The sequence below is a fragment of the Nostoc sp. DedVER02 genome, assembly GCF_034530675.2.
Taxonomy (GTDB): domain Bacteria; phylum Cyanobacteriota; class Cyanobacteriia; order Cyanobacteriales; family Nostocaceae; genus Nostoc.
The window spans coordinates 1-56,991 of the sequence record NZ_JAVRCP020000041.1 but is presented as its reverse complement, the minus strand read 5'-3'; the positions used below and the strand labels follow the sequence as shown (position 1 = coordinate 56,991).

The following is a 56,991-nucleotide window of genomic DNA, read 5'->3' as shown; positions in this document are numbered from 1 at the left end:
TTCTAATGCAACATTTTAGCTGTGTCAGTCCACTACAATACCTAATTTCGTTCAAAAATCAAATAGTAATCCTATAGTACAAGACGAGGCAAATAAACCACCCTTATGGAATATCTAAAATCCTTATGTACTGCTAATTACGAATTACGAATTACGAATTACGAATTACGAATTATATTACTAGGTAACTTAGTTCCGCACCTTTTACAAAACCCAGCATCTACATCATGGAAAGCTAAACCACAGCCCGAACAAACTGTTTCTACCTGATTAGCAGTTTTCACTACTCGCTTAATTAAATCTCCCACTTGCCAAGGAATCAGCGCAATTCCGGTAAAAATCATCAATACTGTTAGCAAACGCCCTGATTCAGAAATTGGAACAACATCGCCAAATCCCACAGTTGTCATAGTAACAACAGAGAAATAAAATGCATCCAAAAATGTACCGTAATTCTCAGGATTAACCGAATGTTCTACTTGATAAATTAAACCAGAATAAATAAAAACAATTGCAAATAATGTAAATAGTATTCGCGCAAAAATCATTCCATCTTCGGTACTGATAGTGGCGAATAAAAATTTTCTATCGATAAATCTAATTAGTCGTAAAATCCGAAACCATCGCAGTAGACGGATAAAGCTAATATCTACCATTCCTAGAAAGAATGGCAAAATCGCTATTAAGTCAATAATCGAATAAAAACTAAAAATATACTTAATTTTGTTTTCCGCACTCCACAAACGGAGTGAATATTCCACCGCAAAAATGATTGCGATCGCAGTATCGACTAAATGCAATTGGAACCGCATATAATCAGGAAGATTATAAGTTTCTGCTACAAAAATTCCTGATGACAGTAATACCAAAGCGGCAAGAGTTAAATTGATCGCTTTACCTATTGGTGTTTCCAGGTCTTTTAAGTAAAATTCTGTTTCTTGCCTGTTCAGTAACATATTCGATCATTAATTAATCTTAATTCCCAAGTTATAACATTAGAAATACGATATTATTAATTATTATCTTTATGTTAACATCAGCTTATATGAACCCAGAATATTTTATGCATTTAGCTTTGGCAGAAGCAAAAAAAGGAGATGCACCTTATGGTGCTGTGATTGTTAAAGATAACGAAGTCGTTGCCGTAGCACATAATACTGTGACAAGGGACAACGATCCATCAGCCCATGCAGAAATCAACGTCATTCGTAGTTTAACAGCTAAACTTAAAAACCTTTCCTTAGAAGGTTATAGCATATATACAACTGGCGAACCTTGCCCCATGTGTGCAACCGCTTGTGTTTGGAGTGGTTTATCAGAAATTGTATATGGTGCTTCAATTCAAGATTTAATCTCGATAAATCAATCACAAATTAATATATCTTGCGAAGAAGTAATTGCGAAGTCATTTAGGAATATTAAAGTTACTAAAGGCATTTTAAAAAATGAATGTTTAGACTTATTTAAATAAGTTACGAATTACGAATTACGAATTATTTAACTTGGCTCATTCAAATAGGATAAATATGTGTTTGCCCAAATCGCTGCTTGAGTGCGATCGCGCAAATTTAACCTGTTCAAAATATTTGTAACATGATTTTTTACCGTCCCCTCAGAAATGTAGAGTTGTTGAGCAATTTCTCGGTTACTAGCGCCTGTAGCAATTAATCGCAAAACCTCTTTTTCTCTAGGAGTAAGTTCAGTTAAATTAGATGGTACAGGTGGTGACTGGGTTGGCGTAGGATTAGAAAATTGAGTTAATAGTTTTCTAACTATACCTGGGCCTAATTGAGTATATCCTTTATAAACAGCACGAATTGCAACAGCTAATTCTTCTGATGGTGTATCTTTTAATAAATAACCCATTGCCCCATTTTGCAACGCTGCTGATACATATTCATCATCATCAAAAGTTGTCAGGACTAAAATTTTAGTTTTTGGAAAACGTTTTTGAATTTCTCGCGTTGCTGCGACTCCATCCATAATAGGCATTCTGATATCTAGCAATACGACATCCGGGTGAAATTCAGTGACTAAATTAATCGCCTGTTCACCGTTTTCAGCTTCTCCCACTATCTCTAAATCTGATTCTAATTCTAATAACGCTCTTAATCCTTGACGAATTAAACCTTGGTCATCTACCAACAACACTTTAATCATTATCTCAACCTCAGTAACGGAATATTAACTATAATTTTGCATCCAGAACTGGGAGCGCTATTAATATTAAACTCGCCTCCTAGTGCTAAAGTGCGATCGCGCATACTATGAAGTCCAAAACCAGTAGTATTTTGACTTAAATCAAAACCTCTACCATTATCCTGAATTATCAATCGTAAATTTCCTCTTGTCATAGTGAGTTCTAATTTAACCTCCGTTGCACCTGCATATTTAGTTATATTTGTCAAAGATTCTTGAGTAATCCGGTAAATTGCAGTGTTAATGTCAGGTGGTAGAGAATATTCCAGGTTAGTTTGATAAATCGGTAAAATGCCATTAGAGCGATGAAAGTTTTCTAAAAGACTAGCGATCGCACCATCTAAAGATTGCTCTTGTAAGGGATTAGAACGCATAGTAGAAACCGATTGACGGACATCTTTTAGCGCTTTTGAACCTAATTCCTTTGCAGTTGCTAGAAAGGTTTCAGCTTTACCTGGGTTAGATTGCCATAGTTTTAAAGCCGTTTCTAATTGCAGATTTAAAGCAGTGAGAGAATGTCCTAATGAATCATGAATTTCACGAGCAATGCGGTTACGTTCTTCTAAGGTAGCTTGATTTTCAATTCGCATAGCATATTCGCGGAGTTTTTCATTAGCGATCGCTAGTTTTTCTCGACTGTGCCGTTCAGATAATACTGCATTCATCATCAACAACACAAAAACCAAACTTAAGCCAAACACCAGCGACCAATTTAAGCTAAGAAATCGAAAGCGATCTTGTGCCTGTGGGGAAGCTTGAAAACTGAATAATTGGTATTTTAATTGTGTAGTCAATAGAAATAAGGCAAAGGATAGACTTGTAACAAATAAACGTCCAGGTAAGTTAAATATTAGGCAACTACGAGTAACTAAAATTATGTAAAGGAAAGGGAAAAGTCGAGCAAATCTTTCACCAAAAAGTCCAGTTGTTAAAATTAACAAGATTTCAATAGCTGTGTATATTATTTTAGCTTTTTTGCTCTTAATAGGTAAGACTAACCCCATCAATGCAAAAACAATCAGACTATAAATTGACAGTTCTGGCAATAGATTGCAAATTGATAAGTCTGGAAATGTACCACAAATTGATAGTTCTGGAGGTTTGGGACGAAATCGCCGTAATGGAGGTGGTATAACTGCTATCAATGCAGTGATAGCTAGTAGTATCCACTCCAGATAAAGTAGAGAGGGAAAAGGATGTTTGTTAATTTTTAATTGACTATTGATCATTCATTTTTCTCCAGTTGTGAATGAGTTAGGAGTTAAGAACTTTTGGGTGGATACTTACCTGGTATACAATTTTTGATAACTGAGAAATTAATAGTAAATACAGGTGTTAAAAACATTATGCAATAAGCTAAACAAGGATTTATAAATCAATCATTATAAAAATCTCCATTCTCCATCATTTGTAACTTCCAACTCGTAACTCTTAACTCCTAGCTCCTAACTATTTATTGTTAATCAAAATTGTCAAAATTCAATCATGACTTTAGTCATGGGTAGAAGCATGACTTTCTCCTCATGTAACTGCTAAAGATAAGCTCTTATGATGGTGACAACCAACCAGGAAAAACTCCCAAGTAAGTAATGAAACTCAAAGCATTATCCCTAGTCGCTGGAGCGATCGCTCTAACTTTAAGTGCAACTTCCTTTGCTGTTACTGCCCAAACAGCCTCTCCTTCACCTTTGTTGCTGGCACAAACTCCACAAAAAGAAAGGGGCCCTTGGAAGGAATTAAATCTAACAGATGCCCAAAAAAGCCAAATTCAGACAATTCGCCGCGATAGCCGCACCAAATTTGAAGCAGTTTTGACTCCAGAACAAAAGGCAAAATTAGAAGCAGCAAAACAAGCGCGTCGGGCTGAGTGGCAAGCGCGTAAGGCTCAGGGGCAAACAGGTCAAGGTCAACGGCAAGCCGGCCAACGTCAACGCAAAGGTAATTTTGCTGAGTTAAATCTGACTGAAGCACAAAAAACCCAAATGCGGCAAATCCGGGAATCTGAGAAACAACAGATTCAAGCAGTTTTAACCCCGGAACAACGCCAAAAATTAGAGCAATTCCGTCAAAATGCTCCTTCACGCCGTCAGCAAGGCAATCCTCAATAATAATTTTTCAAAAATAATAATTGTGGGGTGGGCAACACTGCCCATCTCATTGTTGAATATATGATGCAACCATTTACCGCTTCTCCAAATCCCACTCCTTGCGTACAACAGGTTTTAGATTTAATTGATCGCATCGCTGTAGCACAAGGGCGAGATGTTCCCCAAATTGTGGAAATAGAGAAATTGCGTTTACTCCCTACTGACACTTTTGGCGGAACTTGGGCAAATTTCCTCAATGAACACAATTTACAACCTTTTACTACCGGTAGCCGCCGTAAACAACTTCATGATGGGATTCACGTCCTTACAGGTTATGGTACTGACTTTATTGGCGAAGCAGAAGTACAAGCATTTTTATTAGGAACCAAATTTAGCATAACTAACTTCATGCTGGGGTTAGGGCTATTGCGAGTTATTCATAAAAATCTAAATTCTCAACAACAATTTAGCTGGGATAAACTCTGGCAAGCATATCAACGCGGTTGTCATTCTCAACTCGATCCAGATACTTGGCAACCAGAATTACTATGGCACTTACCCTTGACTGATGTTCAGTCCCTATTTTCCATAGTCAAAAATTAACAGACTTCTTGCAGAAGATGCGGAAAGGGGAAAACTTCATCCCCTTTCCCTTTCCCTATTTTAATACTTACGCATTGACCGAAGAGGCAGGGAGCAGGCAGGGCTGCTTTGCTCCACAAGATGGAGGAGTTTGTCAATATCATGAGAGATAAATCTTTGGTTATTTCTTTGTATTCTTAGCAATCCATTAAAGAGAGTATTGATAACAACTCATTTAGGATTGCTATATGAGAATTTTTGAAATTCAGCAGATTGAAAGACTATTTGCGGTGCTTTGCTGTAGTTTTTGTGACTACTGAATAATGGATTAATTCTATTAAATATCCGTTTGTGTAGGGATGTGTAAGCGTGCGGTGCATTGATTTGATGTATATCAATTTGTATGCGGTAGATAAACTGCGATCGCCCTCTATTTTCTAAAAATATGTCCTGCTATAGATTGTATTTTTTGTAGTATACATTAATACTTTTAGGTTGAATCATCGCTACTTACACTCACACTTGGTTTTGCAGGTTAAGCAACATGGATGTAGATGAGTTTAACCAACAGGTAGAGAAATTGCGTTCAAGGGTACAGGAAATATGGCAACGCACTGCAACTGAGCCGAACTCACAACAAGAGCTAATAGTGGCAGCTTTCGATGAACTCCAAATGGCATTGGAAGAATTATTGGCTGCTTCAGAGGAGCTAGAGTTAACAAGAGCGGCAGCAGAGAGAGAGTGTCAACGTTACCAAGAATTGCTAAATTTTGCGCCGGATGCTTATTTGGTAACTGATACCGCAGGGAAGATCCTGGAGGCTAACCATGCAGCAGCAACCATGTTCTCTGTACCCCAAAAATATCTAGTAGGTAAACCATTAATTCTGTTTATTGCTCAACAAGATCGTCGGCTCTTTAGTTCCCGAATAAATAATTTGCAGCAGCTAACTAAGTGGGTAATTGACCTCAAACCACGGTTTAGTAAACCCTTTCCTGCTAGTATCAGGGCATCTCCAGTGTATGACTCACAACAAAAGTTGAGGGGCTGGCGTTGGTTGCTGTGTAATATCAGTGAAGTTAAACAAGCTGAAAAACAAATCCTAAAACGTACAGAAGAACTAGCGAAAGCAAATCAAAAATTGCTCAGTGAAATTACAGAGCGTAAGCGAGCCAAGTCACAACTGCTGCACCTCGCATTTCACGATGTACTAACGGGACTCCCAAACCGCGCTTTATTTATGAACCGCTTAAAATATGCGGTCGATTATGCCAAACGGCATCCAGATTATTTATTTGCTGTCTTGTTTATAGACCTAGATCGCTTCAAGTTGATCAACGATAGTCTCGGACACACATTTGGAGATCAATTACTAGTAACTGTTGCTCAAAGGCTTCAAGAATGCTTGCGCTCTATAGATATAGCTGCACGGCTGGGAGGAGACGAGTTTACCATCTTGCTGGTGGGAATTAAAGATGTAGTAGAGGTGTTAGCCGTCGTTGAGCGAATACAAAATAAATTGGCAATTCCGGTGGTTATAGGGGAGCAAGAAATTTTTACTACAGCAAGTATTGGCATTGTTTTAAGCACAACAGGTTCTAAAGAACCAGAAGACTTTTTGCGTGATGCCGATATTGCCATGTACCGAGCTAAGACAAAAGGTAGGGCGTGCTATGAAATTTTTAGCACAGATATGCATCTTCAATCAATAGCACGCTTGGAGTTAGTTAACGATCTGCGCCGCGCCATTGAGCTTCAAGAATTTAGAATTTATTATCAACCCATAGTGTCACTTAGTCGTGGTAAAATTACTGGTTTTGAAGCGCTTGTTCGTTGGCTACATCCGAAACACGGCATTGTTTTGCCAGAGTATTTCATGTCAACTGCCCAAGAAACTGGGCTAATTATCCTTATTGAGCAGTGGGCTTTGCATAAGGCATGTAGTCAGATACAGCAGTGGCAAAACTTTGGGTGTATGGATCTGGATGAGTCTCCTTTGACCATCAGTGTCAATCTTTGTAGTACTAGGTTCAGTGAAGAAAAGTTGCTGCCGCACATCAATAAAGTTCTACAAGACACTGGACTCCCCGCATCAAGTTTGACACTGGAGATTACAGAAAGCGTAATTATGGAAAATAACGATAAAGCTATCATCAGGCTAAAGGAACTGAGAAATTTAGGAGTTCAGTTAGCAATTGACGACTTCGGTACGGGCTATTCCTCATTGGGCCGTCTCCACAGCTTTCCAATTAATCAATTAAAGATAGACCGCTCTTTTGTTAGTGGAGACATTATTGATAATAGAAGTTTGGATATTGTTGAGACAATTATTACATTGGCACACAAATTAGGGGTACATGTGACCGCTGAAGGGATAGAGACAGAGGAGCAACTAGCAGTGTTGAGAAAGTTGAACTGTGAATATGGACAGGGATATTTTTTCTCTCATCCATTAGATAGCTTTGAGGCGGCGGAATTAATTATTGCAAATCCTCAGTGGTGATGAGTCAAGAACACGTTAAGAAATTTTTTCACCAGATTTACTGTTATTTTTACTGCAATGGTTATGCGATGGGCAGGGGAGTAGGGAGCAGGGAGCAGGGGAGAAAAACCACGCCACTTGCGGTTGTTGCTCTCAACCAACCCAGAATTGGAGCAAGGGGGCTTTTGCCCACAATTCAGCTTGGTTTGTACCTTTTCCCCAGCAAGAACTGCCTCTTATAAAAAACCCTACATCCGCGTGTGACAGCGATTGTAGGGCTAGTGTGTAATGAGATGTCGCATTCTGAAATCTTTTAAATTCTATAGAAGGATTTGAAACGGATTAAACAACTGCGGGGGGATATCCGGCTAATACTGGGGTTATAGTTTATTGAATTTGCTGATTGTTAGCTATTTGATTAAAAAAATCGCTAATCGAATGCTGATAGCATTCGATTAGTTTTTTTGGGGAGATGTCATTATAGAAATATATGACGACATCTCTTAGAAACCAACTAACAAAAAGCATTTTGCCCGTTAATTAACTTTAGTTTTTCCTTACCTTAGAACCTTTCCCGCTCAAAAATTTTTGATTTCTCGGTAAGAAAATTTTATTAACGCCGTCTGCTGCCAAAACCACTTGAGCGACGGGGGGCTGTACTACGTCCACTGCCAAAACCACTGCCAGAATTCCGTCTGGTAGTGCTGGAATTACCAGAGGGTCGCAAGCTACTACCACCAAAACCAGAACCAGAAGGACGGTTATTACCTGTAGTGCTACGGGGTGTATTGCGTATATTTGAATTTCCAGGATATGACCTTCTAATTGTCCCTGTATTGCGGAATGCAGTTCGATTTGTCACGGCTGCGGGTGGGGCATTATACCGACTTTGGTAGTTTTGAACTGCTTGGCCATAGCTTCCGCCGTATCCACCGAAGCCGCTTAATCCTTGTCCTGATTGATAGACAGGGGGTACATAATACTGAGGTCTAAACAACATACTACCAATTGCCTGTCCTGCCAAGCTACCAGCTACAGACCCAGCAAAGGGTGCCCAAAAGTTATTTTCTCGACGGACTACAACCGTCTCTTGTTGTCCGGTTTGGGGATTGGTTTTATTCTCGGTAACGTTGTGGACGTACTCAATTTTAAAATCTTCCGTCAGATATAAAATTGGTTGTCCTTTATCTACCTTCAGATAGCTCTTTTTGCCTTGCTTGATTTCATCATCAGTTAAGCGTGCCATTTGCAAATTTTCGGTTGCAAAGGTTGGGGGATTATTGTTAAGTAAAAACAAGCTATACTCGCCAGTTGCATCGTCATAAGTAGCTTGTTGGATTTTATACTCTCCGTCACTCAGCTTGGTGTTAGTAGAGCTTTGGCTAACGTTTTTAGCAGGAGGAGTAGTTTCATTTCCCCCACCACAAGCGACAGTGGTAACACACAAACTCAGAGCTAAAAAAACGGCTGTAAATTTACGTACTATGGTCATGATCATTGGATTATTGTCCTATCTCTGAGCTTAACAATTTCTCGATGTGAGTAGTAAGTACGGACTACCCAACACATTATAAAGGAATCAATTCTGGGTAATATTGCAATAGTTGATCGCTAGTTAGTTCATCGCCCAACTGTGCTGGTGAAAAATGCACTTGAATTGCCTTTAATCTATGTTTATAATGCAAATTTATCAATGCTTTCAATCCTTCTTTGAGTGCCTGAACGTTAGAAAGATCGGTTTCTAACTCTGGAACTTCTCCTTCATAAGCTACTGTAATCATCACAATGACGTTGCGGGTAACAGGTATAGATAAAGGTTCATTCAATCCAGGTTCAGAACTATAATTTGGTTCACTGAGATATCTTTCGGCTGAGTCGGTAAATAATTCGTTCACATAATCTCCCGCCTCACCTTCAGTCCAAAATACGTCACCTTCGTTGGCCGCAGAAAGCCAATATTCATCGTATTGCAGCAGGGTTTGGCTAATTTCTACCAATCCTTCTCCCAAAACTTCTAAGTCGCCATCAGCATCGATCGCATCTCGCCCAGCACTATTTAATACTCCCAAAATTGGCGCTACTTCACCTCCCCCTAAGTGCAGAAATAGGCGAAAAACTACATAACGAGTTCGACCGGTCACTTTATTAAATATATCGCGCATTTTTGTCCTCCATAATTTCGATTTTTGTCATTTGTCATTTGTCATTTGTCATTGGTCATTTGTCATTGGTCATTTATCATTGGTCTAATAACTAATACCCAATTCCCAATTCCCATTTCTAATGACTAATATAATGAAATCCTTTAACAAAATCTATAACCATATTTAACGAAGGCAATATATCATAATTTATTGACTCATTAGATATATCATCATAAATTGAAGCATTGAGAGCAGAGCGATTAATAAATCTTTTCCCAAAGTTGGGATGCTCATGGATAATCAACGTGTGGGCGCTAGAGTTTGTTAAAACTATTTGAGTTGGGGCTTTACAAAAATTTAACTTCGCAGCTACTTCAATATTTTTTTTCATCTGTTTAATTGTTGTAGCCTGACTCATGGCTTGCTCTAAAAGAATATTTAATTGCTTCACCATTAGAGGTGATTTTAGGGATTTTAAATTTTGGTTTGCAATAATTTCAGTGTTAATCATTTCCACTACGCTAGAAATATTCTTTTGACTAGATATTGCATCTAGAAAGGGAAGAATCACTATGTAAGCTGTGGAAAATAAGGCTTCGTCGCTATCTACATAAAATGTGAAAATAGTTCGACGACGACCACTTTCTATGCTTGGGGGTTGTTTTAGTTTCCGGTATTCCTGAGCAATTTGATAATAAGCACCTGCGATCGCAAAATTGGCTTCGTGTTCTAAGGCTGCATCAACAATAATGCGGATTGTTGGCGGTGTTTCGTTAAAAAAGTCTCGTGCGTCTTCAGAATGGAAGTTTTGAATAATGGAGCGATCGCCGGCTGGACTAAGATCGACCCATTCACAAATCATGCCTTCGGTTTTTAAACCAAACCTGGAAGTAGCATAAAGCTTGGCTCCAGTTAATGTTGCTCCTGTTAAATCAGCACCAATCCATTCCGCCCTCATTAATTTTGCCTGAGTTAAATCGGCGTGGATGAAAATTGTGTTCGTTAAATTAGCATTGGTTAAATCTGCGCCAATTAAAGTAGCCCCGCTCAATTTTGCGCCGCTCAAATCTGCCCACCGGAGGTTCGCGCCGCTCAAATCTACCCACCGGAGATTTGCGCCGCTCAAATCTGCTCCGCTCAAGTTAGCATGGCTGAGATTTGCTTGTCTGAGTTCGGTATCTCGCAAATTTGCACCACTCAAATCGCAACGACTGAGGTCACTAGCGTTTAAGTTAGCCATCTCTAAATTTGCTCCTGTTAAAGAAGCGCCTTTTAAGACAGTCTCGCTCAAGTTGGCGTGGCGGAGATTCGCTTGGCGGAGTGTTGCTTCTCGCAAATCAGCACTGGTGAGATCGGCTTCCGACAAGTCGGCGCGACTGAGATCGGCTCGAATTAACTCGGCGCGAATCAACAAGGCTTTTCTAAGTTGAGCGCGACCTAGATCGGCTCGAATCAAATTAGCCACGTTGAGACTAGCGTTATTCAAGATGGCGTTGGATAGATTTGCACCACTGAGTCTTGCTACATTCAGCTTGGCATTGCTCAAGTTAGCTTCGCTCAGATTTGCACCACTGAGGTTAACTATACTCAAATTAGCATCTCTAAGATTTACGCCACTGAGTTTGACCCCACTCAGATTAGCTTCTGAGAGGTCAACACCACTAAAGTTTAAGACTCCTGCTGCGTATTGTTCCAGTAATTCCTCTACAGTCATTAATGCTACCCCTTGGATGCCAACTTTAATAGTTGGTAAAGTCATAAAAACGGAATGTCAAAATCAAAAATGAATATTGGGATTTTAGGACTGGGACTGATCGGCGGATCTTTAGGTTTTGATTTGCGATCGCAAGGACATCATATCTTAGGAGTCAGTCGCCGTGAATCTACCTGTGAAAAGGCAGTTGCGATCGGCAGTGTTGATGAAGCATCAGTGGATCTGAGCCTATTAGCCGCCGCAGAGGTTGTATTTATTTGTACACCTCTAGCGCTTATTGTGCCCCAATTGAAGGAGACGATCGCTCATTTGTCTACCGCTACCGTTGTGACCGACGTGGGTTCAGCGAAAGCACAGATAGTCAAGGCAATTTCTCCCCTTTGGGATAATTTTATCGGCGGTCATCCAATGGCGGGAAGAACAGATAGTGGCATAGAAGCTGCACAACGGAATTTATTTGTTGATAAACCTTATGTATTAACACCGATAGATACAACACCAACTAGTGCAATTGCGGTTGTAGAAGAAATAGTGCGATCGCTTGGGGCTAATATCTATTATTGTCAACCAGAGCAACATGACCGCGCTGTTAGTTGGATTTCCCATTTACCTGTAATGGTGAGTTCTTCGTTGATTGCGGCTTGTTTGAGTGAAACTGACCCCGATGTTTTGGAATTAGCCCAAAACTTAGCTAGTTCAGGTTTTCGGGATACCAGCCGTGTAGGTGGTGGGAATCCAGAGTTGGGCGTGATGATGGCGCGGTATAATCGTCAAGCATTGCTGCGATCGCTCCAACAGTATCGTCACAATCTCGATGAGTTGACGAACTTAATTGAACAAGAAAACTGGGAAGTTTTAGAGCAAAAACTGAAATCAACAGGTAAGGCACGACCTGATTTTGTTGATTAGAATTCAGAAATCAGGAGTCAGAATTCAGAATTAATTTTGATCAAAAAAAGTAGATAAATAAACTGGTTGAAAGTCCCCACTAAATATGTATATTTAGTAGTCACGGAAAACTTGGAAAGTTTTTTCTTAATTCTGACTTCTGTTAGTGGTAGCAGAGCGGTTAGCCCATTCTGACTCCTGAATTCTGACTCCTGAATTCTGACTATAAATCTTTAAAAAAATGCTACTTGACAGTTTGATAGTCACCAAACCGATGTACTATACAGATAAATTTACAAAAATCAACAATGGTAGAACGTCCAATTAAAAAATCGGAACGTCAGTCCCAAGCAAATACTGACAACAATTCCGAAAATAAGGATTCTATAACTCCTATTGAATCCAACCCCAAAAGCTCAAAGCCGACCCGTAATCGCTCATCTGGCACTGACAAAAAAGCATCTTATGGGAACGAAACCAGGCAGCAGGGGAATCCTGCCCTAGCGCGTGGCCCAAAACCAGTTAAACCTCCAGTTAAAGTCCAAACAGAAGAACTTGAAACCGAATCGGAAACTACTTCTGAGGAGTCTCAAGACTAACAATTACTCCTGCGTGTGATGTGGGAGGCTTTAACTCGTCTTATAAGTATTATGAAGACAGGATTTTTGCCTCCGCAGGCATTAATTATGCTCCCCATCACCATTAGGTTATTCTTATTTGGATGCTTTTACTAACTAATCAATCTCTGTAACTAGCCATTGCCACTCAGTGACTACAGTGTTGGATATGTTGAGAACCAATTGCTGTCCACTAGAGAGAGGCACATAGAGTTTTAGCGCATCAGTTGTTGGCAATTTTGGTAAGATATCAGTTAGGTTATATTCCCCCACATTAGGGACGGGTGCAGTTAAAGCATAAGCATCCGACGCACTCAGCAATTTTCCCGTTACTGTCTCAATCAACAATGGTTGGTGATGAGCAATTTCAACGACACCTGGAAAAGCAACTAAGCGCAACCGTAAGTCTTTTACCGGACTGGTATAATTCTGTTTGAACAGCAGCACTTGCCAAGCATATCCTTTTTCATCTTTGACAGATACTTGTGAGTGATAGCGTAAAATACCGGGAGAATCATGATGTTGACGCAACAGCGCTTGTGCTGGCTCTATACCCCAGCCACATCCAGTTAATGTTAGAAACATTACTAGGGCACAAGTCCAAAAATATTGTTGAAATTTTCGCTTCATTTAAAATATTTTACAACAGAATTCAGAAGCAAAACCGTGAAAACTCCGCCAAAATCTCAGAATAAACGGCTTTATTGGTCAACTCTGCCTTAGCATTTTTCCTGGTTACGGTTATACTGCCATCATTGCTGCTTTTCTTGGTGGCTTAAACCCATTAATGTATTATTTTATTCAGTCTTGTCATGGCACTTTTGTACGTAGGTTGCGAATTAGTGCAAATTAAATTCCGACTTCCTTTAGCTATATGGCATGTTTCAAAGTATTCTATTCTTTTTTCTTTTAGCAGCAGATATAGGAATCCGGTTTGATTTGGAGAAAATATCTGTAGGATGTGTTAGCGACAGCGTAACGCATCAAACCTTTGATAATAGTGCGTTACGAACTCCGTTCTAACACACTCTACAATACCTAATTTCGTTCAAAAATCAAATATGATTCCTATATATTAATTTAGTTGATTAAAGGGACTAGGGACTGGGGACTAGGGAATAAGATTAAAAATACTATTTTCCAATTCCCAATTCCCAATTCCCAATAACTAATATTTCAGGAGATTAATGTGTCTAACCGTAAATTATCGTCGTTATTAAAGGTACTAACTATTACATTAGTTGTTGGTGTAAGTAGTGTAGGTATCAGTCTGCTTGCAGGTACAAATAAACTTGACCATCTGTTTGGAAGTCAAAAGCTAAAAGGTGAGAATGCTAAAACAAGTTCAGGTAGGGTAATGAGTGCAGATGCTCAGTCTATCACCCCAGCTACAGACTCGATTAATGAAGTGCCAAAGCCTTTTCAGGGAACAATCGTTTATCAAGCAAAATTAAAAGCAAATGAGAAAGTCATCGCTTTAACTTTTGATGATGGCCCAGGCCCTAAAAATACGGTACAGATTTTAGAAATTTTGAAGAAAAATAATATCAAGGCCACATTCTTTATGGTTGGGCAAATGGTAAAGTACTTCCCCAAAATTGCCCAGCAAGTGGCTGCTGATGGTCATGTAATTGGTAATCATACATGGCATCATTGGTATTTTCAAATGGATGGGGCAACTGCGGCTAGTGAAATTGACCGCACAGCAGATATTATTTACAAGACGACAGGAAAGAAAACAACTCTGTTTCGTCCCCCTGGAGGCTTTCTGAATAATGGGCTAGCCCAATATGCCAGAAACGAGAAGTACGCTGTGATGATGTGGTCAGAACAGTCCGGAGATGCTGAACGTCGTTCGCCTCAAGTGCCAATGCTAGTTAAAAATGTGCTGAAATATGCAAAACCAGGTGCAATTGTACTGATGCATGATGGGGGCGGTAATCGTTCTAGATCGGTTAAGGCTTTACCAGAAATGATCGCAGGTTTGAAGGCTCAAGGCTATCAATTTGTGACAATTCCTCAATTGCTGGAAATGCAAGCCCAAGAAGAAAAGGCGGTAACGGCAGCATCAGCAGTGGTAACAAATCATCAGTGATATGCTACGGAGAGCTACACCTGTAATTTTGGCGGCGCTAGGTGAATACTGTTCGGTTAAGGCAAGAGACGCGATCAATCGCCGTCTTTACAAAAATCATGTTCTTTGATTTCTGAAAAATCTAAGTATTTGTAGGGTGTGTTAGGCGTAAGCCGTAACGCGCCATTCTTAAGGCTTTGGTGCAGTACTCTCCGCGCTAACGCAACGCCAGTAATGCTCCTGCGTCGCTAACGCTCAATTAGGGAAACCCGCCCACGCGACTGGCTCCCCTACGTATCTTTTCAAAAATCAAATAGTAATCCTATGGCGGTTTGTTAAAAAATTGACTTTGATAAAAAAGTTTTAGCCTTAACTAAACTGTATTGGGCTGACAATGCCATTGTATCGGCTAACAATGCCATTGTATCGACTGACAATGCTATTGTTTCGGCTAACAATGCCATTGCAGCAGTCTAAAATCGAGTTTCATACTCAACTTGGAATTGATTTTCATCGCCTAAATTAGTTGAGCCTCGCATTAAAATTTCGTCGTTGAGTCGATAAAGCACGTTGTAACGCAAAGACTCATCCGTAGATAAAGCCCGTGATAAAGAGGCAGAGAAATTGTTATTAATATTAAACACACCTTCTGCTGATAAATTCAGAACTGAAGCTCTTGATGTTTCATTATTAGTAGTAGGGGTAGGATATATCCGAAATTCACTGAAGCCAACAGCCTGACCAATCGCAGTGATAGTTCCTTGTAAACTACCTAAAATGGTAGAACTAGCGAAATTAGTCAGCCCTTGTCCTGCATCTGCTTGACCGAAAGAACCAAGAATTGAACCACCTAATAGACCAACTATCTCTCCCCGACTACGGCTAGGTTCACTCGTCAGTTCCAGATTCTCGCCTAGTCTACTAGCTGGCCCGTCCACTCTTGCTTGCACGCGAACGGTACGTAAAGTCCCAAAGTTATTTACAGAAATATCGCTGACTTCAGCAGACAATGGTGATTCTAAAACTTGAGTGTTTGTTGCTGATGCTTCAGGTACGATCGCAGTAAGTCGGACATTTAAAGTAGGGTCAAGTCCTTGACTTGGAGTAAATCGCGCCGTTTGTTCGTAGCCTCGCGCTAATGCAAACTCAGTGGAAAATAAACTCAGTCGTCCTCCTGTCAAACGAATCAATCCTTCAGGTAGTGGCTTGGCTAATGTACCATTGATAGTCAAGTCACCTTTTGCCTCAAAGTTTACTATCGGCTGACTTAATGCGGCTCCTCCTGGTACAAAGCTCAGTAAAGACTCAGTGGTAACATGAACATCGTCGTCTAGAATCAACCTTAAATCTGCAAACTCTACAGGTAAATTGACTGGAGTTCCTGTACTAGCATTACTACCTGCTGTAGTTAATGGGCTAGCGTTATTATTTGCTGTAGTCGCTGGGTTAGCGTTATTTTCTGGTGTAGTCGCTGGGTTAGTGCTACTCTCTGGTGTAGGTGTAGCATTAGCGTTAATCTCTTCTCTATTGATATTGATGACGTTAGTGTTAGCTTCTGTTGTTGCTGCTGATTTTGTCTTAGCAGTATTTCCTATAGTTACTCGACCATCACTTAGGCGAATCTCTCCACCAATTACCGGTTTTAAGGCTGTTCCGCGAATTACAGCATCGCCGCCGACACCACCTTCATACAATCCTGCAAGCTTAAAGTTGAGTTTGTCTGCTATTGATATTGTCAGGGGATTCGCTACGCCTTGCTGAGGATTGCGAATTGGCAAGATGCCTGATGCAGTTATTTGCCCTTCGTTGTAAAGAGCTTGAATGTTGTTAACACTCACCGTACTACCATTAAATTGCGCTGTCCCTGTGATATTGGTTAGGGGATCGGATAAAGCTTGAGCGCGAATAGTTGCATTGTTAATTGTGGCGTTTCCATTAATAATTGGTTCGTTTAAAGTACCCTGAACGTTTAAATCTACTTTTCCTTGACCGTCTACCCAAGTAACTTGATTGTTGGTAAATAGATTTAATAGTGACAATCCTTCGTTGTTCACGTTGGCGTTGATGCTGATTTGATTGCTATCTGGTTGCACTGTGGCAAAAGGTAACGCAGCCGGAATGTTACCTGTAACTGTAACTGGCTGGGTTCCTGTTACTAGTAAGGTACTGTCGAAATTCAAACGAGCATTGTTGTAGTCAAAGTTCACTTGTCCTGTTTGCACAGGTTGTTTGTTGAGAGTTGCATTCGCCAGTGTCACATTCCCTTGCGCTCTGGGATCTTGTAAACTACCTCCCAAGGTGGCATCAGCATTGACATTACCAGTTATATCTACGGGATATTTTTCGATAAAAGGTTGTAAAAGTGATAAAGGTAGACTTGCGACATTCAATTTTCCAGATAGTTGTTCAGTTCCTAACTGTCCTGAAAAAGACACTAGTCCTTGATTTATTCCAACACTCAAGGGCGAAAGTGTGACGATTCCATCGGCAAAAGTACCCTGAGCAATAACTTGATTAATAGAGTATTCGCCCCATTGCCAGTTCGCACCTTGGAAATTAAAGCCGACATTCACCCCAGATTTTAACGAGCCGTTAGCTGTAATTCCTCCGCTCAAAACACCCGTTAATTCTGCAAGGGTAGGTAAAGATGCGTCTTTTTTTGTTTCTTGTTGCTGTTGTTGTGCTATGGATGCTGCAATATTAGAGAAATATGCTAATTGTGTTTTCAAATCTGCATTGGGCAAACTGATCGGATTGGTATCAAGTACTTCTGCTCCAGCTAATGTTGGAGGTTTCAACCCGGTACTAAGGTCTCGAAAGTCGAAGATATTAAATGCTTGTAAAAGTCTCTCAACTCTGGCTTGGTCTAAGTTAGCTTGGAGTTGAAATTGCGGGTCATTCCCTGTTTTCACGTTTCCACTGAGGGCGATGTTGCTATCTCCAATCCGCAATAGACCATTAGCCAAGCTAGCAGTACCATCAGCATAATTGATGCTGCCACGAAATTCGTCTGCTGCAACTCTGGCAACGCGAGGCCCTGCGATCGCAACGTCTCCCGCAACTGCATAATTATTAAGATTGACAGCTAAGTTTCCTGATAGTTCTCCCCCCAGAGGTTTCAACTGATTGTTAGGTAAAAAGCCGCCAATTAAAGCTATAGGAAAGTTTTGGGCGTTGATGAGTAAGTTATCTCCCTCGGTTCTACCTGTGGTGACAGCGCCATCCCGACTAACTAAAAATGAAGTTGGGCGATAATCTGCATTCAAGTTAAGCGCAATTATGTCTTGCTTCCCGGCTAATTGCAGACTTGCTCCCTGTCCCCCTTGAAAATTCGCCTTTCCAGTTAAAAGTGGGTCAAATGCCAAATTACTAACCTGGAAATTCCGCAGGCGGATGTTACCGTTGGCTTGGGGAACATCTGGAGTACCTGTAACTCTTCCGTTAAAATCAAGTAGCCCTGCTACTGCTACGTCTCCAGGAATTTGAAAGCCTGTATTTTTTAAGTTAAAATTCTGTGCCAGTACGTTTAAATCAAATCCGGCAATTTGGGGTGAGCCTGTTGGTGGAGTTTGAATTGCGATCGCACCATTAGCACTCAATCCTGGCGTACCTGCATTTTCAACTATAATCTGCTGTCCATTCCATTGAAATTGAGCCGTCAGAGGTTTTGCCAGCAATGATACCCCTTGGGAAAGGCGGATTTGTCCGGCGGCGCGAATATCTGCAAGCTGGAAAGATGTTGTTGTGCCTGCTAACTGAAGATTGCTATTGAGCCGTCCTCGCAGTTGTGGTGAAAATCGGTTGAGTTGGATTTGAGAAGTGTTGACAGCTGCTTGCCAACGTTGTTGTGCAAGTTGACCTTTCGCCCTAATTGTCCCACCTGCCACGTTCAACAAGGCATCTGGCAAAACAATATTCTCTCCTTGTTTGGTAACAACAACCCTGCCGTTAGTGGGATAGGTGGCTTTCGGCGCTTGCACCCGCGCTACTGCTTGCAGGTTGCTCAGAGTACCGGAAATATCGGCATTTGCCGATACATTCCCAATGGTAATGCCGGGTGAGGATTCGTATGCTTTGGCGATCGCATCACCTGGTAAATTTTGGGCTTGGACATTCAACGCTACCCTACCTTGGGGTGCAAGCTGAAGTTGCCCACTAGCTGTAACTTGCCCTCCTACCTCTGGATTTGCCTGAACGCGAGCCACATTAACATTTAAGGGTGTACCCAGAGAACCAGTAACTCTAGCGTTTGCAGATATACCACCAAGATTCAGGGGAGTTGAAATATTGTAACCTTGAGCGATCGCATTTCCTGGCAAACCTTGAGCTTGAATATTGACCCCTACTTGACCTTGGGGAGCTAGTTGAATTTGACCACTGGCTATAATTTGCCCCCCTATTGGTGGTGTAATTTGAGCGCTGGAAATATCAAGGTTTAATGGCTGTTGACCGAGTGAGCCAGCAATTTGTGCCTTTGCTGAAACATTCCCAACTGCGATCGGTAGAGCAACGCCGTAGTTACGCGCTAGTATATCACCGGATACACCATCAACTTGAGCATTAAATATTACGTCTTTTTTGGCTCCGATATTTGCTTGACCGCCTCCTGTAATTTGACCACCGGCTGCGGGGACTATTTTCAAATTGGAGACAGCAAGTTGAGATGCAGTTTGAGAAGCATTCAAGCGGAAATCAGTATTGAAAGTGTTGAAGAGAATGCGGTCAACTTGAATAGGTTTTGTATTGCTGACTGTACCGCTAACGACTGGTTTTTGAAGTGCGCCTAAGACTTTAATATTTGCTTGAATTTCGCCACTAGCTGGGACTGACGAATTTACATTCAATGTATCTAAGATATTTTTAGCAGTAACTGGTTTTATCTGAGCAGAGACATTAAAACCAGTTTGAGTATTAATTGTTCCATTGGCCAGAATAGGAACTTTGCCAAAGTTCGTACTCAGATTTTCTAAAGCAACTGTCTGACCTTGAAATGTAAATCTCCCATTCAAATTAGAAACCTGCTGAGGGATATTTTGAATTTTAGCAGCGATTTGATTAGCACTAGCTGTTCCCGTAATCGCTATATCTGACAGTTTGGGTGGAATCTTAACTGCTAAATCAGCATTTAAATACCCTGCTTGTAAGGCAATTGGTAACTGAATTAATCGACTAATATCAGATGCTTGTAAATTTTGTGTTGAAAGGTTGAGGTTAGTTTGTTGAGCTTTTAATTGGGTTTCTCCAGCGATTTTTACCCCGCCTCCCCTGTTGAGTTGACCATTTAGGTCATAACCAATCCTTTGATTTTGATCGAAAAATCGGGCAATACCACCAACTTGATTTAATATTACTGAGCCTTTCGGTTTAGTTGGTGCAGCAAACGGCATCAACTCTATATTTCCATCTTGAATTTGAAGTGTTTGCAATTCAGTTTGAATAGCACCTTTTCCTTCCGCAGCCTTAACTTGTGCTGTAACCCAACGACCATCTCGATCCTGTTGGATATAGACATTGGGCTGAACTAATGTGACATTTAATACTAGTTTTCGGCTTAAGATAACTTGCAAGGGCGAGAACTGCACCTCTAAGGCTTTTGCTACAACTTGGTCTGCATCATTAGGAGTTGCAGGTATGGATAGAGAGCTAAATCTCAGACTAGAGAGCGAAAAACGTTCAACGTTACCTACTTTTACTGACCGCCCAAGCAATTGTTCGAGATTTTGCTGTACTAATGGTGCTAAATCTTTATATATATAGCTTCTAGCCCACCAAGCACCGACTGCTATTCCAATCAGTAAAACAACACCGAGAGCCAAACTGATACGTCCTAAGAGGAGGAGCCATAAACGAGGATTAGATGGTTCCTGATTATTTTCTGAATTTGGAGAGCGCGTCATTATTGTTAACAGTATTTTGATTTGAAATCAGCCGAGAGACGGGCTAGTAGCAGTTGTATTAGCTAGTCAAAAGTTGTGGCTTTAAAATATTTAGATATATTTTTGCTTCATCCTTTAAGATTCTATAGTTATGCAAATACTTTTTTCACAAACTTTGCTTAGTTATTAGCAAACTAAATGATTAGTATGTCTTGTGTGGCACTACATATCTTATTTTCAGCAACTATCTTTTGTACCAAAAAATGATATCTTTAGATAGATTGTATTTGTTTGTCTCTTGTGCATTAAAATTTAAATGACAAAGAATCTTAATATTAAACTACTCCATGAGAACTGTTGTATATACAACGCTGGTTAGAAAATTCAACATTGTAAAGTCTTACCTAGTAGTGATGACTTAGTTATATAGGAATCCTATCTGAGTTGTGAAAAATATGCGTGATGACGAACCGCCAAGCACGCCAAGCACGCCAAGCACGCCCGTTTCACTTTAAGGTTGATACATTTAGGCAAGCAGGGGAGCAGAGGGGAAAGAATTTGTATCAGGATTTTAGTGAAATGGTATAAGCCTTCGCAAAGCGTCTCGTTGGCGCAGGGGACTTCCAAATAAAAAAATACTCAAAAAACTGACGAAAAAACCCTCTCCTCCTCATTCCTCTGTGTTCTCTGTGTCTCTGTGGTTCGTTTCATTTGGGTAATTTATTTCTTGGAAGTCCGCAGCCTCTCGTAGAGAAGAGAAGAAAAATAGAATTCCCAAGTTTCACGAATGATTCAGGATTAATCTAAAATTCAAAACGGTATTAATTTAAATAACTGATACATCTGCATGTGAGGTATCTGACATAGAGGATATCAACATTTGTTCAAAGACTTTAGAAAGAGCAGTTTGAAAACGCTGACGATGCTTGAGTTTGAAAAAAGGTCGAACTATTTCTGCGTAGGTGTAACCCGCCGTAGGCATCGCACCTTTACTATCTCTATTATCTATCACTCGAATTGCCCGCAGAGTCCCCAGTTGTATTTCATTTTTTACCATCAACTCAGAAATTCCGATCGCACCAACACCATCTTCGATCGCTGCTTTTGTCATTTCTCCACTGTTGAAGACTAAAATTACATCTAGTTCACTGAGATTGATTTCCCAATTTAGTAAGGCTTCTTCAAACCTTTGCTGGGTTCCAGAACCTGGTTCGCGCATCACCCAAGGGGTTTTAGTTAATTGGCTTAAGTCAATTTCTCCCCACTCAAACCAAGGGTGTTTTTGACCTACGACAATTTGTAAGCGATCGCTCCCCACTATTTCATACTCTAGAGTATTCTGGAGCGCTGGCTTGATATCTCCTTCTACCAAACCTAAATCAAACTGTCCTGTGGCTGTTCCGAGACAAATCTCTTCTGTATTAGCAAGGCTACAGTTAATCTGAATACCAGGATATAGGCTCTTAAATTCACTAATCTTACTTGGTAGCCAGTAGTTACCAATTGTCAGACTCGATCCTAACTTCAATTCACCCCGTTGCAGATTATTCAATTCTCGCAATCCCCTTTCAGTCAAGGAAACCTGATCGAGAATTTTCCGCGCTTCCACTTGCAATAATTTACCCGCCTCAGCAATCTCGATATGGCGGCCAATCCGATGGAATAGTTTCACACCATATTCTTGCTCTAAGTTGTGGATTGCTGCACTGACCGCGGGTTGTGTAATATAAAGCTCCTCTGCTGCGCGAGTAAAGTGTAAGTGCTGCGCCACAGCCAGAAAAATTTTAAGCTGCTCAAGCGTCATTCCTGCCATTTTGTAGTGTCCCTAGAACTTAGTGTCAAAGTTTTAATCACTTTCATTTATCATTTTGACAAACAAAAGCATTTGATTCTATCGGTTAGTTTGACTAAAGTATAAATCAAAGCTTCGGCACGGTCTTAAGAAAGCAGGGGAGCAGGGGAGCAGAGGGACAAGGGGAATCAATTCCCAATGCCCAATTCCCAATTCCCAATTCCCAATGCCCCATGCCCAATCACCAAGCATTGAAAATAAGGACTTCCAAAAATGAGCGGTTTAGTAACTGCAATTACCACAGGGATTACGGCATTCAGTGCCACCAACATCGATGATATTGTGATTCTGACGTTGCTTTTTTCACAAATAAATAAAACATTTCGCAGTCGTCACATCCTTGCTGGTCAATATCTCGGTTTTGCTGCATTGATCGTTGCTAGCCTTCCCGGTTTCTTCGGTGGACTGATTATACCGCAGGACTGGATTAGACTACTTGGTTTAATGCCAATAATTATTGGTGTGAGTGGTTTACTAAAACGCGAAGAAGATTCACCAGAAGAAGCCGAAGCAGAAACCGAGCCATCTTGTCCCTCTATAGTTAAGAGTTTTCTCTCTCCGCAAACTTGCAATGTAGCTGCGATCGCCTTTGCTAATGGTAGTGATAATATCAGTGTCTACGTACCCTTGTTTGCCAATTCGGAATTAGATAGTCTGCTAATTATACTAAGTGTATTCTTCGCTTTAGTGGGTGTATGGTGTTATACCGCTTACAAATTAACCTACTTGCCTGCGATCGCAAACTTCTTAACTGAGAATGGCAACACTTTTGTCCCTTGTATCTTGATTGGTTTGGGCATATTTATTGTCACAGAAAATGTTACCTGGACTCTTTTCTCTGTAGTTTCTAGTTATATATTCTCATTAATTTTAGGTTTGAATACTCAGCCGTCGAGTGAAGAACAAGAAAAGTTAAGTATCTAGAAAGATGTGCATCATGAATTTTCTTAGCAAAATGAATCTAAAACTACAAAATATCTTATCCATCAACAGGAATCAAAACATGAAAGTCTGGAAATCTCTGCTAATTCTCTTAATGATTGTTGCCAATCTCGCCTTTGCTCAACCTTCTTTTGCTGATAGACCAAAATTTAGCAAAAACCCTGATTACATCGAAGTTACTAAAGCACTTAACGAATTGTCTCAAACAAAAGAAGCCCAAACTGGAGTTGAGGCTCTGACACCAGAAGAAATTCAAAAGAGAACTGAGGAATTAACACTGCAAAAATATGCTTTAGAGACGGGAATTAACTGGGGTAAATGCGAAAACCAAACAGGTAATACCATCGCAGTATATGGTAAAAGACCCAATGATGAAGACAATGAAGATGCCGTCTACGACAATGGTCTGTATTTTCTAGCTAATGGTCAGTCTACAAAAAATAACTGGGATTGTGATGGTATCTATCTACCGAATGATCTTAAAGTAGCAAATTTCACTTCTAGTCCTAATGGGCAAGGTGAAGAATTGACGGGGCCTGTCGCTCTCAAAATCCTGGATGGAACTCAGTTGGTGATTAAGACAAATGCAGATACTGGTGCGATTGAATTGAATGTTCCGACTGTGAAAGTTCTTAACAGCAATAAGGCTAACTGGTTTATCCCAGATATATCGCAGGCTATCATAGAGACACGAGTTCCTAATGCGCCTAGTAAGCAGTCTTGAAATCGAACTGCATAGTCTATTTTTGAATGATTGTTCTCAATTTAAACAGGGTGACAGCCAAAATTAGAGAAAAAACCTGACTTGCACGGGTAAAAATCTCTCTGATTCTTGGCTGTTTTTTTTGACCACTTTTTACTTACAGTTGTCCTTTACCATCAATTACGAATTCTGAATTATTCTGTCAGGCTTGTTTTATTTCGATATCTGCATTAAAATAAATTTTGAATTAAATGTACAATCATAATAAAAATATTTTGATAGCGCAACTATTGCGCTGGGTGCGAGTCATCTGGAAAGAGATTTCCTATTACCTCCGCATTTTTTTGATAAGAGCCGCTTTGGGGATAAGGGTGTTATTAATGCAGTTAAAATTGAAATCCACAGAAGAAAATAAAGATCAAAAAAAGCCAGGACGACTCAATCCTTCTCGAATCCGAGATCACTTGGCAAATGAGCGTACTTACCTAGCTTGGATGCGGACAGGGATCGCTCTATTAGGTTTTGGTGTCGTTATTGTGCGTTTGCGTGCCTTTCATGTACCTTTAGTACCCCATCCCGGCAACGGCTGGAAGTTAGGTTTAGTCTTTTCGCTGGTGGGTTTGATTACAGTATGGCTCTCAACTAGTCACTATTTCGCTGTCCGTCGTGATATCGAAGAAGATACTTATGAACCGACAGACAGATGGGTATTGCTGTTCAGTCTCGCTGTAATGATTCTCGGAACTGGGGTAATCTATTTTGTTTTTACGACTTCTTTAGATCCAATGAGTCCAGTTATCCCTGAGTGATGAGTGATGAGTGCTGAGTAAAAAGAAGAGTACTTAGTACTTTCGCACTCAGTTTTTTCAAAACCGCACCTTATACAATTGAAATAATTCCCCTGGTTTCTGCGAAATTACTTTAGCACCAGCCGCCTTAATGGTTTTTTCCCACTCAGCTAGAGGCTCTAAAAACACCTCAGCCCCCAAATAGGTTTCTAGAACTGCCCAATCTTCTGCTAGAGGCTGTTGTGGGTTGAGGATGTCGAATACAAAATGTCCACCTGGTTTTAAGACTCGCTTAACTTCTGCGAGTACTGCATTCCAGTATTCTAGTGGAAAATAACAGCTAAATCCTGTTGCGATCGCAAGGTCAAACTGCTCTGGTGAATAGTTAAACTGATGGGCTGCTCCTAATTCAACACCTTTGAACAGCTTAGAATTCAACTGTGGCCCGCGAGAATTAAGGGTATCGCGTGCCACATTACTGATTTCTTGCCCATGAAAAAATGCTTGCCAATCCCGCCAAGGATAGATTAAAAAGCTGATACCACAGCCGATATCTATACAGTGTTGATTTTTTTGAGGTTTAGCAATTTCCCAAAAAGGGGAAGCAATTCTCCCTGCAAAACTGCCTCCAATCCACTCCTGGAATATCGGCATCGCCTGGACTTCGGCTGGGAGTTCAAAGGTTTCACGTTGATATTCTCGGTTAAAGCGATAGGCTATTTGGGCTAATCTTTCGTCCCAGTTGCTTGATTTTGGTGAACTAAAGAGATTTTGGAATTGCGAATCTGACTTTTTGGACATTAGGTTTTTGCTACTCTTTCTAAGAATTGTAGTCAAATTCGCTTTGCAATGTCTGTTGACAAACCACTTCTGTGCAAGACGCTACGCATCTACGCATAGTTTGCTTCTCCGTAGGAGTCAATACGGTTCGGTTAAGGTTAGTTGATGAAAATAATACGATCCTAAAGACGCGATAAATCGCCGTCTCTACAAAGGACTGATTATTGTCAAGACGGCGATTTATCGCGTCTCTTACCTTAACCGAACAGTATTGAATGACTAATGACCAATAACTAATGACCGCTATTCAACTTTTTCATACCAGATACCTACTTTCTCAAAAGCACCATAAGCAAGCTTCAGAAAATTCATTACTCTCTGTCTCCCAATTATCCCAAATTCTCTATACTCTCTAGCCTCTGCAAACGTCAGGCGATTTTGGTCAATTATGTTTCTTTCTCTATATGCTAACTTCGGAAAATCTATAACTTTTATCTGATATTTACCTACTAGGTTTTGAAAGTGGGGGTCTGACTCTACATGCTCCCAATCATCACACAGCCCTAAATTCTTCACCAGAACATGAGGGATTCTCTCACCGTAAGTATTTACTGACTGATTAAACAGGTTGATACTGTCGTATCCGCCTGTTGATACAAACCATTTGCAAAACATCACACCCTGCGAACTGCCTAGTTCAAGTAATTGATTAGATTCAATCCACCCTTGGACTGCTCTATGGGATTGTGCCGCTAAATTTACGATTACTGGCTTCTCTATTGCCCACTCAAATATTCTATCTGCCTTATTTGCCTGTCGTTCATTCTCGCTAAACACGGCATATTTACATATTTCCTTATATACCCCTGCGACATCTGGATTCGATCTATCTGTCTCCACTGGTACAAACGGGATTTTCTTATCCAGACAATACTGAATCATTGTCCTGGCAAAGAGAGATTTTCCTACCCCGCCTTTTTCACCATCCACAAAATGAATCGTCGGCATTACAGCCACCTCTAATAGTTATTAAAGTCTGATATATCTTTCCCAAACTAAGAACTGGCGATCGCCACCTAGTTGTTTTGGTAGTTTTCTGAGACAGTATAACCTTCTTCCGAGGCGATTGAAGCTGAATCTCGCAGAAACAAAATCCCTACCTTCGTAAAAGAAGGCAGGGATCTAGAGCTTACAATGCTCATTTTAAAGGCTTAAGATTAACCTAAATCGAAAAGCAAGATTTCGCCGCCGATGTTGGTGCTAATTTCTAGCTGTTCTTCGCCGTTGATTTGCACACCATCGCCTGCTCTAAGTTCTTCACCATTTAAGTTGACTATACCTTGAGCTACTTGTAACCAGGCATAGCGATCGCTTTTGACTTGATAATTAACAACATCACCATCTTCTAAAACAGATGTGTATAAATCAACGTCTTGGTGAATCGTCACAGCACCATCACGCCCATCTTTAGAGGCAATTAAGCGGAGTTTACCGCGCTTTTCTTCGAGAGGAAAAGCTTTTTGTTCGTATCTTGGCGTTATTCCTTCTCGATCGGGAAGAATCCAGATTTGTAGTAAATGTAGTGGTTCAGTTGGTGAAGGATTAAATTCACTGTGGCTAATTCCAGTTCCAGCGCTCATAATTTGGGCATCACCGGGGCGAATTACCGAACCAGTACCCAAGCTGTCTTTATGCTCTACAGCACCTTCTAAGACATAAGTGAGGATTTCCATGTCACGATGACTGTGGGTAGGGAATCCTGCACCAGGGGCGATGCGATCGTCGTTAATTACGCGCAGAGATCGAAATCCCATCCGGTTGGGATCGTAAAAGCTACCGAAGGAAAATGTGTGATAGCTATCGAGCCAGCCCATTTTAGCGTGACCACGAGAATTGCGATCGTGAATTAAGTGGGTAATTGTATTTTGAGACATAAATTTACCTCTTTGTTAATGAGTATTTAGTTAGGAATCGCTCAATTTTTGATTTTAGATTTTAGATAGCGGAGTGTCTTTTGGATTGCAGGAAAAATCTAAAATTGGTAGAGTTTGAAATCAAAATGGAATTAGCATACTTTTTCACTAACCTAATAATTTCTTCAAGTTGAAGTATTGATTTTGATGGATAACTTGTAGAAGATATTTGGTATTTCTTGACTTCGTTTTGAACTATTTCAATAGTAAGGTATATACATATAAATGAAAAGTACGCACTTAAAAGTGACGTACTTACCAAAAAGATACTATTAGATTTAAGAAAGACTACTTTTCAAGAGAAGTGCTTATTTTACGCTAGCAGGGATCTTTTGAGTTTTAGTAGTACCTGCTTTACCATTGCCATTCTCTTCCTTAATTTCTGCGATTTGCAGATGAGCTTCTAAGAACCAGAGGCGTTTGTCAATGGTGCGAGAAATTTCGGTGTAAAGATCGGCGGTATCCAGATCGTCTAATTCATCAGTTTTAGCGATCGCATCTCTAAGATGTTTAGCATAGATGGCATAACGATCTGCTAAGGCTGTTACATGGTCTTTACCATCCAAAATATCTAAAGCATATTCTGGCAGAATTGAATTACTAGCTGCGGCGCGGGCTGTTCCGAAAGCGTATCCGCCTAAAGCTGTAATGCGTTCAGCTACCAAATCGATGTGGTCTTCCAATTCCCCAGCCAGTTCATCAAATAATAGGTGTAGCTGGTAGAAGTCAGTTCCTTTAACATTCCAATGGGCTTGCTTTGCTTGAGTTTTTAGATCCGAAGTAGCTGCCAAAGTTTGGTTGAGAAGTACCACGATTTGCACTCGCGCTTCGGCGGGAATGTCAATGCGGGTAGGGTACAGACGTGATGTAATGCTGTTGTCGCTCATGGGTCTACGTTGTTAATGCCTTTTAAATCTAACTTTACAGATACTAGTTGGCTGCGCGAAACTCTCTGACGATGGATTATATTAACGGCTGAATGTGTTACTGTTTATAGCTTATACAATTTGAATTTTTAGATTTGGGATTGAGACTTTTTGCTCAGAAAGCGTCAAATGACAAATAATATTAAATACGATGGTTTTCTATGGTATTAAATGTACCACCAAAAAGGCGATCGCGAATCATATCGCTCTGTAAAAAGTCATGGGGAAAACCCAGTTCAATTTTACTAACTTCATCTAAGCGTTGCAGATGTTCTGGCGAGAGACTCACATCTAAAGAAGCTAAGTTATCTTGAAACTGCGTTAACTTACGTGCGCCAATGATGGGAATAATCACACCACTTTGAGCTAGTAACCAAGCTAATGCTACCTGTGAAGGTGTGTGTCCAATTTCTGCTGCAACTTCACTGACAACTTGAGCGATCGCTAAATTCTTCTGTGAAATCTCTCCCCCAAAAGTTTCGAGTCGTCCTTTTTCACCGCCTGTTTGAGGAGGCTGATTATATTTACCTGTCAGCACACCACCACCCAAGGGCGACCACGGTGTTACTGCTAAATCAAAAGCTTTAGCCATCGGCAGCAAATCTCGTTCTGGTGTCCGTTGAATTAAACTATACTCAATTTGTAGGGCGACAAACTGCGTCCATCCTTGGAACTGGGCGATGGTATTTGCTTGAGAAACAATCCATGCGGGTGCGTCAGAAATGCCGATGTAAAGTACTTTACCTTGACGAACTACATCATCGAGCGATCGCAATACTTCTTCAATGGGTGTTGTGAAATCCCAAGCGTGTAACCAAAATAAATCAATGTAATCGGTATTCAGGCGTTTTAAGCTACCTTCCAAAGACTGGATTAAATTCTTGCGATGGTTTCCACTGGCGTTAGGATCGCCTTTTTTGTTATTCATCTCTAAGGGAAAGGAATATTTTGTTGCAACTACAAAGCGTTCCCGTTCTTTAGCGATTAACTCGCCAACAATCTTTTCACTACTACCATCGGTATAACCGTTGGCGGTATCAATGAAATTTCCCCCTGCTTCTGTATATGTGTCAAAGATTTTACGACTTTCGTCAACAGATGCACCCCAACCCCAATCTTCACCAAAGGTCATGGTTCCCAAGGAGAGTTCAGAGACTCTTAACCCGCTTTTGCCCAAGAGTTTGTATCTCATGAATATTTTCTCTTTAATGAAAAAACTAAGCCTTTACCATTCCAAAAGCATGATACAGCTGAATTCAGAATTCAGGAGTGTAGAGTTAAGGGGAGTTAAAATTTACAAAGTTGAGCTTCTGAGGGCCAACGTTCAAGTTTTAATTCTCCCTACCCCATGCCCCATGCCCAATGACCCAAAATAAGACATAATGACCTACACTTCACCCAAACTACTGACTTTTGAGGAATTTATAGCCCAATATGGTGATAATACACGCTACGAATTAATCGATGGACAATTAAGAGACATGGAACCTACAGGGCCACACGAAGCTGTTGCAGGTAGTATTGCTGGTAGAATCTATGTCGAAATTTTTAATTCTAATTTTAACTGGCTAATCCCAAAAACTTGTCTGATTAAACCACCTGCGGCTGTTGCCACAGCGCTGCGTCCTGATGTAATTGTTTTAGATAAAGCTGAACTGAGTAAAGAACCGTTATGGTCAAAAGAACCTATTATTTGTAACGGCAGCACAATCAAACTTGTTGCTGAAGTTGTTAGCACTAATTGGCAAGATGATTATGCAAGAAAAGTTGAAGAATACGCTTTTCTTAACATCCCAGAATATTGGATTGTGGACTTTCGGGGGTTGGGTGGTTTGCAATTTATTGGCAATCCCAAACAACCCACATTTACCCTTTGTCACTTAGTTAACGGTGTGTACCAACAGCGACAATATCGCTTAGGAGATACTATTTATTCGGAACTATTGCCAAATTTACAACTTCAACTAGATGATATTACGCATATTTAATAAAATTTTGTTTTAACTGAGGTGAATCGCATTGTTTAGATCGGACAAGAGCGATCGCTACAGTTTTTTAAGCTAGAGTTAAAAGTATTGGCACAATGAAATCAAATCAAACCGCAGCAATGAGTCAGGACTTTTGCTAGCAGATTAACCAAACTCTAGGTGTACCGAAAAATCGCATTTACATTGAATTTGCAGACTCAAAGTGTGTAATGTAGGGCTGGAACGGCTCAACTTTTGGTTAATTCGAGAGCAAAATCGCTTCATTTACCAGTAAACAAACTTAAATTAGAGGAGTGAAAGAGAGCAACGGGGCAGAAAAGAAAGAACTGTTGACTGTTGACTGTTGACTCTTTTCTATTGAATTTTAACTCTTTACTCCTTCTTCATTGTAAATTACAGCGATCTTCTGGTGGATGGAATACACTAGGCTAAACCCTAGCCCCTTTTGTCAAGAGGGTTATAAACTGTGGCGCATCTAAATTCTACTTTTTGGATTCTGTAAGGTTTTCAGCTTGAAAAATTAAATGCGTCTTAGCTTATTGCACACAAGGGAGAACTGATATCGAACAGAGGAAGAATATTAATTTAATAACTTGACAGAATCTTATGAGCATAAAATACACGATATCTATAGGACATACTTATGTACGGCTTAATAAATAAAGCAATTCAGGATATGGTATGCGATCGCTTTGGTGAAGAAACTTGGCAGACGATTAAACAGAAAGCTGAAGTACAGATAGATGATTTCTTGAGAATGGAATCCTATCCTGATGATTTAACTCACAAACTAGTGAAAGCGACAAGTGAGGTTGTTGGCCTGTCTAGCGTAGAAATTATGCAAGCCTTTGGTGAATACTGGATACAGTACACTGGCAAAGCAGGCTATGGACTAATGTTAGACATGGGGGGTGATAACCTACCCGAATTCTTGGATAAATTGGACGATCTTCATACTCGTCTGAGCGTAAATTTTCCCCAATATCGTCCTCCTTCCTTTGAGTGTGCTGAAGAGGAAGAAAATACCCTGGAATTGCACTATCATTCTAGCCGTCAAGGACTAGCTCCAATGGTTGTTGGCTTAGTAAAGGGTTTAGGGACGAGGTTTAACACAGAAGTTAACATTACCCAAACTCAAAATCGAGAAGAGGGAGCCGAGCATGATGTTTTCTTTATTGAGTATAAACCTAATTGAAGAAGTAATGAACTCTCCTCAATTTAGTCTACCGCCATATTTGTTTGCTAAAGCCTTTCCATTTCATATTGTATTCAATCGTGAACTAAAAATTATACAGGTTGGAGAGGTTTTACAACGTATTCACCCAGAACCTTTAGTAAACAGTTTAATTGAGCAGCAATTCCATATTCTGCGTCCCAATATTCAGATTAATTTTACTACGATCGCCAAGCGAATTAACTCTTTGTTTTTATTTGAATCCCTGCACAATGGCATGATTCTCAAAGGGCAAATGATGTATGCTCAAGAGCAGGATATTATGTTTTTTATTTGCTCTGTTTGGGTAAATCACACAGATACTTTAGCTAACTGTGGCTTGAAGCTGACAGACTTTGCAACTCACGACCAAACTGTTGACTTGATTTTTTTACTCAAAGCTAAAAACACTGCTTTGGAGGATATTCAGAACTTAACAGATCAACTGATGAAGCGACAGGTGCAGCTAAAGAATGCGTTGCAAGTTCAAGAATATCTGGCTCACACTGCCGAAACACAAGCGCAACAATTAGAAAACACTCTTCAGGAATTACAACAGACTCAATCTCAACTGATTCAAACTGAAAAAATGTCTAGTCTTGGTCAATTAGTTGCTGGTATTGCCCACGAAATTAATAACCCAGTAAATTTTATCTATGGCAACCTTAAATATCTTAAAGAATACACTCAAGATTTACTTAGTTTAATTCATCTTTACCAAGAAGTTTATCCTCAACCTCACGCGAAAATTGAAGCGCTCTCTAAGAAGAATGACATCAACTATATTATAGAAGATATAACAAAAATTCTCTCTTCGGTAGAAGTCGGAGCCAATCGAATCTACGAAATTGTACTAAATTTACGCAATTTCTCACGACTTGATGAAGTTGGGATGAAATCGGTTGATATTCATCAAGGTATCGATAGCACATTATTAATTTTACAACATAGTCTTAAGGGAAAATTAGATTATAAGTCAATTGAAATTATTAAAGAATATGGTGATTTACCTCTTGTTGAATGTCATGCAGGTCAAATAAATCAGGTATTTATGAATATTTTAAGTAATGCGATTGATGCTATGCGCCAGCACGAAAAGGAGCAAGCAAAACAAGGAATTATAAAACAATCTAATTGCATTACCATCCGTACACAAGTGAAAAATCAACAGCGCGTGACGATCAGCATTAAAGATAATGGTTTAGGAATGACGGAGGAAGTAAAGGCTAAATTATTTGATCCTTTTTTTACAACTAAACCTGTAGGGCAAGGCACAGGCTTAGGATTATCTATCAGTTATCAAATAGTAGTAAAAAAGCATGGTGGACAAATCCAGTGTATATCTGCACCTGGACAGGGGGCAGAGTTTATTATTGAGATTCCCCTTACACAGATGCAATCGGTAGAAACGTAAATAAAAAATTCAGTAAGCCCTACTTAGATTTACACAGTCAAGACCAAATTGATTTAGCAGGTGTAGGATAGAGATCCAGCATCAATTTATGATTCGTTATGTCTGCTACACCTCTTGCATCTCAGGTTGATTCACTCAACGTCAAAAAATCAGAATTAACTCCCCCTTTACTAGGTGCTTCAGTTGCCGAGTTAACTACTTGGGTGCAGCAGCAGGGACAACCTGCTTACAGAGGAAAGCAACTGCATGAATGGATCTACGATAAGGGAGTGCGATCGCTAGCTGATATTTCTGTCTTCTCTAAGCAATGGCGCAAAGAAGTAGCAGAAATCCCCATTGGGCGCTCAACTTTACATTACCGCTCTGAGGCTCCCGATGGCACAGTTAAATATCTTTTACGATTAGCAGACGGGCAAATTATTGAAACTGTAGGCATCCCCACCTTTGCAGAAAGGGGAGAAGGCCCAAAAGCCCGTCTGACAGTTTGCGTCTCTACTCAAGTGGGTTGTCCAATGGCGTGTGATTTCTGCGCTACTGGTAAGGGAGGCTATAAGCGCAACTTAGCACGCCACGAAATTATCGATCAGGTGTTAACTGTGCAAGAAGATTTTCAGCAACGGGTTAGCAATGTCGTGTTTATGGGACTGGGTGAACCATTGTTGAATACTGAGAATGTTTTAGCAGCCCTGAAATCTCTAAATCAAGATATCGGTATAGGACAGCGATCGCTTACAGTTTCTACAGTTGGGATTCGCGGCCGTATCCGTGAGTTCGCGCAAAATAATTTGCAAATTACTCTGGCTGTGAGTCTGCACGCACCCAACCAAGCGCTGCGAGAAAAACTCATCCCCAGCGCCCGCGCCTATCCTCTAGAAGATTTGTTGGCTGAATGTCGAGAATATGTAGAAATCACTGGACGGCGCGTTACTTTTGAATATGTTCTCCTGGCTGGTGTCAACGATTTACCAGAACACGCATTAGAACTTTCAAAATGTATGCGAGGATTTCAAAGTCATGTGAATTTGATTCCTTATAACCCCATTCAAGAAGTAGACTACAAACGCCCCAACCGCGATCGCATTGAAGCATTTGTCAACGTCCTTAAGCAGCAAAATACTGCTGTGAGTGTGCGTTATTCCCGTGGTTTAGAAGCCGATGCTGCTTGCGGGCAATTGAGAGCAAGTAAAAATTGAACTTGTTTTCGTCAATTTTATCGAAACAGAATTCAGGAGTCAGGAGTCAGAAAACAGGTATGAATTCTGTACGAGTGACGGATAGCGACACGAGAAAGCGAGTCTTCTCCTGTGGGAGACGCTACGCGAACGAGCGTCTGAATAAACGGGTTTCAAACCCCCACCAAATTGAAAATTTGGCGATCTTCAATTCCTGCGCCGATCTGAATCCCCGACTGATAGCGAACCGTAAAACCTTCTCTTCAAGAGGCTTCGCCAACGAATCCGCGTTCGCGCTAGCGTCTCGTAGAGAGCGTCTTGATTCTGACTCCTGAATTCTGAATTCTGAATTCTTCTTCAAGAATGAATATGAAACCGGAGATAAACACAGATATGTCTTCAGATACATCTCTGTTTATCTATGGCGTAAAACCGCTTGAGATCCCTTTGTTAGCTTACTCACCGCAGGTAGATTTACGGTAATCCGGCAAACTATGTCAAAAATTTAAATGTATAATTTAATTAAGATGAATATCTAAGAAGCGACAGTTTTATGAAAAATCAAGAGAATGCACTGGATATAACCTTGATTTAGAAACCTATTCTCAACGCACTAATATTTAGAACACGTCACTGACTGAAGAATGTTGGCGTAGTCAGCAGTAAACCTATAACGGTAAATAAAACATTAGCTTTAGTTAACTATTCTAAGCCCCTGTATTTACATATAGGGTAATTCTGTTGAAATTTTAAGGCTTTAGCGATCGCTAAAGCCAACCTATAACAATTGAGGAAATAATTGTATGTTGAATCGCTTATCGTTGGTTAAAGTATGGCTACCATTGATTGTGCTTGCCAAAGCTTTATCGATTAATTTTCCTGCATCTGCACAAATAATTCAGACGAATCCCCAGATACAAGATTCGCCTCAAGAAAGAATCAGACAACAGCAAGAACAGCAAAATCAGCAAACACAAGAACGAATGAACGAAACATGGCTACGGCAAAATTATCAACAACCACAACAATTACAACAACAACAGACAATACAACAGCAAGAATTTACACGACAACGGCAAGAAATGCTCCGTCAGCAACAATTTAGACTACAACAGGAAGAAACAAGACTACAACAGCAAGACTTTTCACAACAGCAACAACTGAGAATACAACAGCAACAACTTAGACAAGATCAACAAATTAGACAACAGCAACAATTTAGGTTACAAGAACAGATCCGACAGCAACAACTCAGATAACAGAATAATCTGTAAAGTCTTTAAAATTTCTGACAAGTAACTTTATTATTAGAAATTAGAGAAAACATTCTCTAATTTTTAATTTTTTTTATCTAGCGCTGTGCATAAATTCCTGGTGCATAAGCCTCAATTACTTTGCCAGTGCGAGTGCAACTAATCATCAAGTAGTCACAACTAGAGCATTGAGTTCGAGTTAATTGACTATCAGTAATATAATAACGTTCTGCTTGGCTGCCACAATTTGGGCAGTAAATCTTTTGTACTGTCTGCATTTTAAAACCCCTGGTTGTAATTTATTTTTTATTTGAGAAAACTGCCAGTTAAAGTAGAAAAAATCTTGGTTTGACCCAACTTAACAAACGACTTTAATATTGGCTAAGTATTTTAAACAAAATTTCAGATTTGAAAAAATTTCAATTTCTCTCTATACTATCCTATAATTTAAGTGATTTTATCCTCTTACTTTAGGTACATAAATTATTTTTTAATGAAATGACGCTTAGAGATTTACTGATCCCTATGACGAATGCCTTGAGAGAGGCTTATTTATAGTCATCTTAGACAGATACAAAAAAAAGCCATTCTTGTATTCAAAAATTAAACTACAGAAAATACTGTATATTTAGTAACAAAATATTTATCTTAAGGATTAGTTAATACTTGCTAGCAAGATTATGACGTTAAATTCTAGTATGAAAATTTAATCAAAATTAGCATAGTTACGAGATACGGTAAGTTTACGGTATTTACACATCTTAAATTTTCGCAGACAACCTTAACTGAATTCTCTGTGAGAGTGGAACTAATACTGTTCGGTTAAGGAAAGACGCGATAAATCGCCGTCTCTACAAAGGACTAATTATTGTAGAGATGGCGATTTATCGCGTCTTTGGATCTTATTTTCTAAGCACTCAAGCCTTTACTACAATATTTTTTACCTCTCCTCAAGCAGGATGAAAATAATCGTAAATTTCTTGAGCCAAACGCGGCCCGATTCCTGGAACCTCAGCAAGTTGTGGGGTTGTTGCTTGGCGAATATAATCAACTGAGCGAAAATGCCCTAGTAGCTGCTTTTGTCGATGATGTCCTAAGCCAGGAATTTCATCTAAACGCGATCGCTTTAATTTATCACTGCGTTGCTGACGATGGAAAGTCACTGCAAACCGATGCGCTTCATCCCGTAGCCGACGCAACAACTGTACCCCTGGTTGTTCTGCATCAGTTGTCAAGGGTTTAGATTCACCTGGTAAAAAAATCTCTTCTCGCTGCTTCGCTAAACTCACAACTCGCAAGTCTTCTAATAAATTCATCTCTTGCAAAACGGCGATAACCGATGATAGCTGACCTTTACCACCATCAATCATGATTAAATCAGGCCAATCTGGATTACCCAAACGTGTTAGTTGCGGATCTTCCCCATATTTGCGGAAGCGTCGCCCAATGACTTCAGCAAGACTAGCAAAATCATCCGAATGTCCCGCCGTCACCGTGGGATTTTTAATTTTGTAGTGGCGATAATGCTGTTTGGCGGGTAAACCGTCGATAAACACAACTTGCGAAGCTACAGCATTTGACCCTTGAATATGGGAAATGTCATAACCTTCAATGCGGTGAGGTACATCTGGTAAATCGAGGATGGTGGCTAAATCTTGCATTGCTTGGTGATTGCGATCGCCAAATTTTTGCATTCTTTGCAATTCATACTGGGCATTTCGCTCTACCATCTCAATTAATTCTGCCTTAGTTTGCCGCAAAGGAGTCAAAATCGTGACTTTTTTACCTTTACGTTGAGTTAAGACATCGGCCAATATGTCCGCATCTGGTAAATCATGCTGTACCAGGATTTCTAAGGGTATTTCCACTGAGTCCGCAGTTTGGTAATGTTCCTCCAAAGCTCGTTGTAAAATAGCTCCTGGTTCTGCATGAGCATCCGCTACAAAAGCTAAACGCCCTACCAATTGCCCAGCGCGAATCTGGAATAGTTGAATACAAGCGTGTTCTTCGTTGGCTGCCAGTGCGATCGCATCCCGCGAGACTGTATCATCTGGTAAGGATACTTTTTGGTCGGCTGTCAGCGACTTTAGCCCAGAAATTTGATCGCGAATCCGTGCTGCTGACTCAAAATTCAAGTTCTCAGCGGCGGCGTTCATCTGTTGGGTCAGAATATCAATTAGTTCCTGAGTTCGCCCTTGGAACACCATCGCTATCTTTTGGACAATTTTGCGATATTCTTCTGGTGAAATCATCTGTTGACACACACCAGGACAACGCCCTAAATCAAAATTCAAGCAAGGGCGGTCTTTAAAAAGTGGTTGAGGTCGTTGTCGCTGGGGAAAGATACGCTTGCAGATACGGACAATTTCTCGCAATAAACCAGAATCAGTATAAGGCCCGTAAAATTTATCCTTTTCTTTGCCGAATTGACGTTTACGGGTAATAAAAATTCGCGGATAATCTTCTGACCAAGTAATGCAGAGATAGGGATATTTTTTATCATCTTTGAGCAGCACGTTGAAGTATGGCTGGTGCTGCTTGATCAAATTGGCTTCTAGCGCTAAAGCTTCGGCTTCAGTATCAGTAACGATGAATTCAATTTCTGTCACCAACTTGACCATCGTAGCGATGCGTTCAGTCTTGTTGTAGCCATCGCGGAAATAAGAACGGACACGCGATCGCAACTTCCGTGACTTACCTATATATATAATGCGATCGCTCTTATCCCGCATAAAATAAACCCCCGGTTCCGGTGGAATTTCGGCTAAACGATTTTCCAGTCGTTCCGGCTCTTTAACCAGTGGTAGTATTTGAGTAGATATTGTCACAATCAAAATTAGGTAATCTTTCTCTATTTTAAGAAAAATTCTTTTTTCGTGCCGATTTCACAGAGTAATTATCAAGTAAATATAAAGTAAGTAGGCTTTTAGTCTATAAATGCTTCAGTGGCGATACGAGTTCTCCAACAGAGTACCCGCAGGTGGCTTGATTTATGACTCAGTACAACATGGTTTAAATCCAGCCACTATTTCAATTAAAAAGACTTGAGATAAAATCCACTTTTTAAAGGTAAGTAGCTTCCACCACAGTTTACTAGATGCCTTGCTGCACACATCACAACTTTGGAGCAGATAAGAGTTTATCTAGCCACGATCTTAGTTTTCATCTACTATTGTTAGAATCAAAATTTGGCTTTTTGGATCTATAATTAATCTTTTAATAAGATAGACTATATTTTATTATTTAAAACTTTATTTGACTGAATTAATTAACTTCATATATATTTAGTTAAAATCAATAACAGTTCAAGTCTTTGCTTATATAAATGTCAGATAAGCAAATCATTAACATACAATAAGTTTGATTGAAATTTAGACTTATAATATTAAGCGATTTAACGGATTTAGGAAGCTAAATCTACGAATATGATTAAAAATATAGTTATGATAATAATTTAAAGTAAAAGTTAAACTATGAACATACAAGATTTTGAAGCGCAGTACCGTGAAGCTATGGCTGAAACCCTCAATGAGCTACAAACCACAGTTTTGTTGTTAGCACAGGTACAAAATAATATTTCAAAAATTGGTAGTTCCATACAAAATATTAGTCAGCAGGTTGAAGAGTTTATTGCAGACCAAAAAGCCGAATAAAGATACGCCAAGTAAAAACTTTATCTATGGTGACAAGTCAACTCTTCTTCGATTGTAAGTATAAGATCCTTTAGTTTGAGAGGTTTGACAAAATATCGTCGTGCCCCTAAACTCAAAGCTAGTTCTTGATCTGCTTTAAAAGCAAAAGCTGAAACCACAATGATAGGTATTTTTGACAAATCAGGTTTTTGTTGGACTTGTTTTAAGAGCGAATAACCGTCAATATCTGGCAGCTTCAAGTCCAATAACATCAAATCTGGTTTAAATTTATCTATAGTCGAGAAAAAAGCAGAGCCTTCAGATAAGCTTTGAACATCGTACCCACAGTAACTTAAATAGTCACTGAGTAACAACCTATTGAGATAATGGTCTTCAACTAGCAAAATTCGTCTAACTTTGTGTGACCGCAATGGCTGATCTATATTGAAGAATTGTACTGTCATTGCTACCTGTTATCCGATTAAGTTAAATAAAAACCAACAATTATTACCATAAACTAAAACGGTAGTACATTAAAACTGTAAAATTAATAGAGAATTGACTTATATCATCTAGTCAAACAGATTAATAAATTCAATTTAGCTGCACTCCAATATATAATAATAGTATGCTTAAAGATAATATTAATCAAATATTAAGCTTTTCTTTACTAGTTTTTTACAATTTATAGTTTTAAATAAAAGACTGATTATAAAAGCCAGCTTACCAATTTTCGTAAGTGAAATTACTTAAGTAATCCTACAAGTAATAATAGGCTAGCTATTATTTCTAGAAATGGTTGAATCTGTATTTGAGGATAAATAATGCCATTGTACGAAATTGCTGTTATTGCTACGTTGGTCAGGATGTAAATATATAGGCCCTGATAAAAGATTCATTTTCTGCAAAAATTATTAGAAATCCCATAACCCAATACGGTTCAAAGGACTACTGGTATTTTGGGTTTTTGAGACGCGAGAAATCGGCATCTCTACAAGTGTTTTGGTCTTATCTGAACTGTATTGTCCCATAACCTACAAAATTAAATTATTCGATTGCTGGAAAAAAGTATTCATAAAAAAAGGAGCTAACCGCTCCTTACTTATTTGTAGTTTTGAACTCGCAATCTTCTTAAATAGATGCTTTTTTAAATTTGCGTTGGGTAGCAAACACACCAGCAACGCCCAACAGACCAAGCATTACTGATGGTTCTGGTACTGCTGCGGGAGGTACACCCTTGATGGTGACTTCATAGTTGCCACTATGGGATATACCATCAGTTTTTTCAACTAAATGAGAATCGCTAGCTTTAAAGCTATACAGGTAGTCAGTCTTACCGTCATAAGTGTATTTGACTAATTCACTTGCTTGTAATGGAGATGTAAATAATTTAGACAGCTGAGATGGCAGCCCTGGAAATAGAAGGGGTTTCGCATCTAAGTGACCTGCTAAACCAATACTGATTAAGCCACTAGCGTCATCTTGATTGACATAGGAGATATTTGGGTCACTAAAGCGTTGAAATCCACCACTTGCAAGAAAGCCGGTAAACAAAGTCTGTTGAGTATAGCCTAACTTAGTAAGTAAAGTACTAGTGATGCCATTCTCACTTAAAACCTTACTAAACCAAGTGTTAGCTAAATTACTTACCCCATACGTTGTAGTTGTTTTACCGATTCCAAACCAATCATCTGAAGTAAGGCTGCTTAGAGTCAGCGTTTTCCCACCGATTGTACCTGTCAAGCTGGTGTTTTTGGTAAAATCAAAACCCTTTAATTCACTGCTAGCTCGTAGCTCCACATTTCCAGTGGGGCTGGCGGCGTTACCACTTAGAACTTTTTGTACATCATTGGCGCTAGGCTTTTCTACTTTGAAGGTATTTTTAGCATCGGAATCATAGACGTAATAATCACTGGCTGCTGTGCCACCAATAGTAGCGCCTGTAAGCGTGCCAGCTTGTGCTGGTACAGTAGCGATCGCGCTCACACCAATAGCCATTGAAGCACCAATTACAAGTTTCTGAAAAGTCATTTTCATTTTTTCAAGTCTCTGTCAGTTTGGAAGTTAAGTTTTAAACTATTGCCGTTTATAGGCTTGGGCTGTCTTGACTAAAGGCTTTTTGGTAATGTGACGGCATGAAAACGCCAACGTGCCTTGTTAGCCATCTTTGGTAGCTGAACGTACAAACCCACTTTAAGAGACGGGGAGACCTGATTGGGTAAAGTTACTTCCGGTTATCAATAAAAATATGACGAATATTTCTAGATATTTTTCCGTTTAATTACATAGTTTTATGTATATTATCAATGCTAAAAATTACAACACCATTCTTTTAAGCTCAGTATAATACGGTCATTTATAGGGACGCACAGCTGTGCGTCTTTGCTGCGTCTTCTATCCATAGACTTTGCCGCAAAAAATGGCTGGGGTTGAGTTTGAGAAGAAATTTAATGAAGGAATTGGGCAATTCTTTCCACAGCAGTTTCTAACAAAGGTGGTTCATGCACCAAGGCAAAACGGACATAGCCTTCCCCAGATTTGCCAAAGCCAGCACCAGGTGAAGCAGCTACACCAGTTTGTTTAACTAACTGGGTACAAAATTCTATGGAGTTTTGACTCCAAGGTGAGGGTAATTTTGCCCAGATGTACATTGTGGCTTTGGGAGTAGGAACATTCCAGCCAATGGAATGTAAAGCACTGATGAAAGCATCACGGCGCTGCTGGAAGGTAGCGACAGCAGATTTTACCCCGGTTTGAGGGCCAGTTAGGGCTGCGATCGCTCCATTCAAAATCCCCCGATACTGATTAAAATCAACGGCGGCTTTTACTTGGCGTAAGGCGTTAATTAACTCAGCATTACCGATGGCGTAGCCAATACGGAAGCCGCCCATATTGTAGGACTTGGAAAGGGTGAAAAATTCAATGGAGACGCTTTTCTCTGGATCGGCTTGCAGGATAGAGGGGACTAGGGACTGGGAATTAGGAATTGGGGATTGGGAAGAATTCATTGCCCAATCTCCATCCCCAAAGACTAAATCTACATAGGGAAAATCGTGAACCAGGGCGAGATTGTGTTGTTGACAGAAGGCGACAGCTTCTTGGAAGAAAGAGAAAGGAGCGATCGCGGAGGTGGGATTATGAGGATAACTTAATACCATCATCCGCGACTGAGCTAAGACTGGGGTGGGAATATCAGCAAAAACTGGTAAAAAAGCGTTTTCTGCCCGTAATGGCATTGGGTAGATTTGACCGCTAGCTAGATAGACTCCACCCGCATGAGAGGGATAACCCGGATCGAGCAACAGGGCAAAATCCCCGGGATTGAGTAATGCTAGGGGTAAATGGGCTGTACCCTCTTGAGAACCAATTAGAGGTAGTACCTCAGTTTGGGGATCTACCTTGATGCCAAATTTTTGTTCGTACCAGTTGGCTGCGGCTTCACGAAACCCAAAAGTACCGTTAAATAAAAGATAGCCGTGGGTACTGCGATCATGGAGAGATTGGGCGATCGCTTCGATGACGTGTGCCTCGGCTGGTAAATCAGAAGACCCCAACGACAAATCTATTACTTGCTGTCCAGAGGCCAAAGCGATCGCCTTGGCTCTGTCCATATCAGCAAATACATTCGATTGTAGGGGTTGTAAACGCTTTGCAAATTGCATATTAGTCATTTGTCATTAGTCATTTGTCATTAGTCATTTGCTATGGACTATTGACTAATTACTATTTAAGTGCGTATCTAAGAGTTCGAGTAATTTATCTTTGCCGATAACTCCCTCAGTCGAAATTAAAACTTCCTGGCCTTGAAATAGTCTCAGAGCCGGAACACCTTCCACTTGATACTGCTTAACAGTAAGTGGGTTGGGGTCAATTTCCATTTTCACGACTTTGAGGCGATCGCTATATTGGGTAGCAGCTGAGTTAATCATGGGGGACATCAATTGACAAGGCCCACACCAAGAAGCCCAAAAGTAAACTAATACAGGCTGTTCAGCTTTTAACACTTCTGTTTCAAACTCAGCATCAGTTATGGTGATTACAGCCTTACTCATTACAGTCTCCATCAGGTGGCGATCAAAGTTGGCACACACAATACTTTATCCCAAAGTCGTCAATAGTCCATAATCAATAATTCATAGTTATTTTGATTCTTAACTATTGACTCATGATGTAAAATCCCACAACCAACAGGCGTGGGACTAGCTTAAAATTTGTTTTCTAGCAATTTTATAATTGATCCAATTGCTTGCGTAGAGAATCCAACTCGGCATCAACCACTTCATTAGACTTAGCAGGAGTGGTTTCTTGCTGCGGTGGTAGTTGTGCTTGAGTTACTGGAGTCGCGGGTGGTAGCATTTGCGCTTTCAAAGCTGCCAATTCATCATCAACATCGCTACTACCTTCCAAGCGGGCAAATTGGCTTTCTAAATCAGCACCTGCTAATTCTCCAGCAGACTGGGCGCGAGCTTCTTGCATCAAGACTTTTTCTTCCATCCGCTCGAAGGCAGACATTGCACTGCTGGTATTCATCCCACTGACCATGTTTTGAAGTTGCTCTTGGGCCTTAGCAGTGGTGATTCTGGCTCTGAGCATTTCTTTCTTGGTTTTAGCCTCAGAAATCTTGCTTTCTAGCTGGATTAAGTTGCGCTTGAGGGTTTCAACTTGAGTGCTTTGGGTATCTAAACTAGCTTTGAGGGCGGTGCTGGTGTCCGTATAAGTTTTCTTCCGCTCTAGGGCTTGCCGTGCTAAGTTCTCATCACCTTTTTGTAGGGCTAGCTGGGCATTGCGTTGCCATTTGTTGATTTCATTTTGGGCATCATTATACTGTTTCTCACTGCGTTTTTGGGCGGCGATCGCTTGGGCTACTCCCTGACGCAGCTGTACCAAGTCTTCCTGCATTTCCAGGATGGCTTGTTCTAGCATTTTTTCGGGGTCTTCGGCTTTGTTAACCAGGTCGTTGAGGTTAGAACTAACTACTCGCTTAATGCGATCGAATAATCCCATAACTTTGTTTTTCCTTGTTTGGTTTACGCTTTTTGTCGGACAGTCAGCTTTTTTACTTTTTAATAGCTACCTATTTCAATGTAATCTTTCCGGCTGGGATCAGTACCTTATAACAACTCTTAATTGTTAGGATATCTCTAAAGTAGAGTAATTAGCCGAACTTCAAGAGTCTTGAGTTTTGGGTAACTGTTGTTGAGGAGGCTGTACTGTGTTCTGCTTTTCCTCGCTAAGCAGATTGTTGTGCTGTGTGTTTTCTACCTGATTTAAAACCTGTACCTTCATGGCGGCTAATTCAGTATCCACATTATTAGTAGATTCCAAGGAAGTAAATTGTGTTTCCAAGTCGTCGCTACCGAGTTGGGCAATTGCTTCTGATTTAGCTTCTATTTGCAAAACTTTTTCTTCCATACGCTCAAAGGCGCTCAGACTGCTGGTAGCAGAAACTCCCCCAAGCATTTCCTGGAGGCGAGAAGATGCTTCAGCAGAACGGGCGCGAGCAATATACATATCTTTTTTTGTCTTCGCCTCGGAGATTTTTAACTCTAGCGATCGCATATCCTTTTTTAGCCTAGCAACTATATCGTTTTGCTGCTCTATCTGGGAAAAAAGGGCTGTAGTAGTTTCTTTGTAAGCTTGGCGCTTAGTCAAAGCTTCGCGTGCCAGAGGTTCATTGCCTTGTTGTAAGGCCAGTTGGGCGCGGCGATACCATTCTTCTGTTTGAGAGTTGGCAGCAGCCGCCTGTCGCTCAGTACGTTTTTGGGTAGCGATCGCTTGTGCTACACCCTGTCGCAACCGCACCAGATTTTCCTGCATCTCCAAGACAGTTTGCTCTAGAATCTTTTCTGGATCTTCTGCACCTGCGATCGAACTATTGAGATTAGCGCGAATCACCCGCAGAATACGGTTGATTAATTCCATATTGGCTCTCCATTCACGAAACTCAATGCTGTTAGCGGTAGCGCGGCGTTCAGCCCGTGCCTAGTTAAAATCCTGAGTATAATAATTTTTGTCTTAGGCGTAGTTTTGAACTACTGAATGCCCAGTTAGAGTCCTGAGTATAATAATTTTTGTCGGAGGATCGTAAACAAGCAAGATTTTGTCTCTACTATTGGGCACTCAGGACTCTAATCTCATGGTATCCTAGATTTTTGCAACTTATGGCTACTGAACCCTAGCCTTAATTCCCTTTGACTCTAATAGTTGCATCTGTTTTTGTACTTGCTCTTTAGTCTTAAAAGCACCGAGATAAATCAACTCTTTGTTGGGTGATAAATAAGCATCGGGAATTATTTGCCGTGCTGAAGCATAAGCTGCACCTTTATTATCTATTACTACATGATAAAAGCCATCTGTTCCTCGTTTGATTTCTGCATTCGGACTTGGTGAGGTTGCGATTGGTTTAGGTGAGGTTTTTACCGTTGAAGTGGGAGGTAAATTCAAAAGAGGCAAGGGTTGTACCCTTGGTACTGGTGCTGCGATCGGATTTATCGGTTTTTGGGCTGTGTTGGGGGCAGATAATGCCGCTTGAGGATTATTTGCAGGGTTTTGGGGAACAACTGGATTAGGCGCTACTGAGAGGCTTGGCTGGACTTTGGGCTGTAAACCAACTAAATCGTTAGGATCTCTCACATCAGGAAACTCTTGGGCAGCTAAATTGGGATACTTGGGTATAGATGTACTTGGTGGCTCGATTTTAGGTTGGACATTACTCCCAACTTCTTCAGTATTTTCTGGTGCGGGAGGTGAATTTCCGTTAAACAACTTGCCTAAATTCCACTGCGGCAAGCCTTTGGGATTGAATACTACATAACCCAAGGTAAGACTTGCTAGCAGTAGCAGCAACATCGAGCCGATACCTAAAGGTGATAGCAGACTGTCACTAGAATTGCTTGCTTTCTTGGTTTCTGGTTGTTCTTCTGTGAGACTTCGCAGCAGTGCTTCACTAGATTCAAGATAGTCATCTGGGTGTTTAGGGGTGTCATCTGGCTGCAAAAGATTTTCACTCTTAGTATTTTTAACGATTGCTGCCACGATGCTGCTACTAAAGTTAGGTGGCGGTGGTGGAAGTTGAGTTTGTGTTTTAGCAGCATCAGGGGTGGAGGGTACACTGAGATTATTTAGTTCTTCAGTATTTACCGTAGCTGACACTGGGTTCATCTCAGGATTCACAGCTACAAAAGATGCTGGTGGTAAGTCAATTTGGGCTGTAGCCGGCGCTGGGGTTCCCTGATGATTCACGGGTACAGATACGGGCGGCACGTTAGTTTTCACGTCCGTTACTGATGACTGAGTTGTGCCCAATGTTGTAGGAATGGCAGCCAACGACTGAGTTTGATTGCTCATGTAACTTGTAACACGGCGCTGATTCGATGACCACAAACTATTTCGTGTGCGTCGGTATCGAGCTAACTCTTGATCTAGTGGTACTTCTAAACTTGCTAATGCTGCTGCTAGTGCTGGTTTCAATCCAGGTGTTTTAGACGATTGAGTACCAGAATCGTTCAGGGGATTTTGAGTCATTGCCTCTGTGCCTCAAGCGTAGATTGTTGGAATTAACTTTATATTTGTGACAATAGTAGCGAAAATTATTTAAATAGATAGATTGGGAATTGGGAATTGGGAATTGGGTATGGTTATTCTCCTTATCTCCCCCACTTTAAACAGACGCGATAAATCGCGTCTCTACTCGCACCTTTTGTACAGACGCGATTCATCGCGTCTCCTCACTCAGCACTTTGAATGATGTCGTTAAAATCAATTAATGATATTTTGGGCGTTTTAGAAAAGCAGGCTAAATGGCAGGAGCAACCATTTCAACGTTTGCTCAAGTGTTGGGCAGAAGTTGTTGGGCCAGTCGTTGCGGCAAATACTCGACCATTGTCGCTTCAACGCGATGTTTTGTCGGTAGCAACTTCTAGTGCTGCTTGGTCGCAAAACCTGACTTTTAGCCGCACGTCTTTGCTTTTAAAGTTGAATAAAAAGCTGCCAAAGCCTTTGGTTGATATTCGTTTCTCTACTGCTGGCTGGCAAATACCATCTGTGGAGAAAAAACAGCAACAAACGGTTTTGCCCCATGAGCATCCTAGTTACCTTGGTGATGAGGTTAGCAGCCCTGAAGTTGCACCCGCCAAGGATGTAAATGCTGCTTTTGGGCATTGGACAAAGATTATGCGATCGCGATCGCATGGCTTACCCCTTTGTCCTCAATGTGAATCTCCCACTCCACCCGGTGAACTCCAGCGCTGGGGAGTCTGTTCTGTCTGTGCTGCTAAACAGTTTTAAAGCAAGTCAGTTTTGAGCTAAATTCAAAGCAAATAGTTCAGGGATTATTCCTTGAGCAGAATTTATCTCAAAGTAATTTGCTGCGGCTATCTAGAGAAGTTCTAATTCTTGAGAAAATATATGTTTTACAGGTAGAATATACCAAACGTGGTACATAACCCAGGCTATTTATCTGAAATAATATGCCTTTAGCTATCCTTAAGGAGGAAGTTAAAAGGTTAGATAAATCAAAAGCTTTACTTTTACTCTTGATCCCTAATAAGTTTTAGCCAATATCTATAGGTAATCACTCTCCAAATTATTTAAAAATATAACAAGATTATAAAAATATCCTAAAGTTTATTTTTTCGTCGGGATCGCTGAAACCTATAGAAAATAATGGTTTTTTGGCTTTTATACGTCTTTATATATAGAAGCAAAATATAAAGATGAAATTCAGCCAGAAACGGCACTAAAGATGAATCCAAATGAAACCTATTAAATTTTCAGCATCTGCCTGTAAATATTGCCGTCATTATCAGCCAGAAGGCCGCCGTGGTGGAACGTGTCAGCAGCTAGGAGCGCCAGTTCAAGCAACTTGGAAGGCTTGCTCCTTGGCGCTCCCACCTTTTGCACCTTCTTGGGAAACCTTGGAAGATGCTTGGACTTTGCCAGATGCAGCACCAGTTTTAGCTTGTTCTAATCCCCTACCTTCAGATTTAGATCGTGCTACTCTTGCCCCTGTAGAAGAAATAACTGCCTCTGTATATTCTCAAGAGGCTAAGACTGAAGCAGTGTTTATTTAGTTATCAATTATTACTGAACCGATTTTGTAGTTTGCTGAAGATAAGATTTGTTTTTAAAATATTTAGTGCCATAAATGTTGACATTTACAAAAATCGCACCCTTAATAAAGGGTGCGATTTTTGCAATTCTAAGGTAGCCAAGGAAAAGAGCGAAAATCTGGTGGACGCTTTTCGAGGAAGGCTTGTTTGCCTTCAGACCCTTCTTCTGTCATGTAATAGAGTAGAGTGGCATTGCCAGCGAGTTCTTGTAAACCAGCTTGTCCATCACAATCAGCGTTGAAGGCGGCTTTGAGACACCGAATTGCGATCGGACTTTTCTCTAAAATCTCCTGCGCCCATTGAATCCCTTCCGCTTCTAGTTGTTCGACTGGGACGACACAATTAATTAAACCCATTTCTAGCGCTTGTTGTGCATCATATTGGCGGCAGAGAAACCAAATTTCTCTAGCCTTTTTTTGTCCTACAATGCGGGCGAGATAGCTGGCTCCAAAGCCACCGTCGAAACTGCCGACTTTCGGGCCAGTCTGTCCGAAAATGGCATTATCAGCGGCGATGGTAAGGTCGCAAATTAAGTGTAGAACGTGTCCACCACCGATCGCATATCCCGCTACTAAAGCAATTACAACTTTCGGCATGGAACGAATCAGGCGTTGTAAATCCAGCACATTCAAGCGAGGGATGCCAGTATCATCCACATAACCCGCGTGTCCTCGCACGCTTTGATCGCCACCAGAACAGAAAGCATATTTGCCATCAGTGTGTGGGCCATAGCCAGTAAATAGGACAACACCAATAGTAGTATCTTCACGAGCATTACAGAAAGCGTCATACAGTTCAAATACTGTTTCAGGACGAAATGCATTGCGTTTGTGGGGACGGTTGATGGTGATTTTTGCAATGCCATCGGTTTTTTGATACAGGATGTCTTCGTAGGTTTTGGCAGTTTGCCAGTTAATTTGCATTGGTATGGAGTGCGCTGTGGTGCTTGAGAATTTTATCGCGGACGTAGGGACATGCGATACCTGCGGTGGGCTACGCCTACGCTGAAATTGCTGTTTCAAAGCTTTACAATCTGGTAATCGTCTGGATGCTGAGGAATAAAAATGCGACGTGACACCATCTTCTATAAATTATTTAAGCAATTTCCAGGTTTGCTGTTTGAATTAGTAGATGAACCACCCCCAGAAGCGGAAAAGTACCAGTTTGAATCAGTTGAAGTGAAAGAAACCGCATTTCGGATTGATGGAGTGTTTTTACCTCCTGCTGATGCAGTTTCCAAAACCGTCTTTTTTGCTGAGGTTCAGTTTCAGAAGGACGAAGACTTATATCACCGCTTCTTCAGCGAATTGTTTTTGTTTCTCTACCGCAACTCTATTCGTTACGATGACTGGTTTGGGGTCATAATTTTTGCTTCTCGCAGTCTGGAACCTTCTTCCTCTTCGATTCACCGCGCTTTGTTGGAAAGTGGTCAAGTCAGGCGGGTTTATCTGGATGAGTTGGGAGATTTGCGAGAACAACCTTTGGGATTAGGTTTGATGTTGCTGACAAATGTTACTTCTGAAACAGAAGCAATGGAAGGGGCGCGGTTTTTGTTGGAGCAAGCACGGCAACAGTCGGAGCAAGCGATAATTGATTTAGTGACGACGATTATCGTCTACAAGTTTTCTAACCTAAGTCGAGAGGAGATTGCAACGATGTTGGGACTAAATTTGGAAGAACCACGGGCTATTCTGGAAGCCAAGGAAGAGGGGCGAGAGGAAGGACGAGAGGAAGGCGAAAGAACGATCGTTTTACGACTATTAAATCGGCGTGTAGGTAATATTCCTGATGCGCTTCTATCACAGATTCAAGAATTATCGGTGGAACAGTTGGAAGCTTTAGGTGATGCTTTGTTGGATTTCTCTACTCTTGCTGATTTGGAAAGGTGGTTACAAGGTGAAGTAAGCGGGTAAGTTTCATGTAGAGGAGAAGGCGATACCTGCGGTGGGCTACGCCTACGCACCTGATAAAATTCTCATAGCTACAAATCTGAGGCTAGAAGACACGCGGGTATATTCAGGAAGCGGTGGAAGAGTGCGATCGCTTGTCCTCCGAAAATTAAAACGGAGATTTTGATTTTTTTGCGATCGCGGACTTGGAAGGGTGCTTACAACCTCAACCAACAGAGTAAATTTTACGCAGACAAGAAGAGCGATCGCTCATTCTGCTTTTTCTGTCAGTTCATCAATTTTATACAATGATCTGGGCAAACTAAAAATGGACAAGTGATTAACTTTGAATAAAAAACTATGGGTATTTTACAAATGTCCCTTATGACATTATACAGTGAATTAGAAAATATTCTTCGTCAACAAATATTAGATAGTTATCCTTTCGATTGGTCAGAAGATTACATTACTAGAAAAATAGCTTTTGAATATAGAAAACTATTTCGTGATATTCAAATAAATGGTTTAACTCCATTGCCAATCAAGATTAATTCAGCAGCATATAAGTTTACTGGAAAATCTGAAACTAAATTTGGTGACATAGGGCTTATTGTAAGAATTACGCATCCTGGTAGCCATTATTTTGAGGGAGTTACTTCTCTCGAAGCAAAAATAAGACATAAAAACAAGAGAAAATTTCAAGAGATTAAAGGTAAACAACTTAATATAATTAGCAACAACGTTCAATATCCTATGCTATTACTATATGATAATCAATATATTGAAAAATTTCATGACTATTCATTTTTTCCTTCAACTGCAAAACAAAATCATGCAGTAGTTGTCCTATCCACATAGTAGAATCAATTATTAGAGACAAAGATCCAAACTATCTGGGTCAAGATAAAGATCATAAGAAGTTTCCAATAGATGCAAATAGCATATATAAATATTCTGTTCCATTAGCTTATCAAATAATATTTAGATATTTTCGAGGCTTAGATTTAGATTTTAACCAACATTTAATCCAGTGTATAAAAGGTATAAAAGGTTATAAATCTGAATATTCCCTTGATCAACAAGAAAGGAATTTGCCTCACTATCTTTTGCTGGTATCGGTAAGCTACGGAGATTCTGAGAGTAGTACAGAGTTTGATGTTAATAGGAACATTTATCAAGAAATAATATCCTCAGAACCAGACGAGGAATTCCAATTCTAAGGTTATTAATACCAAAAGCATCTCACCTAGTAACCATATTTTATGTATCGCAATTAAATCAACTTTAATAGAATGCTTCATATTGCAATATCTGCGGCAAAATTTAGTAAATTATCTTGTCGCCACTTAGCATCAGCTTTGCGATTTGTCCGCACCTCCAAAACCCGAATTCCCTTAGTTGGAAGTGGGTTTAATTTTTGCCGCAACTGTTGCCAAGAAGTAATCAATTCATGCTGCACATTATAAGTAGCACATAACTGAGCAAAATCAATATCCTGGGGTGTGCCAAAAAACTCTTCAAATGGTGGATCAAATTTAGCAATAGGTAACATTTCAAAAATCCCACCACCATTATTGTTTATTAATACAATCGTGAGATGCCCAACAAACTTATTTTTAATTAAAAAACCATTGGTGTCATGTAACAGTGCTAAATCTCCGGTCAACATCACACTACTTTGCTGGCGATGGGCAATTCCTAAAGCTGTGGATAGTGTGCCATCAATGCCATTTGCACCCCGGTTAAAGTGCGATCGCACTCCTAAATTATTCGGCTTCCAGAAATACTCCACATCCCGCACAGGCATACTATTGCTAATAAATAGTGGCGTTCCGGGCGGTAAAATCTGAGAAATTAACCAAGCTGCTTTACTCTCAATTATTTCATCTATCTGCCCCATCGTCTGGTCAACAGCTAACCTAACCTGAGCTTCTGCATCACACCATTTCTTTCCATAGTCTGAGGATAAAGATAAATTTTTCTCTTCTACCTTTATGTCTTCCACAGATATCCGCAAATGCGTCGTCCTTCCATGCAAAGGGTCAAGGTTTTGATCGCTGTTGTCAATTACCCAGCGTCGCGGTTGCGTTGCATCTATCCAGGTACGCAGTTCTTTACTCGTAGGCATTTCTCCCACCTGAATCACCATTTCGGGTGCTAGTTGCTTTGCTAGTTGCTGATTTCGCAAAATCAAGTCATAAGTGGAAATTAAATAAGGGTTGAGTTCGGCATAATTTCTGACTGGGGAAAGTCCCTCAGCTAGAACTGGCCATTTGAGAGTTTGGGAAAGATGCGCGATCGCCTTACAATATTCTTCTGGTTGCTGTGGTTGGGCAACACCTGCAATAATAATGCCGCGATCGCATTCTTTCCATTGTTGGGGAATGGGGAATTGGGAATGGGTAATGGGGCATGGGTTTGTTATTCCTGCGAAAAAGTCTTCTGGGTGAAACTGCGATCGCAAATGACTCAAGTCAATTCCATCAGGAAGAGGCGCTAAGGGATCGCGAAAGGGAATATTCAAATGTACTGGCCCCTTCGTAGAAGTTTGCGCCCTTTCCCAGCTATGAATTACTGTTTGTCGCAGATAAGCTAGCATTCCCATGTCAGGGGAGGGTAAGGCTAACTCTGTTTGCCAATTCGGGTAGTTTCCATATAATCGCAATTGGTCTATAGTTTGCCCTGAGTGACAATCTCGTAATTCTGGCGGTCTATCGGTGGTTAATATCAATAGTGGTACGCGACTATATGAGGCTTCAATAACTGCTGAATAAAAATTTGCTCCTGCTGTACCAGAGGTACAAACTAGTACCACAGGTAGTCCGGTTGCTTTCGCTTGTCCCAAAGCGAAAAAGGCGGCGGAACGTTCATCGAGAATAGAAATTGCTTCAATTTCAGGTGCTTGTTGAGCAAAAGCCACTGCTAAAGGTGTAGAACGCGATCCAGGGCAAATGATGGCACAAGTCAATCCCAACCGCTTTAGCGTCTCTGTTAAAATGTAAGCCCAAAGTTGATTAACATTCCTAAAGGCGATCGGCATTAAATCAAACATAGTTATAAAACAATCTGAAATTTTAGATTTTGTCTAGGGAAATTTAATTTAAAATCCATCTGGGAAAGTTTGGTGAAAAGAAGTTTGAGGGAGGGAAGCCGATCCTCGACACTTTGGAATCACCTTTGTCTAAGGATGGGTTGCAAACTACCCCTCACAAATGCGGTGATGGAACCCAACACCGCCATGCAAGTTTGGAGAAAAGAACATCTCCAAACAAACTTGCTCCACTTTCTACAAAATGCCCAATTTGCTTTCAAACTTTTATGGACTGCATTCATTTAACGGGAATTCGCTGCTATGGCTACACTGGGTATTTACCAGAAGAACAGGTGCTAGGACAATGGTTTGAGGTGGATGTGAGGTTATGGTTGGATATCTCCACGGCGGCCAAGACTGACGCGATCGAAGACACTTTAGATTATCGCAGCGTCATTAGCTTGATACAACATCTAGTCAAAACGTCTAAGTTTGCTTTAATTGAGAAATTGGTAGCAACGATCGCAGATTCTATTCTCCAAGAGTGCGATCGTGTAACAAAAGTCCAAGTCATTCTGAGCAAACCTGCCGCACCTATCCCAGACTTTGGTGGCAAAATTAGCATTGAACTGACAAAAACTAAGTCCAATCTCTAAAGCAAAAAACGTGTTTTTTATCCCAATATCTATAAGCTAGCAAAAAAAAGGGGGTTTATATGGAGCGTGAAAGTATCTCACAAAGAGAATCTTTTCTGCCATTGCCCCCAGAAAACGCTTGTTATCAAAAAACTAAAAAATAACGTGATTTGCAGATGAGCATTTAATTTACATATTTTAATTTTGGATTAAGCGTTAATCAAAAACAATCAATATTTCTAAGCGGATATCTGAAAATATTTCTGTATACATATCATTCTTAGAGGGTGTTTTAAAAATTTTTAGCGCTCTATTAAAAACTTATATTACGGCTCAATAAGACAGTTTCAGACGATAATTTGCGCTTTAGTTAAAATAAAAAATATTCTTGGATAAGCCTATATTCAACTCTTTAATTCTGAATTATGATTAATTTTTAGTAATATCTTAATGAGCAAATACTCTTCTGTTACATACAACAAACTATAATTAAACTTTTCAACTTAATTTCAAGTAATATGCTGTAATTCGATAGAATTTTATTCTTGATTAATTTTGGCATAAATACTATACTTATGTAATTATTTATTTAAAAATAATAATTACATGTTTTTGAAAATAGCTTTTTGATTGCTGGTTATTATATGGTAGTCTACATTTTATGTTAGTGGCATCATATTAACTGCATATAATCGTAATTAGCTTTGACAGGCGTAGAACTTATCAGAGGTTAATAATAAGTAAGTGGTTCAAATTAAATATAAAACCTCACCCTCAATCCGGCTTCCATCTCCAAAATATTGGAGAGGGATTGAGGATGAGGTTTGATCTTATATTGAATTCCGATTACCTACTTATGATGCTACTTGCTCACAAATAAGCATTTTTACCAAACAATACTACAGAGTAGTAAAAGATTGTTTATGATAAAATTAGAAGTTTTATATAGAGTTGGCACTAACAACAAAATCTGAACCTTAGCAAACAGGTTGTTTTAACATGTTCGCCCATAAAATCCTAGTTGTTGAGGATGAAAAAATCATAGCCTCAAATATTAGAAATAGTCTACAAAAATTAGGTTATTCCGTTTCAGAAATAACTAAATCTGGTGAAGAAGCAATAAAAAAGGTAGCAGAAACTCATCCAAATTTAGTATTAATTGATATCTGCCTAGCTGGGGAAATTGACGGTTTACACGTAGCAGATATTATCCAGAATCACTTCCATGTGCCTGTAGTATATCTAACAGACTGTTCGGCAGAGTGTTCGGAATATAAAATATTACATAAAAATCAGTTAAGTGAGCCTTTTAGTTACATAGCCAAACCATTTATCGAAAGTGATTTACATTTTGCGGTTGAAATGGCTCTGTACAAACATCAGAGTAAGAAGATATTATACGAAGAAAAACAGAGGCTGACAGCAATTATTAATAGTATGGGCAGTGCAGTGATTGTGACTTATGCAAATGGTTGTATTCAAATGATGAATCCCAGAGCAGAACTAATCACTGGCTGGAAGCAAAGTGAAGCGTTTGGTAAAGATTTAGTAGAAGTAGTTAGCTTAGTTGACAAAGATGTAGAAGAAACAATTGGAAATTTAGCAGCAAATGTAATCGAAGCAGGTGAAATTTTGGATTTACCAGAAAACTGCACACTAATTACCAAAGATGGGAAAGAGATAGCGATTGGGGATAATGTTGCACCCATCCGCGATCGCAATGGTAATATTACAGGTGCAGTTTTAGTTTTTCAAGATATCACCAAACGCAAGCAGACAGAGGCGCAACTGATGCGTAATGCGTTTTATGATGGGCTGACAGCATTACCAAATCGTATTTTATTTCTAGATCGACTCAGACAAACAATTGAGCGTAGCAAACGTAGAAGCGATTATTATTTTGCAGTTTTATTTTTGGATTTAGATGGCTTCAAGGAGATTAACGATCGCTTCGGGCATGGAATAGGGGATGATTTTTTAGTAGCGATCGCTAGACGTTTAGAGTCGTGCTTGCGTGGTGGCGACACTGTAGCGCGATTTGGTGGTGATGAGTTTACAGTTCTTTTAGAGGATATTAAAGACATTACCGACGCTACCAATGTTGCTAAACGCATTCAAGAAGCTTTGCGATCGCCAATTAACCTCAATGGGTATGAATTATCTGCTACAGCTAGCATTGGTATTACTTGGAATTTTAGTAGTTATGAGGAGCCTGCAACTCTTTTACGAGATGCTGATATTGCTATGTACCGAGCTAAACGGCAGGGAAAAGCCAGTTATGCCATATTTAGCTAATTAGTCCTTTCTGCTGCCATTTTAATCAAATTATTCTGATTTTCTTCACAACGATCTCAATGTCATGGAAAAAACCGAAAAACAGAAAATGCTTGCAGGAGAATTATATCTGGCGGATGATCCACAATTGGCTGCCGAAAGTAAAAGAGCTAGTCGTCTGTTGCGAAAGTACAATTCTACAACTGAAGAACAGCAACACCAACGCCAGGAAATTTTGCAAGAGTTATTTGGAAAAATAGGTGACAAAGTATTAATTGTGCCACCTTTTCACTGTGACTATGGTAGTAATATTTTTGCTGGTGACAGATTGTATATGAACTATGGCTGTGTAATTTTAGACTGCAATACAGTTCATATTGGTGAAAATGTCTTATGCGCTCCTTATGTGCAAATTTATACTGCTTACCACCCAACAGAACCAGAAATTCGCCTTTCTGGGAGAGAATTAGCTGCCCCAATTAACATTGGTAATAATGTCTGGATTGGTGGCAGTGCAATTATTTGTCCAGGTGTAACTATTGGGGATAACACAACCATTGGTGCTGGCAGTGTAGTTGTCAAAGATATACCCAATAATGTTGTCGCTGCTGGTAATCCCTGCCGCGTCATTCGATATTTATAAGAAGAATTCAGAACTCAGGAGCGGAGCCGGAGACGCTCCGCCTCCGGTAAGAATGGGCTAAACCTTAGCTAATCGCTAATACCATTTCACTTTAAGGTTGATACAAATAG

The 56,991-nt window shown here is 40.2% G+C and carries 49 protein-coding genes and 1 pseudogene; 25 read left to right on the top strand and 25 right to left on the bottom strand.

Translation table 11 applies throughout. The features are described from left to right. Nucleotides 1-158: 158 nt before the first annotated feature. On the bottom strand, nucleotides 159-956 hold the full coding sequence (locus tag RMZ41_RS27145; RefSeq protein WP_322644930.1) for an ion transporter: 798 nt from the start codon (nucleotides 954-956) through the stop codon (nucleotides 159-161). Between the two features lie 89 nt (nucleotides 957-1,045). On the opposite strand from RMZ41_RS27145, the gene RMZ41_RS27140 reads away from it, so the two are divergent. Continuing rightward, nucleotides 1,046-1,471, top strand: coding sequence for a nucleoside deaminase (locus tag RMZ41_RS27140; RefSeq protein ID WP_322644939.1), 426 nt, complete (start codon nucleotides 1,046-1,048; stop codon nucleotides 1,469-1,471). A 26-nt stretch (nucleotides 1,472-1,497) separates the two neighbouring features. Here the strand turns inward: RMZ41_RS27140 and RMZ41_RS27135 are convergent, their stop codons facing one another. Together RMZ41_RS27135 and RMZ41_RS27130 are read right to left on the bottom strand one after the other, a co-directional pair. Further along, entirely contained in the window at nucleotides 1,498-2,160 is a 663-nt protein-coding gene (locus RMZ41_RS27135) for a response regulator transcription factor (protein ID WP_322644929.1), read from the bottom strand. Next, nucleotides 2,160-3,425 carry a sensor histidine kinase gene (locus RMZ41_RS27130; RefSeq protein WP_322644938.1) on the bottom strand — a complete coding sequence of 422 codons (1,266 nt, stop codon included), beginning with the start codon at nucleotides 3,423-3,425 and terminating at the stop codon, nucleotides 2,160-2,162. The genes RMZ41_RS27135 and RMZ41_RS27130 overlap by 1 nt, the downstream gene beginning before the upstream one ends. 363 nt (nucleotides 3,426-3,788) lie before the next feature. Between RMZ41_RS27130 and RMZ41_RS27125 the strand changes: the two genes are divergently transcribed. From RMZ41_RS27125 to RMZ41_RS27115, 3 genes are all read left to right on the top strand, one after another. After that, entirely contained in the window at nucleotides 3,789-4,307 is a 519-nt protein-coding gene (locus RMZ41_RS27125; protein ID WP_322644928.1) for a P pilus assembly/Cpx signaling pathway, periplasmic inhibitor/zinc-resistance associated protein, read from the top strand. A 60-nt stretch (nucleotides 4,308-4,367) separates the two neighbouring features. Then, nucleotides 4,368-4,889, top strand: a complete 522-nt coding sequence (locus RMZ41_RS27120) for a Coq4 family protein (RefSeq protein WP_322644927.1) — start codon at nucleotides 4,368-4,370, stop codon at nucleotides 4,887-4,889. 523 nt (nucleotides 4,890-5,412) lie between these two features. Then, nucleotides 5,413-7,371, top strand: coding sequence for an EAL domain-containing protein (locus tag RMZ41_RS27115; protein ID WP_322644926.1), 1,959 nt, complete (start codon nucleotides 5,413-5,415; stop codon nucleotides 7,369-7,371). Nucleotides 7,372-7,963: 592 nt separating this feature from the next. On the opposite strand, the gene RMZ41_RS27110 is transcribed toward RMZ41_RS27115, so the two are convergent. The 3 genes from RMZ41_RS27110 to RMZ41_RS27100 all read right to left on the bottom strand — a co-directional run bounded on the left by RMZ41_RS27110 (nucleotide 7,964) and on the right by RMZ41_RS27100 (nucleotide 11,208). Next, nucleotides 7,964-8,848 carry a hypothetical protein gene (locus RMZ41_RS27110; RefSeq protein WP_322644925.1) on the bottom strand — a complete coding sequence of 295 codons (885 nt, stop codon included), beginning with the start codon at nucleotides 8,846-8,848 and terminating at the stop codon, nucleotides 7,964-7,966. A gap of 70 nt (nucleotides 8,849-8,918) precedes the next feature. Beyond that, nucleotides 8,919-9,512 (bottom strand): DUF1517 domain-containing protein, encoded by a 594-nt coding sequence (locus tag RMZ41_RS27105; protein ID WP_322644924.1) that lies wholly within the window; start codon nucleotides 9,510-9,512, stop codon nucleotides 8,919-8,921. Nucleotides 9,513-9,630: 118 nt separating this feature from the next. Further along, a complete protein-coding gene (locus RMZ41_RS27100) occupies nucleotides 9,631-11,208 on the bottom strand; it encodes a pentapeptide repeat-containing protein (protein WP_322644937.1) in 1,578 nt (525 codons plus the stop codon). Nucleotides 11,209-11,277: 69 nt separating this feature from the next. Between RMZ41_RS27100 and RMZ41_RS27095 the strand changes: the two genes are divergently transcribed. Both RMZ41_RS27095 and RMZ41_RS27090 read left to right on the top strand, forming a co-directional pair. Beyond that, nucleotides 11,278-12,117, top strand: coding sequence for a prephenate/arogenate dehydrogenase (locus RMZ41_RS27095; RefSeq protein ID WP_322644936.1), 840 nt, complete (start codon nucleotides 11,278-11,280; stop codon nucleotides 12,115-12,117). A gap of 287 nt (nucleotides 12,118-12,404) precedes the next feature. Next, nucleotides 12,405-12,695, top strand: coding sequence for a hypothetical protein (locus RMZ41_RS27090; protein ID WP_322644923.1), 291 nt, complete (start codon nucleotides 12,405-12,407; stop codon nucleotides 12,693-12,695). A 135-nt stretch (nucleotides 12,696-12,830) separates the two neighbouring features. On the opposite strand, the gene RMZ41_RS27085 is transcribed toward RMZ41_RS27090, so the two are convergent. Continuing rightward, the gene (locus RMZ41_RS27085) at nucleotides 12,831-13,343 is read right to left on the bottom strand and encodes a DUF3122 domain-containing protein (RefSeq protein ID WP_322644922.1); all 513 of its coding nucleotides are present in this window, start codon (nucleotides 13,341-13,343) and stop codon (nucleotides 12,831-12,833) included. Between the two features lie 559 nt (nucleotides 13,344-13,902). Between RMZ41_RS27085 and RMZ41_RS27080 the strand changes: the two genes are divergently transcribed. Further along, a complete protein-coding gene (locus RMZ41_RS27080) occupies nucleotides 13,903-14,808 on the top strand; it encodes a polysaccharide deacetylase family protein (protein ID WP_322644921.1) in 906 nt (301 codons plus the stop codon). 452 nt (nucleotides 14,809-15,260) lie between these two features. Here the strand turns inward: RMZ41_RS27080 and RMZ41_RS27075 are convergent, their stop codons facing one another. Next, the gene (locus tag RMZ41_RS27075; protein ID WP_322644920.1) at nucleotides 15,261-20,684 is read right to left on the bottom strand and encodes a translocation/assembly module TamB domain-containing protein; all 5,424 of its coding nucleotides are present in this window, start codon (nucleotides 20,682-20,684) and stop codon (nucleotides 15,261-15,263) included. Between the two features lie 441 nt (nucleotides 20,685-21,125). Here RMZ41_RS27075 and RMZ41_RS27070 point away from each other — a divergent pair, with 441 nt between their 5' ends. Then, nucleotides 21,126-21,251, top strand: a complete 126-nt coding sequence (locus RMZ41_RS27070) for a hypothetical protein (protein WP_322644919.1) — start codon at nucleotides 21,126-21,128, stop codon at nucleotides 21,249-21,251. 238 nt (nucleotides 21,252-21,489) lie between these two features. Here RMZ41_RS27070 and RMZ41_RS27065 read toward each other — a convergent pair whose 3' ends face one another. Beyond that, nucleotides 21,490-22,476, bottom strand: a complete 987-nt coding sequence (locus RMZ41_RS27065; protein WP_322644918.1) for a LysR substrate-binding domain-containing protein — start codon at nucleotides 22,474-22,476, stop codon at nucleotides 21,490-21,492. Between the two features lie 252 nt (nucleotides 22,477-22,728). Here RMZ41_RS27065 and RMZ41_RS27060 point away from each other — a divergent pair, with 252 nt between their 5' ends. The 3 genes from RMZ41_RS27060 (at nucleotide 22,729) to RMZ41_RS27050 (ending at nucleotide 24,969) form a co-directional block, all read left to right on the top strand. Next, nucleotides 22,729-23,439 (top strand): cadmium resistance transporter, encoded by a 711-nt coding sequence (locus RMZ41_RS27060; protein ID WP_322644917.1) that lies wholly within the window; start codon nucleotides 22,729-22,731, stop codon nucleotides 23,437-23,439. A gap of 79 nt (nucleotides 23,440-23,518) precedes the next feature. Continuing rightward, complete coding sequence (locus tag RMZ41_RS27055; protein WP_322644916.1) at nucleotides 23,519-24,181, top strand: hypothetical protein; 663 nt, start codon at nucleotides 23,519-23,521, stop codon at nucleotides 24,179-24,181. A gap of 359 nt (nucleotides 24,182-24,540) precedes the next feature. Then, nucleotides 24,541-24,969 carry a DUF202 domain-containing protein gene (locus tag RMZ41_RS27050; RefSeq protein ID WP_322644915.1) on the top strand — a complete coding sequence of 143 codons (429 nt, stop codon included), beginning with the start codon at nucleotides 24,541-24,543 and terminating at the stop codon, nucleotides 24,967-24,969. A 57-nt stretch (nucleotides 24,970-25,026) separates the two neighbouring features. Here RMZ41_RS27050 and RMZ41_RS27045 read toward each other — a convergent pair whose 3' ends face one another. The 5 genes from RMZ41_RS27045 to RMZ41_RS27025 all read right to left on the bottom strand — a co-directional run bounded on the left by RMZ41_RS27045 (nucleotide 25,027) and on the right by RMZ41_RS27025 (nucleotide 29,819). Further along, on the bottom strand, nucleotides 25,027-25,749 hold the full coding sequence (locus RMZ41_RS27045) for a class I SAM-dependent methyltransferase (protein WP_322644914.1): 723 nt from the start codon (nucleotides 25,747-25,749) through the stop codon (nucleotides 25,027-25,029). Between the two features lie 282 nt (nucleotides 25,750-26,031). Continuing rightward, nucleotides 26,032-26,736 (bottom strand): mobilization protein, encoded by a 705-nt coding sequence (locus RMZ41_RS27040; protein ID WP_322644913.1) that lies wholly within the window; start codon nucleotides 26,734-26,736, stop codon nucleotides 26,032-26,034. Between the two features lie 209 nt (nucleotides 26,737-26,945). Beyond that, nucleotides 26,946-27,662 carry a pirin family protein gene (locus tag RMZ41_RS27035; protein ID WP_322644912.1) on the bottom strand — a complete coding sequence of 239 codons (717 nt, stop codon included), beginning with the start codon at nucleotides 27,660-27,662 and terminating at the stop codon, nucleotides 26,946-26,948. A 347-nt stretch (nucleotides 27,663-28,009) separates the two neighbouring features. After that, nucleotides 28,010-28,588, bottom strand: a complete 579-nt coding sequence (gene dps, locus RMZ41_RS27030; protein ID WP_322644911.1) for a DNA starvation/stationary phase protection protein Dps — start codon at nucleotides 28,586-28,588, stop codon at nucleotides 28,010-28,012. Between the two features lie 181 nt (nucleotides 28,589-28,769). Further along, the gene (locus RMZ41_RS27025; RefSeq protein WP_322644910.1) at nucleotides 28,770-29,819 is read right to left on the bottom strand and encodes an aldo/keto reductase; all 1,050 of its coding nucleotides are present in this window, start codon (nucleotides 29,817-29,819) and stop codon (nucleotides 28,770-28,772) included. Nucleotides 29,820-30,009: 190 nt separating this feature from the next. On the opposite strand from RMZ41_RS27025, the gene RMZ41_RS27020 reads away from it, so the two are divergent. The 6 genes and pseudogenes from RMZ41_RS27020 to RMZ41_RS26995 all read left to right on the top strand — a co-directional run bounded on the left by RMZ41_RS27020 (nucleotide 30,010) and on the right by RMZ41_RS26995 (nucleotide 35,673). Next, on the top strand, nucleotides 30,010-30,615 hold the full coding sequence (locus RMZ41_RS27020; protein WP_322644909.1) for a Uma2 family endonuclease: 606 nt from the start codon (nucleotides 30,010-30,012) through the stop codon (nucleotides 30,613-30,615). A 77-nt stretch (nucleotides 30,616-30,692) separates the two neighbouring features. Then, nucleotides 30,693-30,830 (top strand): annotated as a pseudogene (locus RMZ41_RS27015) (phenylpyruvate tautomerase MIF-related protein); the annotation flags it as partial. Nucleotides 30,831-31,258: 428 nt separating this feature from the next. Further along, nucleotides 31,259-31,810, top strand: a complete 552-nt coding sequence (locus RMZ41_RS27010; protein ID WP_322644908.1) for a heme NO-binding domain-containing protein — start codon at nucleotides 31,259-31,261, stop codon at nucleotides 31,808-31,810. A 7-nt stretch (nucleotides 31,811-31,817) separates the two neighbouring features. Further along, nucleotides 31,818-33,242 (top strand): ATP-binding protein, encoded by a 1,425-nt coding sequence (locus RMZ41_RS27005; protein ID WP_409876042.1) that lies wholly within the window; start codon nucleotides 31,818-31,820, stop codon nucleotides 33,240-33,242. Between the two features lie 98 nt (nucleotides 33,243-33,340). After that, on the top strand, nucleotides 33,341-34,435 hold the full coding sequence (gene rlmN, locus RMZ41_RS27000; protein ID WP_322644906.1) for a 23S rRNA (adenine(2503)-C(2))-methyltransferase RlmN: 1,095 nt from the start codon (nucleotides 33,341-33,343) through the stop codon (nucleotides 34,433-34,435). Between the two features lie 782 nt (nucleotides 34,436-35,217). Beyond that, nucleotides 35,218-35,673: a hypothetical protein gene (locus RMZ41_RS26995; protein WP_322644905.1), complete on the top strand. Its 456-nt coding sequence runs from the start codon at nucleotides 35,218-35,220 to the stop codon at nucleotides 35,671-35,673. 92 nt (nucleotides 35,674-35,765) lie between these two features. Here RMZ41_RS26995 and RMZ41_RS26990 read toward each other — a convergent pair whose 3' ends face one another. Both RMZ41_RS26990 and uvrC read right to left on the bottom strand, forming a co-directional pair. Then, nucleotides 35,766-35,945: a replication restart DNA helicase PriA gene (locus tag RMZ41_RS26990; RefSeq protein ID WP_322644904.1), complete on the bottom strand. Its 180-nt coding sequence runs from the start codon at nucleotides 35,943-35,945 to the stop codon at nucleotides 35,766-35,768. Between the two features lie 672 nt (nucleotides 35,946-36,617). Beyond that, nucleotides 36,618-38,495, bottom strand: coding sequence for an excinuclease ABC subunit UvrC (uvrC, locus tag RMZ41_RS26985; protein WP_322644903.1), 1,878 nt, complete (start codon nucleotides 38,493-38,495; stop codon nucleotides 36,618-36,620). A 645-nt stretch (nucleotides 38,496-39,140) separates the two neighbouring features. Here uvrC and RMZ41_RS26980 point away from each other — a divergent pair. Next, complete coding sequence (locus RMZ41_RS26980; RefSeq protein WP_322644902.1) at nucleotides 39,141-39,320, top strand: hypothetical protein; 180 nt, start codon at nucleotides 39,141-39,143, stop codon at nucleotides 39,318-39,320. A gap of 20 nt (nucleotides 39,321-39,340) precedes the next feature. Here RMZ41_RS26980 and RMZ41_RS26975 read toward each other — a convergent pair whose 3' ends face one another. The 7 genes from RMZ41_RS26975 to RMZ41_RS26945 all read right to left on the bottom strand — a co-directional run bounded on the left by RMZ41_RS26975 (nucleotide 39,341) and on the right by RMZ41_RS26945 (nucleotide 46,823). Beyond that, nucleotides 39,341-39,763 carry a response regulator gene (locus RMZ41_RS26975; protein WP_322644901.1) on the bottom strand — a complete coding sequence of 141 codons (423 nt, stop codon included), beginning with the start codon at nucleotides 39,761-39,763 and terminating at the stop codon, nucleotides 39,341-39,343. Nucleotides 39,764-40,430: 667 nt separating this feature from the next. Continuing rightward, complete coding sequence (locus RMZ41_RS26970) at nucleotides 40,431-41,330, bottom strand: NF038130 family PEP-CTERM protein (protein ID WP_322644900.1); 900 nt, start codon at nucleotides 41,328-41,330, stop codon at nucleotides 40,431-40,433. A gap of 416 nt (nucleotides 41,331-41,746) precedes the next feature. After that, complete coding sequence (locus RMZ41_RS26965; RefSeq protein ID WP_322644935.1) at nucleotides 41,747-42,961, bottom strand: LL-diaminopimelate aminotransferase; 1,215 nt, start codon at nucleotides 42,959-42,961, stop codon at nucleotides 41,747-41,749. 54 nt (nucleotides 42,962-43,015) lie between these two features. Continuing rightward, a complete protein-coding gene (locus RMZ41_RS26960; RefSeq protein WP_174713806.1) occupies nucleotides 43,016-43,351 on the bottom strand; it encodes a thioredoxin family protein in 336 nt (111 codons plus the stop codon). Nucleotides 43,352-43,526: 175 nt separating this feature from the next. After that, on the bottom strand, nucleotides 43,527-44,303 hold the full coding sequence (locus RMZ41_RS26955) for a PspA/IM30 family protein (protein WP_174712453.1): 777 nt from the start codon (nucleotides 44,301-44,303) through the stop codon (nucleotides 43,527-43,529). A 162-nt stretch (nucleotides 44,304-44,465) separates the two neighbouring features. After that, nucleotides 44,466-45,221, bottom strand: a complete 756-nt coding sequence (locus RMZ41_RS26950) for a PspA/IM30 family protein (protein WP_322644899.1) — start codon at nucleotides 45,219-45,221, stop codon at nucleotides 44,466-44,468. A 243-nt stretch (nucleotides 45,222-45,464) separates the two neighbouring features. Then, a complete protein-coding gene (locus tag RMZ41_RS26945) occupies nucleotides 45,465-46,823 on the bottom strand; it encodes a hypothetical protein (protein WP_322644898.1) in 1,359 nt (452 codons plus the stop codon). A 222-nt stretch (nucleotides 46,824-47,045) separates the two neighbouring features. Between RMZ41_RS26945 and RMZ41_RS26940 the strand changes: the two genes are divergently transcribed. Both RMZ41_RS26940 and RMZ41_RS26935 read left to right on the top strand, forming a co-directional pair. Further along, complete coding sequence (locus tag RMZ41_RS26940; protein WP_322644934.1) at nucleotides 47,046-47,585, top strand: DUF721 domain-containing protein; 540 nt, start codon at nucleotides 47,046-47,048, stop codon at nucleotides 47,583-47,585. A gap of 467 nt (nucleotides 47,586-48,052) precedes the next feature. Beyond that, the gene (locus RMZ41_RS26935) at nucleotides 48,053-48,370 is read left to right on the top strand and encodes a hypothetical protein (RefSeq protein WP_322644897.1); all 318 of its coding nucleotides are present in this window, start codon (nucleotides 48,053-48,055) and stop codon (nucleotides 48,368-48,370) included. A gap of 128 nt (nucleotides 48,371-48,498) precedes the next feature. On the opposite strand, the gene menB is transcribed toward RMZ41_RS26935, so the two are convergent. Further along, nucleotides 48,499-49,332, bottom strand: a complete 834-nt coding sequence (gene menB, locus RMZ41_RS26930; protein ID WP_163936219.1) for a 1,4-dihydroxy-2-naphthoyl-CoA synthase — start codon at nucleotides 49,330-49,332, stop codon at nucleotides 48,499-48,501. Nucleotides 49,333-49,473: 141 nt separating this feature from the next. Between menB and RMZ41_RS26925 the strand changes: the two genes are divergently transcribed. Beyond that, the gene (locus tag RMZ41_RS26925; RefSeq protein ID WP_322644896.1) at nucleotides 49,474-50,322 is read left to right on the top strand and encodes an Rpn family recombination-promoting nuclease/putative transposase; all 849 of its coding nucleotides are present in this window, start codon (nucleotides 49,474-49,476) and stop codon (nucleotides 50,320-50,322) included. Nucleotides 50,323-50,658: 336 nt separating this feature from the next. Next, nucleotides 50,659-51,156, top strand: coding sequence for a hypothetical protein (locus RMZ41_RS26920; RefSeq protein ID WP_322644895.1), 498 nt, complete (start codon nucleotides 50,659-50,661; stop codon nucleotides 51,154-51,156). Between the two features lie 439 nt (nucleotides 51,157-51,595). Here RMZ41_RS26920 and menD read toward each other — a convergent pair whose 3' ends face one another. Then, nucleotides 51,596-53,350, bottom strand: a complete 1,755-nt coding sequence (gene menD, locus RMZ41_RS26915; protein WP_322644894.1) for a 2-succinyl-5-enolpyruvyl-6-hydroxy-3-cyclohexene-1-carboxylic-acid synthase — start codon at nucleotides 53,348-53,350, stop codon at nucleotides 51,596-51,598. Nucleotides 53,351-53,616: 266 nt separating this feature from the next. Between menD and folB the strand changes: the two genes are divergently transcribed. The 3 genes from folB (at nucleotide 53,617) to RMZ41_RS26900 (ending at nucleotide 56,881) form a co-directional block, all read left to right on the top strand. After that, the gene (gene folB, locus RMZ41_RS26910; protein ID WP_322644933.1) at nucleotides 53,617-53,985 is read left to right on the top strand and encodes a dihydroneopterin aldolase; all 369 of its coding nucleotides are present in this window, start codon (nucleotides 53,617-53,619) and stop codon (nucleotides 53,983-53,985) included. Nucleotides 53,986-54,963: 978 nt separating this feature from the next. Next, nucleotides 54,964-56,259: a diguanylate cyclase domain-containing protein gene (locus tag RMZ41_RS26905; protein WP_322644893.1), complete on the top strand. Its 1,296-nt coding sequence runs from the start codon at nucleotides 54,964-54,966 to the stop codon at nucleotides 56,257-56,259. A 64-nt stretch (nucleotides 56,260-56,323) separates the two neighbouring features. Then, nucleotides 56,324-56,881 (top strand): sugar O-acetyltransferase, encoded by a 558-nt coding sequence (locus RMZ41_RS26900; protein WP_322644892.1) that lies wholly within the window; start codon nucleotides 56,324-56,326, stop codon nucleotides 56,879-56,881. Nucleotides 56,882-56,991 lie beyond the last annotated feature (110 nt).

Excerpts from the sequence above, each read along its gene's own strand:
- RMZ41_RS27040 (WP_322644913.1), bottom strand. The coding sequence starts at position 26,736 with ATGCCGACGATTCATTTTGTGGATGGTGAAAAAGGCGGGGTAGGAAAA.
- folB (WP_322644933.1), top strand. The coding sequence starts at position 53,617 with ATGGACTGCATTCATTTAACGGGAATTCGCTGCTATGGCTACACTGGG.
- RMZ41_RS27135 (WP_322644929.1), bottom strand. The coding sequence starts at position 2,160 with ATGATTAAAGTGTTGTTGGTAGATGACCAAGGTTTAATTCGTCAAGGA.
- RMZ41_RS27050 (WP_322644915.1), top strand. The coding sequence starts at position 24,541 with ATGCAGTTAAAATTGAAATCCACAGAAGAAAATAAAGATCAAAAAAAG.
- RMZ41_RS27025 (WP_322644910.1), bottom strand. The coding sequence starts at position 29,819 with ATGAGATACAAACTCTTGGGCAAAAGCGGGTTAAGAGTCTCTGAACTC.
- RMZ41_RS27060 (WP_322644917.1), top strand. The coding sequence starts at position 22,729 with ATGAGCGGTTTAGTAACTGCAATTACCACAGGGATTACGGCATTCAGT.
- RMZ41_RS26995 (WP_322644905.1), top strand. The coding sequence starts at position 35,218 with ATGTTGAATCGCTTATCGTTGGTTAAAGTATGGCTACCATTGATTGTG.
- RMZ41_RS27065 (WP_322644918.1), bottom strand. The coding sequence starts at position 22,476 with ATGGCAGGAATGACGCTTGAGCAGCTTAAAATTTTTCTGGCTGTGGCG.
- RMZ41_RS27120 (WP_322644927.1), top strand. The coding sequence starts at position 4,368 with ATGATGCAACCATTTACCGCTTCTCCAAATCCCACTCCTTGCGTACAA.
- RMZ41_RS26990 (WP_322644904.1), bottom strand. The coding sequence starts at position 35,945 with ATGCAGACAGTACAAAAGATTTACTGCCCAAATTGTGGCAGCCAAGCA.
- RMZ41_RS26905 (WP_322644893.1), top strand. The coding sequence starts at position 54,964 with ATGTTCGCCCATAAAATCCTAGTTGTTGAGGATGAAAAAATCATAGCC.
- RMZ41_RS26935 (WP_322644897.1), top strand. The coding sequence starts at position 48,053 with ATGAAACCTATTAAATTTTCAGCATCTGCCTGTAAATATTGCCGTCAT.
- RMZ41_RS27085 (WP_322644922.1), bottom strand. The coding sequence starts at position 13,343 with ATGAAGCGAAAATTTCAACAATATTTTTGGACTTGTGCCCTAGTAATG.
- RMZ41_RS27035 (WP_322644912.1), bottom strand. The coding sequence starts at position 27,662 with ATGTCTCAAAATACAATTACCCACTTAATTCACGATCGCAATTCTCGT.
- RMZ41_RS27090 (WP_322644923.1), top strand. The coding sequence starts at position 12,405 with ATGGTAGAACGTCCAATTAAAAAATCGGAACGTCAGTCCCAAGCAAAT.
- RMZ41_RS26975 (WP_322644901.1), bottom strand. The coding sequence starts at position 39,763 with ATGACAGTACAATTCTTCAATATAGATCAGCCATTGCGGTCACACAAA.
- RMZ41_RS26965 (WP_322644935.1), bottom strand. The coding sequence starts at position 42,961 with ATGCAATTTGCAAAGCGTTTACAACCCCTACAATCGAATGTATTTGCT.
- RMZ41_RS27095 (WP_322644936.1), top strand. The coding sequence starts at position 11,278 with ATGAATATTGGGATTTTAGGACTGGGACTGATCGGCGGATCTTTAGGT.
- RMZ41_RS27075 (WP_322644920.1), bottom strand. The coding sequence starts at position 20,684 with ATGACGCGCTCTCCAAATTCAGAAAATAATCAGGAACCATCTAATCCT.
- RMZ41_RS27020 (WP_322644909.1), top strand. The coding sequence starts at position 30,010 with ATGACCTACACTTCACCCAAACTACTGACTTTTGAGGAATTTATAGCC.
- RMZ41_RS26955 (WP_174712453.1), bottom strand. The coding sequence starts at position 44,303 with ATGGGATTATTCGATCGCATTAAGCGAGTAGTTAGTTCTAACCTCAAC.
- RMZ41_RS27125 (WP_322644928.1), top strand. The coding sequence starts at position 3,789 with ATGAAACTCAAAGCATTATCCCTAGTCGCTGGAGCGATCGCTCTAACT.
- RMZ41_RS26950 (WP_322644899.1), bottom strand. The coding sequence starts at position 45,221 with ATGGAATTAATCAACCGTATTCTGCGGGTGATTCGCGCTAATCTCAAT.
- RMZ41_RS26940 (WP_322644934.1), top strand. The coding sequence starts at position 47,046 with ATGTCGTTAAAATCAATTAATGATATTTTGGGCGTTTTAGAAAAGCAG.
- RMZ41_RS26980 (WP_322644902.1), top strand. The coding sequence starts at position 39,141 with ATGAACATACAAGATTTTGAAGCGCAGTACCGTGAAGCTATGGCTGAA.
- menB (WP_163936219.1), bottom strand. The coding sequence starts at position 49,332 with ATGCAAATTAACTGGCAAACTGCCAAAACCTACGAAGACATCCTGTAT.
- RMZ41_RS27100 (WP_322644937.1), bottom strand. The coding sequence starts at position 11,208 with ATGACTGTAGAGGAATTACTGGAACAATACGCAGCAGGAGTCTTAAAC.
- menD (WP_322644894.1), bottom strand. The coding sequence starts at position 53,350 with ATGTTTGATTTAATGCCGATCGCCTTTAGGAATGTTAATCAACTTTGG.
- RMZ41_RS26960 (WP_174713806.1), bottom strand. The coding sequence starts at position 43,351 with ATGAGTAAGGCTGTAATCACCATAACTGATGCTGAGTTTGAAACAGAA.
- RMZ41_RS27045 (WP_322644914.1), bottom strand. The coding sequence starts at position 25,749 with ATGTCCAAAAAGTCAGATTCGCAATTCCAAAATCTCTTTAGTTCACCA.
- RMZ41_RS26925 (WP_322644896.1), top strand. The coding sequence starts at position 49,474 with ATGCGACGTGACACCATCTTCTATAAATTATTTAAGCAATTTCCAGGT.
- RMZ41_RS27140 (WP_322644939.1), top strand. The coding sequence starts at position 1,046 with ATGAACCCAGAATATTTTATGCATTTAGCTTTGGCAGAAGCAAAAAAA.
- RMZ41_RS26920 (WP_322644895.1), top strand. The coding sequence starts at position 50,659 with ATGGGTATTTTACAAATGTCCCTTATGACATTATACAGTGAATTAGAA.
- RMZ41_RS27010 (WP_322644908.1), top strand. The coding sequence starts at position 31,259 with ATGTACGGCTTAATAAATAAAGCAATTCAGGATATGGTATGCGATCGC.
- RMZ41_RS26900 (WP_322644892.1), top strand. The coding sequence starts at position 56,324 with ATGGAAAAAACCGAAAAACAGAAAATGCTTGCAGGAGAATTATATCTG.
- RMZ41_RS27070 (WP_322644919.1), top strand. The coding sequence starts at position 21,126 with ATGACGAACCGCCAAGCACGCCAAGCACGCCAAGCACGCCCGTTTCAC.
- dps (WP_322644911.1), bottom strand. The coding sequence starts at position 28,588 with ATGAGCGACAACAGCATTACATCACGTCTGTACCCTACCCGCATTGAC.
- RMZ41_RS27115 (WP_322644926.1), top strand. The coding sequence starts at position 5,413 with ATGGATGTAGATGAGTTTAACCAACAGGTAGAGAAATTGCGTTCAAGG.
- RMZ41_RS26970 (WP_322644900.1), bottom strand. The coding sequence starts at position 41,330 with ATGACTTTTCAGAAACTTGTAATTGGTGCTTCAATGGCTATTGGTGTG.
- RMZ41_RS27005 (WP_409876042.1), top strand. The coding sequence starts at position 31,818 with ATGAACTCTCCTCAATTTAGTCTACCGCCATATTTGTTTGCTAAAGCC.
- RMZ41_RS26945 (WP_322644898.1), bottom strand. The coding sequence starts at position 46,823 with ATGACTCAAAATCCCCTGAACGATTCTGGTACTCAATCGTCTAAAACA.
- RMZ41_RS27105 (WP_322644924.1), bottom strand. The coding sequence starts at position 9,512 with ATGCGCGATATATTTAATAAAGTGACCGGTCGAACTCGTTATGTAGTT.
- rlmN (WP_322644906.1), top strand. The coding sequence starts at position 33,341 with ATGTCTGCTACACCTCTTGCATCTCAGGTTGATTCACTCAACGTCAAA.
- RMZ41_RS27145 (WP_322644930.1), bottom strand. The coding sequence starts at position 956 with ATGTTACTGAACAGGCAAGAAACAGAATTTTACTTAAAAGACCTGGAA.
- RMZ41_RS27110 (WP_322644925.1), bottom strand. The coding sequence starts at position 8,848 with ATGATCATGACCATAGTACGTAAATTTACAGCCGTTTTTTTAGCTCTG.
- RMZ41_RS27055 (WP_322644916.1), top strand. The coding sequence starts at position 23,519 with ATGAAAGTCTGGAAATCTCTGCTAATTCTCTTAATGATTGTTGCCAAT.